This window comes from Bacillus sp. HMA207 (assembly GCF_003402455.1).
Taxonomy (GTDB): domain Bacteria; phylum Bacillota; class Bacilli; order Bacillales; family Bacillaceae_G; genus Bacillus_A; species Bacillus_A cereus.
In genome coordinates this window covers 137311-194981 of sequence record NZ_BEZT01000003.1, presented here as the reverse complement: position 1 = coordinate 194981, position 57671 = coordinate 137311, and the positions used below count along the sequence as shown (strand labels likewise).

Sequence of the window (57671 nt, the reverse complement as noted above, 5' to 3'; positions counted from 1 at the left end):
CATTTCAACAACAGGGCAGAAACGAACAATTCCTTCTGCAACTTTCATTGCACCAATCCATAGAAAAATGTTAGACCAAGTGCACCACGGCTTGCGTACAAGTTTAGTTGCACTACATCCGAAGAGGACGAGCCCAAGTGTAATTCGAATTAGAGCGTTTATTGTCCCGATATTTTGCTTCATTAGAAAAACACTCCTTTTTATGAAAGTTGAAATAGATAATACTATTTCTTTTATTAGTATCCCGTTTGATTTTTGGGATATGTAATCCAACATTTGACGTGGAAAAAGATGTTGGAATGTGCGTGTGTGTAAGTAACTTTTTTTGTTATAATGAAAGAATGCATAAAAGGAACTTCAAAATTAAATCCTCTAGTTTAAAAAATATGGAAGAGGTAATTCCAAACTTAATTCTCCGTTTTAAACAAATATTTAAGATGAAGTTAAAACAATAATGATGAAAATAAACTGTTATTTTGAACAGAAATATATATAACTAGAGAAAAGGAAGGGTGTTTTCATGTACGATATTTCCGGATGGAAACATGTATTTAAGCTTGATCCAAATAAGGAGTTAAGCGATGAACATTTAGAAATGATTTGTGAGTCTGGAACTGATGCGGTTATTGTAGGCGGAAGTGATGGAGTTACAATTGATAACGTATTACACATGCTAGTTAGCATTCGTAGATATGCAGTTCCTTGTGTATTAGAGGTTTCTGATGTAGAAGCAATTACACCAGGATTTGATTTTTATTACATCCCAAGTGTTTTAAATAGCCGAAAAGTAGAATGGGTAACAGGTGTTCATCATGAGGCATTGAAAGAATTTGGGGATATTATGGACTGGGACGAAATTTTTATGGAAGGGTATTGTGTTTTAAATCCAGAAGCGAAAGTAGCCCAGCTTACAGAAGCGAAATGTGATGTAACAGAAGATGACGTTATTGCATATGCTCGTTTAGCAGACAAGCTATTACGTTTACCGATATTTTATTTAGAATATAGCGGTACGTATGGAGATGTTGAACTTGTTAAAAATGTAAAAGCAGAATTGAAACAAGCTAAGTTATATTATGGCGGTGGTATTTCTAATGCAGAACAGGCGAAAGAAATGGCACAATATGCTGATACAGTAGTTGTTGGAAATATTATTTATGATGATATAAAATCGGCGTTAAAAACAGTTAAAGCAGTAAAAGGAGAGTAGGTGCAGGCGTATATGAGTATGACAGATAAGTTATTAAACGGTTTAAATCCACAGCAACAAAAAGCAGTACAAACAACGAATGGACCACTTCTATTAATGGCAGGTGCAGGTAGTGGTAAGACACGTGTGTTAACACATCGTATTGCGTATTTACTTGGTGAAAAAGGTGTAGCACCATGGAATGTACTAGCTATTACCTTCACAAATAAAGCAGCTCGTGAAATGCGTGAGCGTATTGATACACTTGTCGGACCAGAAGCAGAAGATATTTGGATTTCGACGTTTCACTCTATGTGTGTACGTATTTTACGACGCGATATCGATCGTATTGGTATTAATCGTAACTTTACAATCTTAGATTCAGGTGATCAGCTAACTGTAGTCAAAAAAATTATGAAAGAGCGCAATATTGATCCGAAGAAATTTGAGCCGCGCTCTATTTTAGCGGGTATTAGTAATGCGAAAAATGAACTGTTATCTGCGGATAAATATGCAAAAAAAATTACAATGGCTGATCCATATGAAAAATTAACGAGCGATGTATACACAGAGTATCAAAAACGTCTTTTGAAAAATAATTCATTAGACTTTGATGATTTAATTATGACCACGATTCAGTTATTTGAACGTGTTCCAGAAGTATTAGAGTTTTATCAGCGTAAGTTCCAATATATTCACGTTGATGAGTATCAAGATACGAACAAAGCGCAATATCTTCTTGTTAAACATTTGGCAGCGCGTTTTAAAAATCTTTGCGTTGTAGGTGACTCTGACCAGTCTATTTATCGCTGGCGTGGTGCAGATATTTCTAACATTTTGTCGTTCGAAAAAGACTATGAGAATGCACAAGTAATTTTGTTAGAACAAAACTATCGTTCGTCACAAAATATTTTAAATGCAGCGAATGCTGTTATTGAAAAAAATACGAATCGTAAGCCGAAGAAATTATGGACAGACAATCAAGTTGGAAGTAAAATCTCGTATTATCGTGCTGCAACTGAAAAGGACGAAGCGTATTTTGTTGCGAAAAAAATTCGTGACGATATTCAAATGGGGAAACGAAAATATACTGATTTTGCAGTGTTATATCGTACGAATGCTCAGTCTCGTATGGTCGAGGAGATTTTCCTTAAATCTAACATTCCGTACAAAATTGTCGGGGGTACGAAGTTCTACGATCGTAAAGAGATTAAAGATATTTTGGCGTACTTACGTTTAATCGGTAATCCAGATGATGAAATTAGTTTTGCACGTATTATTAACATGCCAAAGCGTGGTATTGGTGCGACTTCTATCGATAAAATTATTAATTACGGTGTGCAAAACGGAATTTCATTAACTGCTGTATTTGATGAAATTGAGCATGTTGGAGTAAGTGCAAAAATTACAAAGGCAGTAAAAGAATTTGCGAATTTATTAAATAACTGGGTAAATATGCAAGAGTATTTATCTGTTACAGAATTAGTAGAAGAAGTTATTGAAAAAACAGGCTATCGCGATATGTTGAAAAATGAACGTTCTTTAGAAGCGGAAGGTCGTTTAGAAAACTTAGACGAGTTCTTATCTGTTACGCAAACATTTGAATCTCAAAGCGAAGATAAGAGCCTTGTTGCATTCTTAACAGATTTAGCACTTGTTGCTGATATTGATCGTGTAGATGAAGACCCAACTGCTGGTGAAGAAGTTATTTTAATGACGATGCACTCAGCGAAAGGATTAGAGTTCCCGGTTGTCTTTATTGTTGGCTTAGAGGAAGGGATATTCCCTCATACTCGTTCTCTTATGGAAGAGGATGAAATGCAAGAAGAACGTCGTCTTGCTTATGTAGGTATTACTCGTGCAGAAGAAGAGCTATATTTATCTAACGCGCAAATGCGTACATTATTTGGTAGAACAAGTATGAACGCTGCGTCTCGATTCATTACAGAAATCCCGACAGAACTAGTGGAATCATTAAATGAAACAGCGCCAAAGCGTGAAACATCGTTTGGTGCAAAAGGCAGAACGGCAAGTAGCGGCAAAACGACAATCACAACGACAACACGCTCTCGTTCAGCTTTCGCGCGCCCTGCAGCTAAGACGACAGGCGGCGAACAAATTGGCTGGGCAGTAGGAGATAAAGCTTCCCACCAAAAATGGGGAGTCGGTACAGTTGTAAGTGTAAAAGGTGAAGGTGATGCAAAAGAATTAGATATTGCATTCCCAAGCCCAATTGGTGTTAAACGTTTGTTAGCAAAATTTGCACCTGTGACGAAACAATAGAAAGGAATGAGGATATGTCAAAAGAGATAGCAAAAAAACGTATTGAAGAACTGCGTGATTTATTAAATACATTTAACTATCAATATCACGTATTAGACAATCCTTCTGTTTCTGATGCGGAATATGACCGTAATATGCAGGAGCTTATAAAATTAGAAGCAGAGAACCCAGAGTTTATGAGTGAAGATTCTCCCTCCGTTCGCGTTGGGGGGACTGTTCTTGATATATTTGAAAAAGTAACACATAAGTCACCAATGTTAAGTTTAGGAAATGCATTTAACGAAGGAGATTTACGTGATTTCGACAGAAGAGTACGTCAAGGAATTGATGGTGCGAATGTAAGATATATATGTGAATTAAAAATTGACGGGCTTGCCGTTTCGCTTCATTATGAAAAAGGACGCTTCATTCAAGGGGCGACACGTGGTGATGGTGTAACGGGTGAAGATATTACTCAAAATTTAAAAACGATTAAAGCTATCCCACTTCGTTTAAATGAAGAAGTAACGTTAGAAGCACGAGGCGAAGCTTATATGCCGAAGCGTTCATTCGTTAAACTAAATGAAGAAAAAGAGCAAAATGGAGAAGATGTATTTGCGAATCCGCGTAATGCAGCAGCAGGTTCAATACGTCAACTTGATCCGAAAATTGCAGCGAAGCGTAACTTATCTATGTTTGTGTATGGTCTTGCGAATGTAGAAGAAAAAACAATTCCATCACATAGTGAATCGCTTGATTTCTTAGGTGAACTTGGATTTAAGACAAATCCAAATCGCCGTACATGTGAAACAATTGAAGAAGTTATAGCTTATGTAGAAGAATGGCAAGAAAAACGTCCGCATCTTGATTATGAGATTGATGGAATCGTTATAAAAGTAGATGATGTTGCCCTTCAAGAAAGTCTAGGAACTACAGCGAAGAGTCCAAGATGGGCGATTGCTTATAAATTCCCGGCTGAAGAAGTTGTAACGAGATTAACAGGCATTGAATTAAGTGTTGGCCGAACAGGAGTTGTAACACCGACTGCAGAACTAGAGCCAGTGAGAGTTGCTGGTACGATTGTTCGTCGTGCTTCTTTACATAACGAAGATTTAATTCGTGAAAAAGACATTCGAATTGGTGACTACGTTGTTGTGAAGAAGGCTGGAGATATTATTCCTGAAGTTGTGAACGTTATTTTTGATAAGCGTACTGGTGAGGAAGAAGAATACCGCATGCCAACTCATTGTCCAGCATGTGAGAGTGAACTTGTTCGTTTAGAAGAAGAAGTAGCACTTCGTTGTATAAATCCAACTTGTCCTGCTCAAATTCGAGAAGGGTTAATCCATTTCGTTTCAAGAAATGCAATGAATATTGATGGACTTGGGGAACGTGTCATTACACAACTCTTTGATGCTGATTACATTCGTACATTTGCTGATTTATATGCATTGACGAAAGAGCAATTATTACAGTTAGAACGTTTTGGTGAAAAATCAGCAACAAACTTAATACAAGCAATTGAAAATTCTAAAGAAAACTCGTTAGAGCGATTATTATTTGGTCTTGGAATTCGCCACGTTGGAGCGAAAGCAGCACGTACATTTGCAGAGCACTTTGAAACGATGGATGAGCTTGTAAAAGCAACGGAAGAAGAACTAAAAGCAATTAATGAAATTGGCGAAAAAATGGCTCAATCTGTTGTGACATATTTTGATAATGAAGATGTATTAGAGTTATTACAGCAGTTTAAAGAGTATGGCGTGAATATGAAATACAAAGGTATAAAAATTGCAGATTTACAAAATGTTGAATCTTACTTCGCAGGAAAAACGGTTGTTTTAACAGGTAAGTTAGAAGTTATGGGACGAAGTGAAGCGAAGAAGAAGATTGAGGCATTAGGTGGAAAAGTAACGGGAAGTGTTAGTAAGAGTACGGATTTAGTTGTTGCAGGTGAAGCGGCTGGTTCGAAATTAGCACAAGCGGAGAAACATAATGTTGAGGTTTGGAATGAAGAGAGGTTCTTACAAGAGCTAAATAAGTAAGAGGTGCAAACTTACCATGAAAAAAATAGCATTAGCGGTATTAAGCCTTGGCCTACTTGTAAGTGGGTGTAGTGCAGGTGCCGACAAAGATGAAAAAGTGGCTGAGAAATCGGGGAAAGCAAAAGAACAATCAGTTGTTCCAAAATACGCTATTTCGGATGAATATTATAAGACGACTATTCCATTTGATGGTGGAAAGGCACGTGGTTTAGTCGTGCAAGGGTTAAATAGTCGTCTTGATATAGATGAATTTGAAACAGGGTTAATGCGAATTGCAAAAGAATCATTTAGTACGAAAGATAATTTTTTAAAAGGCGGAAAAGCTCTAGATACTCAAACTATACAGATGCTTGTTAAAAGAAAACGTACAGATGCTGAACAAAAGGAACTAGAGGACAAATTAAAAAAAGATGCAGTTAAATTTCCTAATATAGGATTAAACCCTGCATTAGGAACAGGATCCGAATCACTAGAAGTGAAAAATAAAAAAAATCCAATATATATTTCGAATATTTTAGAGCATGATTATTATGTGAAAAAAGGCGATAACGACGAGGAACGCGTTGGTATGGTAGTTGGATTAGCGATGAATTCTGTTCAATATTTTAACGAAGAGCATGGTTATCCACGTGAAGCTGCAATCCCGGATGAAAAGATGTTAGCTGAAGGGAAAAAAATGGCGCAAGAAATTTTGAAAGTCATACATCAAAAAGAACCTGAAACCAAAAATATTCCAATAACATTTGCGATTTATCGCCAAGCTCCAAAGTCTTCTCTCGTGCCAGGTAATTTTGTTTCTTATGCAAATGCCGAAAAAGGTAGTGAAACGGTTGAAGATTGGAAACAAATTAATGAAAAATATTATTTGTTCCCATCAGAGCAAGCGAAAACAGATAATAAACGTGAAGACCTTGCAAGAGTATCCAACTTTAAGGCAAAACTAAGCGATTATTTCCAAGGCGATTATACAGCTGTTATTGGTACTGGTATGTATAGAGATGATGAATTAAGAGAAATGAAGCTTGATATTCCTGTCCAGTTTAATGGAAAAGCTGAAATAGTTGGTTTTACACAATATGTGGCAGGGCTTGTTATGGAATACTTCCCGAATTATATGAAAGTACAAGTAACGATTAAATCTGTAGAACGCCCAGAAGCTATTATTATACGTGAAGCAAAACAAGATGAACCACTTGTGAAGATTTTAGATTAAATATGAAGGCTGTTCCTCTATGGAACAGCTTTTTTTCTTATGTAATTTTGTTATAATTTAAAATGTTGTAAAAAATAGGGGTAAGGGGTAAAGCTCATGGAAGAATTAAGTTTTCAAGTCATTATTTTATTAATTGCATTCGGTTTTTTAGCAGCTTTTATTGATTCCGTTGTTGGAGGAGGAGGGTTAATTTCGCTTCCTGCACTTATGTTTGTTGGCTTATCGCCAGCTTCGGCAATTGCAACGAATAAATTAGCGGCAACAATGGGGACGTTTACGAGTGCGATGTATTTCATTCGATCAGGAAAAGTTGATTTTAAAATTGTAGGAAAGTTAATCCCGTTAACTATTGTTGGAGCTGTTGCAGGTGCTTTAGTAGTAAAATTTATTCCACCGGATATTTTACGCCCATTAGTACTTGTAATGTTGGTATTTATTGCTATTTATATTATTGCAAAAAAGAATTGGGGAAGTGTGTCTACCTATAAGAAGATGACGCAAAGAAAAACATTAATATTTTTCTTTGCTATTTTAATGATAGGATTTTATGATGGATTTTTTGGACCAGGGACAGGGTCGTTTTTAATTTTTGCATTTTTATTAATTGGCCTGGATTTTATTCAAGCGGCAGCATCTGGAAAACTTTTGAACTTTGTTAGTAATATTGTATCTTTAATTACTTTTTTATTTTTAGATATAATTCATTTTGAATACGGTATTATCATGGGATTATCAATGATCTTAGGTGCTTATTTTGGATCGAAGTTTGCGGTTCAAAAAGGTGTTGGATATGTAAGGACTTTATTTTTATTAGTTACTATATTATTGATCGGGAAAAATGTTTTGGAATATACTCATATTTTGTAGATTCATACGCATGTATGAATCTCTTTTTTTATTATATTTTAAAAATTTATTAATTTTTAAAATATAAGTCTAGGAATATTTGAATAAATCTAAATTATCGTGTAGAATAATGTTGTAAAATGTAAACGTTTTTCTAAGGGGAGGCTAAAAAAAATGGTAGTAGCATACAAACATGAGCCATTTACAGATTTTTCAGTGGAGGCTAACAAATTAGCGTTTGAAGAAGGTTTAAAGAAAGTAGAATCTTATCTTGGACAAGACTATCCATTAATTATTGGGGGAGAAAAAATCACTACAGAAGACAAAATTGTTTCTGTAAACCCTGCAAATAAAGAGGAACTTGTTGGTCGTGTTTCAAAAGCAAGCCGTGAGTTAGCTGAAAAAGCAATGCAAGTAGCGGATGAAACATTCCAAACTTGGAGAAAATCAAAGCCAGAAATGCGTGCAGATATTTTATTCCGTGCTGCAGCAATCGTTCGTCGCAGAAAACATGAATTCTCTGCTATTCTTGTAAAAGAAGCAGGTAAGCCATGGAATGAGGCAGATGCTGATACAGCAGAAGCAATCGATTTTATGGAATATTATGGTCGTCAAATGTTAAAATTAAAAGACGGTATTCCAGTAGAAAGCCGTCCAATTGAATATAATCGTTTCTCTTACATTCCATTAGGAGTAGGTGTTATCATTTCTCCTTGGAACTTCCCATTCGCAATTATGGCAGGTATGACAACAGCTGCTTTAGTTTCTGGTAACACAGTATTACTAAAACCAGCTAGTACAACTCCTGTAGTAGCAGCGAAATTTATGGAAGTATTAGAAGAAGCTGGCTTACCAGCTGGCGTAGTAAACTTCGTTCCAGGTAACGGTTCTGAAGTTGGTGACTACTTAGTAGATCATCCTCGTACACGTTTCGTAAGCTTCACGGGATCTCGTGATGTAGGTATCCGCATCTATGAGCGTGCAGCGAAAGTAAACCCAGGACAAATTTGGTTAAAACGCGTTATCGCTGAAATGGGCGGTAAAGATACAATCGTTGTTGATAAAGAAGCAGATCTTGAATTAGCAGCTAAGTCTATCGTTGCATCAGCATTCGGATTCTCAGGACAAAAATGTTCTGCATGTTCTCGTGCAGTAATCCATGAAGATGTATATGATCATGTATTAAATCGTGCTGTTGAATTAACAAAAGAATTAACAGTTGCTAACCCAGCAGTATTAGGTACAAACATGGGTCCTGTTAATGACCAAGCTGCATTCGATAAAGTAATGAGCTATGTTGCAATTGGTAAAGAAGAAGGTAGAATCTTAGCAGGTGGCGAAGGAGACGATTCTAAAGGCTGGTTCATCCAACCAACAATCGTTGCTGACGTTGCAGAAGATGCTCGCTTAATGAAAGAAGAAATCTTCGGACCAGTAGTAGCATTCTGTAAAGCGAAAGACTTCGATCATGCACTTGCAATTGCAAATAATACGGAATACGGTTTAACAGGTGCTGTTATTACTAACAACCGTGACCATATTGAAAAAGCACGCGAAGACTTCCACGTTGGTAACTTATACTTCAACCGTGGATGTACTGGTGCAATCGTAGGTTACCAACCATTCGGTGGCTTTAACATGTCTGGTACAGACTCTAAAGCTGGTGGACCTGATTACTTAGCACTTCACATGCAAGCAAAAACTACTTCTGAAACTTTATAAGAAATAGTAGAGGAGCTCTTCACAGAATGTGAAGAGCTCCTTTTAAAATTGAAATCCTATATATTACCATCGTTCGAAGGGAATGAGCTAAAACCTATTAATAGCGGGATAAACATGTGAACAGAAATAAAATGATGAGAAAAGTTGACTTATTAGTCATATTTTTTAGTATTCATTTTGAGAATTTCCTGTATAATACAATTTGAAAGAAAATCTATGGTTCGACAAGGAACACTCCTTTCGGTTTTGCTCACTGAAAGGAGTGTTTTTTTATGTAGCTAAAAATTCTTGCGTGCTTATTACATTTGCATATACGCCATTTAAACTAGCTAAAATTGTATTGTGAATGTAAACAGCTGGTATAGTAGCGTTCTTAAAAGACAGGTCTTTTGTAGCACAAGCATCATGTATAACGGTACATTGAAAGCCAAAATCGAATGCAGCCCTTACTGTAGCATCGATACACATATGAGTCATCATCCCGCATACAACGACATGTTCAATATTTAAACGTTTTAATTGCTCTAGAAGATTAGTTTCTCGGAAGCTATTTGGATAATGTTTGACTATAACTGTTTCTTCTCTAAGTGGACGTACGCTTTCGTGAATATGTACACCTTCTGTATTAGGTAGGAAAAAAGTAGCGTCATCTTTTATAGCTACGTGTTGGATATGAAAAATAGGTTCGCTGTTTGTTCTAAAGTGTTGTAATAACTGATTAGCATATTCGCTTGCTTCTACTGGATTACGCAATTCCATCTTTCCATTTGGAAAATAATCGTTTTGAATATCGATGAGTAAAAGAGCTGTTTTCATATATTTATCTTCCTCCGAGTTTCATATTCAAATAAATTTATTCAATTCGTAGAGAAGATTCTCCTGTTTAAAAATATGAGGAAGAAGAATTTTAAATAACCTTGAAAGTTACTATTTTCTCATGAATTTTCATCTGAAAATTTTAATAAAGGAATAATTAATATTTTTCTAAAAAATGTATTGACTCTTATTATTCTGAGTTCTATAATGAGAATTAATTAAACGACAATTAAATCGATACATTCTTATCCAGAGAGGTGGAGGGACTGGCCCTACGATACCTCAGCAACGGGTTTTTTTAATACCGTGCTAACTCCAGCAAGCCATATAAAGGCTTGGAAGATGAGAAGATGTGAACGAGTACATATAAGTGCTCTCCTTCTTATCTTTATGGTTGATAAGAAGGAGAGCACTTTTTATTTTACCTCGAAAGCTCTACTTCAAGTTTTTACAGCATATAGGAGGGGAAAAAATGATTTCTTTTAACAATGTAAGTAAAGTGTATGAATCAGCTGGGCAATCTGTTCATGCGGTAGAGGATGTAACATTATCAGTTGAGAAAGGCGAAATTTTTGGCATTATCGGTTTTAGTGGTGCTGGAAAGAGTACGTTATTACGCCTAGTAAATATGTTAGAGAGACCGACGGCAGGAACGATTTCAATAGATGATAAAGATATTACATCATTATCGACGAAAGAATTACGTAAACTAAGACAAAGAATCGGAATGATCTTTCAAAGTTTTAATTTATTTAATTCAAGAACAGTATTTGGAAATATTGCTTATCCATTAAAGTTAGCGAAAGTACCAAAGAATGAGATAAAAGAAAGAGTAAATGAACTGCTGAAGTTTGTAGGGTTAGAAGATAAAGCAAACTATTACCCAGAGCAGCTATCAGGTGGACAAAAGCAACGTGTGGGCATTGCTAGAGCACTTGCGACATCGCCAGATATTCTTATATGTGATGAGGCAACATCAGCCTTAGATCCAGAAACAACGACAGAAATTCTAAACTTATTAAAGAAAGTAAATAGAGAATACAATTTAACAATTCTTCTTATTACACATGAAATGCATGTTGTGAAAGAAATTTGTCACCGTGTAGCTGTAATGGAGAAGGGAAAAGTTATTGAAGAAGGAAAACTGTTTGATGTTTTCACGCAACCAAAAACAAAGACGACTCAAAACTTTGTACGTTCTGTCATTAATGATCATTTACCGGAAAGTGTTCTAGCGAAAATTCAAAATGGTGGTCAAATTTATCGTCTAACATTTACTGGTGAGGAGACAGGACAGCCGGTACTATCATATATCGCAAAAAACTATAACGTCGATGTAAATGTACTGTACGGAAATATTATTGAACTTCAAAATGTGCTATTTGGAAATCTTCTTGTAGAGTTGCAAGGGGAGCAGAGGGAAATTCAAAAAGCATTACAACATCTAAGACTGCAAGTGCAGCTGAAGGAGGTAGAAGCTCATGCGAGTTGATTGGAGTATATTTTGGCCGCGCATACTAGATGCGACGGGGGATACCCTCTTAATGGTAATTGTAACCCTTATATTTGCTACAATTCTTGGTATACCGCTAGGTTTACTTTTATATGTAACGAGAAAAGGAAACTTTTTAGAAAATAAATGGGTCTTTTCTATTCTTAACATCATAATTAATACAATTCGTCCGGTACCATTCATTATCTTTTTAGTAGCGTTAAGTCCACTAACGAGAAGTGTTATCGGAACGACGATTGGAACAGCAGCAGCAATTTTCCCGATGACGTTAGTCGCATCAATTGGTATTGCTAGAATGGTTGAAACAAACCTTGTTTCCGTTCCGAAAGGAGTAATTGAAGCAGCGCAAGCAATGGGCGCCTCGCCAATTAGAATTGTTTTTGAAATCCTTGTACCAGAAGCGTTAGCACCATTAATCTTAGGTGTCACATTTATGACAGTTGGTTTAATTGAATTTTCTGCAGTTGCTGGGCTTGTCGGTGGTGGCGGTCTTGGTGATTTAGCAATGACATATGGTTATCAACGTTTTGATACATCAGTTATGTTCGTAACGGTCGTGTTACTTATTATTCTCGTACAGATAGCTCAAAATTTAGGGAATTACTTTGCGAAAGTCTTGTTACGCAGATCATAAAAAGGAAGAGAGGAAAAGAAAATGAAGAAAATTTTAGCATTTGCATTATCAGCGATTGTAGGAGTCTCAGCATTAAGCGGCTGCTCAAGTGGAGACACGGGTGCAGGAGCGAAAGAAAAAGTAGTTCGCGTCGGTGTAACTGGAACGGATGGAGACGCTTGGGAAATTTTGAAGAAAAAAGCTGAAAAAGAAGGGATTAAGATTAAACTGGTGGAGTTCTCCGATTACACAACGCCAAATAAAGCGTTAGCTGATGGAGATATTGAACTAAACTCATTCCAGCATATTGCGTTCTTAGAGCAATTTAAAAAGGAACATAAGTTAGATATTACAGCTGTTGGTACAACACAAATTGCACCAATGGGTTTATACTCTGAAAAATATAAGAAATCAAATGAAATCCCAGATGGTTCAGAAATTGCAATTCCAAACGATCCAACGAACCAAGCACGTGCATTAAAACTTCTTGATGCAGCTGGATTATTAAAGCTGAAAAAGGATTTTGGTCTATTTGGAGATCCAAGTGGTATTGCTGAAAATCCGAAGAAATTAAAAATTACACCGGTTATCGCACAGCAAACACCTCGTGTGTTAAAAGATGTAGCGGCATCAGTTATTAATAACGGTGTTGCTGGTCAAGCTGGATTAGATCCAGCGAAGGATCCTATTTTCTTAGAAGATCCAAAGAATGAAAATGCGAAGCCTTATATTAATATTTTCGCAGCTCGTACGAAAGATAAAGATGATCCAACACTGAAAAAAGTAATTGAATTATACCATTCAAAAGAAGTAACAGATGCAATTAAGAAAGAAACAAATGATGGTTCAATTTCAGTAGATCTTTCACTTGAGGAGCTTGAAAAAATCGTAAAATAATGATTGGGTTTAACGGGCTAGCAGAAGGAACCCCTCCGCTGTTAGTTCGTTCAACATATAATCTGCTTAACAAACAAACCCTAATTCTGTACCTTCCAATTCTGTATAACGTAGAATCCAATGTTTGTTAAGTAGAGTAATGGACCAGGAGTTTTCCTGGTCTTTTTTTATGAATGAAAATAGCTAGCGAACAGTAAGGTGATCCAAATTATAATGGGATAAGAAAATAAGCTGAAAAGGATTGTAATTACGAATTGCTTTTGATGAATTAAGTGTTTTTTTGATAAAAAAAAGAAAATAGAAAAGAGAGTAATGAAAAATGCTGATATGACGCCGGGGTTATAGGAGCGATAAATGAAAAACAAAATAATATGTTGAACAGAGTTAAAGAAGATAGCCCCTTGTATAAAAATAATCCAGCATATAGAAGACAAGAAGTTAAGTTGATATAGAAAGACGATAAGTAATACAAAGATTGTTAATACGGAAATGGCAATGAAAAATTGTTGGCTAGTTATAAGACGGATTGAAAATTGATTAGCAAGATATTGTGGCATTTGGAAAGCTTCTTCAAGGTTATGAATGAAAAATAATAAGGGAATGATCCAGAGTATAGTAGTGGAATGCTTTTTCATCAACTTACATCACTCCAATAAAGTATAGAAAGCCTAAAAAAGGCCCTCTATACAGAGATAGTTATTCAATTATGATATTTTTTAAATTAACTTCATGATGATCTCGTTCTTTCGGATAAGCAGCTAGCTCCTCTTGCAAAATATTTAATATTTGCTTAGCTGATTGCTGGATTGGATTAGGTAGCTCTTCTAATATATGCATCCCGACTTTTACTTTTGTACGAATTACCCTTCGTAGTAGTTCCTCATGCATGCACTACACCTCCAAACCGAATGTTTAGTATATCTTCTTCAAATTTTGCCCCTTGAATAGAAAGGTGTGTTAATGTTTTTGGTAACGTGATGTTCCGTTTAACAGAACCCGCTCGAATAATAAGTTCATCACCTTTTTGATTTAAGGAAAGTTCACTTTTGTTTGAGAAGGGAATGGACAGAACGAAAATATATTCATCGCCATCCTTTTTTACATATTGAGTGCGCCCGTTAAATTTCACTTCTGTAGGGGAATGATCAGTTTTAAATAAAGAATCTCCTACACGTTCTAACATAGACAAACCAACAACTTCTTGTTCAAACATTGGAGCTTCGTAAATAGGAAGGGGTTGAAAACTATCTTGAATTAATGTTTTATATTTCTTCTGTGTATCTTTCCATGCCTGAAAATAAGGATCGGTGACAGTGTTAGGGATGACGCGATTAATCATAATGGCATCTACGTTATAATCGTATAAATTTAAATAAGTAAAGCTACGCTGAGCTTCTTTAATGACCATTTTTTCAGGATTTACAACGATGCGGATACTTGTTACTTCTCGGTTTGATAAAATATCTCTCATTTCTCCGAGCTGTTCAAGTGTATTTGTTAATTCGTCCATAATATCATCGGTTGGAAGAGGGACACCAAGGAGTGGTTGAGCTACAGGACGAACGACTTTTAAAACTTTTCTTTTAATAGGAAACAATTTTTCCATCCACCAGCCGAGCATGTCTGGAAAGCTTAGCATTGCTAATGTTTCTCCTGTTGGAGCACAATCAATAATGATAACATCATATGTGTTTTGTTTATAATAATCGAGTACGCGAAGTAAGCTAATTAAATCTTCCATACCAGGAAACATCGTTAATTCTTCTGTTGTAATATCATCGGCTGCTTTGGAAGTGAAGAGTAGTGTAATATATTTCTGTAATTTTCCCCATCCTTTTTCCATCTCATAAATCGTATTAATTTCTTGTGCCCACAAATTTTCACGAATTTCTAATGGCTCAGAAGATAGCTTTATACCAAATGAATCTCCTAAACTATGAGCGGGATCTGTACTCATGACTAAAGTTTTTAATCCTTGTTTTGCGCTTTGAATTGCTGTTGCTGCTGAAATGCTAGTTTTTCCTACGCCGCCTTTACCTGTATACAAAATAATTCTCATCATTCATATCTCCTTTGTTTCGAATATCGAATATTACGAGTGTCGAAGTAAATGATTGAATAAAAACCCAGATAGGGTTTTATTCAATCGGAATGTTTTTCATTTTAGGTGTAGAAACTTTTTCTTCTGTTTTTTGCTGTGACGTAGCAATGTGATTCATAATCTTTTGGAAGATTTGTAGTAAGAATGCTTTTTCTTCTTCTGACAATGCTTCTGTCACTAAGCTAAAGTAGTGGGCTGCATTTTGTTTTACTTCTTGAACGAGCATTACGCCGTTTTCTGTTAACCGAATTAATACAATACGTCGGTCGTTTTCATCACGGTAGCGCTCAATATATCCCTTTTTTACAAGGCGATTTACAACGCCCGTCGTTGTACTCATCGGTATATCAAGAAGGTCAGCAATTTTCGTCATTGTAATATCTGTATTTCGTTCCATCCAAAGTAAACAAAATACTTCTGTTTTAGAAAGTGTTAAATCTAGGCTTACCCATTCTTCAGGATAGAAAAGTTTCTTGGCGTTATCTAGCAGTAAGTCTAAAAAATGTTCATATTGCAACAATTAATTCCACTCCCGTATATTTCGAGGTTCGTAATATTTATTTTTATTTTATGTAGAATAGAAAAAATTGTCAATGATTTTAATTATTTTTTCAGATTAGACAGAAAACTTTCTTTAAAATAGTATTCTTTTATGATAGATTTATAAATATAAAACTAGAATTTACATAAAAATCCATCATGGTAAATATACTTATCTATAATGGGTATACAGCTAACGAGGGGGAGAACGATGAGAAGACGTAATACGCAAGCGTTCACATTTTTAGCATGGACTTCATTTGTTTGTGCGCTTTCAGGTATGCTAATTGGGATTTATACGTTAGATGAAACGCTTAGTGTAAAAGGATACTATTTAATTGGAACATTATTTTTAACGATGTCTTGTTTTGTATTACAAAAAACAATTCGTGATAATGAAGAAGATAACGAGAGATTTCCAAAAAATAAACCGTTAGATAAAGAGTAAATTGTAAAGAAAGGCATTTGCCTTTCTTTTTTTATGTAAAAATGGCGTAAGTACTCTGTGTTGACTTGCTTGAAGTACTGAAAATTTGGTATCATCAATAGTATTGTAGATTGAACGATATATTATGGAGGTGGCCTAGCCGTGTCAAGAATTTCCGTTGAGAATGTAAAGCACGTAGCACATTTAGCACGTCTTGCAATTACTGATCAAGAAGCAGAAAAATTTCAAAAACAACTAGATGCAATTGTTACATTTGCAGAACAGTTAAATGAATTAGATACAACAGATGTAAAACCAACAACTCATGTATTAACTATGAAAAATGTTATGCGTGAAGATGTACCAGAAAAAGGTTTACCAGTTGAAGAAGTATTAAAAAATGCACCGGATCACAAAGATAATCAAATCCGTGTTCCAGCAGTATTAGAATAGAGGAGGGGAATTTCGATGTCATTATTTGATCATTCAGTATCAGAGTTACATAAGAAGTTAAACAACAAAGAAATTTCCGTTACGGATTTAGTAGAAGAATCTTACAAACGTATTGCGGATGTTGAAGATAACGTAAAAGCCTTTCTTACATTAGATGAAGAAAATGCACGCGCAAAAGCGAAAGAATTAGATGCAAAAATCGGCGCTGAAGATAATGGTTTATTATTCGGTATGCCAATTGGTGTAAAAGATAACATTGTAACTAACGGTCTTCGTACAACTTGTGCGAGCAAAATGTTAGCAAACTTCGATCCAATTTATGATGCGACAGTTGTGCAAAAGCTAAAAGCTGCTGACACAATTACAATCGGTAAATTAAACATGGACGAGTTCGCAATGGGTTCTTCAAATGAAAACTCAGGATTCTACGCTACGAAAAACCCATGGAACTTAGATTACGTTCCAGGCGGATCTAGTGGTGGTTCTGCAGCAGCTGTAGCAGCAGGAGAAGTACTATTCTCTCTAGGTTCTGATACGGGTGGTTCTATCCGTCAGCCAGCTGCATATTGCGGTGTTGTAGGTTTAAAACCAACTTACGGACGCGTATCTCGTTACGGATTAGTAGCATTCGCATCTTCACTTGACCAAATCGGACCGATTACACGTACAGTAGAAGACAATGCATACTTATTACAAGCTATTTCAGGTATTGACCGCATGGATGCAACTTCTGCAAATGTTGAAGTTGGAAACTATTTAGCTGGTTTAACAGGCGATGTTAAAGGTTTACGCATTGCTGTACCGAAAGAATACTTAGGCGAAGGTGTTGGCGAAGAAGCTCGTGAGTCAGTACTAGCTGCTTTAAAAGTATTAGAAGGTATGGGCGCAACTTGGGAGGAAGTATCTCTTCCACACTCTAAATACGCTCTAGCAACGTATTACTTACTATCTTCTTCTGAAGCATCTGCTAACCTTTCACGCTTTGATGGCGTGCGTTACGGTGTTCGTTCTGATAATGTAAATAACTTATTAGATCTTTACAAAAACACACGTAGTGAAGGTTTCGGTGATGAAGTTAAACGTCGTATTATGCTTGGTACATTTGCTCTTAGCTCTGGTTACTATGATGCATATTACAAAAAAGCACAACAAGTACGTACATTAATTAAGAACGACTTTGAAAACGTATTTGCTAACTATGATGTTATTATTGGACCAACAACACCAACTCCGGCATTTAAAGTGGGAGAAAAAGTTGACGATCCAATGACAATGTATGCAAATGACATTTTAACAATCCCAGTAAACTTAGCTGGTGTTCCAGCGATTTCAGTTCCATGTGGATTCGGTGCTAACAACATGCCACTTGGTCTACAAATCATTGGTAAACACTTCGATGAAGCGACAATTTACCGCGTTGCACATGCGTTTGAGCAAGCAACAGACTATCATACAAAAAAAGCAAGTCTGTAAGGAGGCGAGCATAGATGAATTTAGAAACAATTATTGGTTTAGAGGTTCACGTTGAGTTAAAAACAAATTCGAAAATTTTCTCTGCGAGTCCAACAGAATTCGGAGCGGAGCCAAATACACAAACAAGTGTAATTGACTTAGGATACCCAGGGGTACTTCCTACTTTAAATAAAGAAGCAGTTAACTTTGCGATGAAAGCTGCAATGGCATTAAACTGTGACATCGCAACGGAAACGAAGTTTGACCGTAAAAACTATTTCTATCCAGATAACCCGAAAGCTTACCAAATCTCTCAATTTGATAAGCCAATTGGTGAAAATGGTTGGATTGAAATCGAAGTAGACGGTAAAAAGAAACGTATCGGTATTACACGTCTTCATTTAGAAGAAGATGCTGGTAAATCAACGCATACAGCTGATGGTTCATTAGTAGACTACAACCGTCAAGGTATGCCTTTAATCGAGATCGTATCTGAGCCAGATATGCGTACGCCAGAAGAAGCATATGCATACTTAGAGAAGTTAAAATCAATCATTCAATACACTGGTGTATCTGATTGTAAGATGGAAGAAGGTTCCTTACGTTGTGATGCGAACATTTCTCTTCGTCCAGTTGGACAAGAGAAGTTCGGTACAAAAGCGGAACTGAAAAACTTAAACTCATTCACTTACGTACAAAAAGGTCTTGAGCACGAGCAAGTGCGCCAAGAAAAAGAACTGTTATCTGGTGGTATCATCCAACAAGAAACACGTCGTTATGATGAAGCAACGAAGAAAACAATCTTAATGCGTGTGAAAGAAGGATCTGACGATTACCGTTACTTCCCGGAGCCAGACTTAGTTGAACTTTACATTGATGATGAGTGGAAAGAAGCAGTTCGAGCTTCTATTCCAGAACTTCCAGATGCACGTAAAGCTCGCTACGTTGCAGAACTAGGCTTACCAGCTTATGATGCACACGTGTTAACATTAACGAAAGAGATGTCTGATTTCTTTGAAGCAACTGTTGCAGACGGTGCTGATGCGAAATTAACATCGAACTGGTTAATGGGTGAAGTACTTGCATACTTAAACAAACAACAAAAAGAATTAAAAGACGTTGCATTAACGCCTGCTGGTTTATCTAAAATGGTTCAATTAATTGAAAAAGGTACAATTTCTTCTAAAATCGCGAAGAAAGTATTTAATGAATTAATTGAAAAAGGTGGAGACCCAGAAGAAATCGTTAAAGCGAAAGGTCTTGTTCAAATTTCTGACGAGGGTACACTTCGTAAAGTTGTAACAGAAATTCTTGATAATAATGAGCAATCTATCGAAGACTTTAAAAACGGTAAAGACCGTGCAATTGGCTTCTTAGTTGGTCAAATTATGAAAGCTACAAAAGGACAAGCAAATCCACCGCTTGTTAACAAAATCTTACTTGAAGAGATTAATAAGCGATAATAGTAATGACTTTTAAAGATTAAGCAGAAAAACACCCGTACATGGGTGTTTTTCTAGGTTAATCAAACGTTTGTTTAAATGAGACAAAATCGTTTAAACAAACGTTTGATTAACTGTCAAAAGTGGAAAAATGTTTGTATAGCAACTATGGTATGATAGTTGCAAAAAGGTGGGAATAATGATAAATCTAAACATAGAGGTTTTTTTCATCTCATGAAATAATAGATAGTTATTATTCGTTATATGTAAATTTTTATGGAAGAATGGATAGAAATAAAGTGAAACTTTAATCAGTGGGAGGTTCATCCAAAGCTGATTATTAGCCCTCACCAATCGGGCATTTACTGCCCGCAAATAGCGGGATAAATTTTGGAGTCAAATAAAAAACCATTGAAATGAATATTTACTTTTGATGGACTACACGAATCGGGTTCTTACTGCCTGTTTGAGCGGGATAAAAGAAGGATAGCAAGATGAGAGGAGGTAGGCATGGGAATACTGAATAGAAGTTCAGTATGTTCTTTTTCGATACATAAAGAAATTTCCTGTGCTAATAAATGATGAAGCGAGCAAGAATTATTTATAATCCTACTTCTGGGCGTGAGCTATTTAAGAAGAGCTTACCAGAAGTATTACAAAAATTAGAACAAGCTGGCTATGAGACATCTTGTCATGCGACAACGGGTCCTGGAGACGCTACTGTGGCGGCGAGGCAAGCTGCGGATCGTAAGTTTGATGTTGTTATTGCGGCTGGTGGCGACGGTACATTAAATGAAGTAGTAAACGGTTTAGTTGGGCATGAATTCCGTCCGAAATTTGGAATTATTCCAGTTGGAACGACAAATGACTTTGCACGTGCAATTGGTGTACCTCGTTCTATTGAAGAGGCAGCAGATATTATTTGCGAAGGAAAAACAGTGCCATTAGACCTTGGTAGAGCGAACGATACATATTTTATTAACATCGCTGGTGGCGGTCGTATTACAGAATTAACATACGAAGTACCGAGTAAGTTAAAGACAGTATTAGGGCAGCTTGCTTATTACCTAAAAGGTATCGAGATGTTACCATCATTGCATCCGACATATGTTGAAATTGAGTATGATGGAAAGTTACTACAAGAAGAAATTACGATGTTTTTAATTACGAATACTCGTTCAGTAGGTGGATTTGAAAAGGTAGCACCGTATGCATCTATTAACGATGGGTTATTTGACCTATTAGTACTGAAAAAAGGTTCTATCGCTGATTTAATTAAAGCAGCAACACAAGCACAACGTGGTGAACATATTAATAATCCAAAAGTGTTATATACACAAGCGAACCGAATTAAAGTACATTCACCAGATAAACTAATGATTAATTTAGATGGTGAGTATGGTGGAGATGCACCGATGGAATTCGAAAATATATATCATTGTTTAGAATTATTTGTTCCTGAACATCAAGAGGATGCCCTGTAAGGGCATCCTTTTTTACTTTGTTAAAATGAATTGTAAATTGGGAGTTAGTTTGATTTTTATGGTATTTTTACAATTCTTTTATTTTACATCCATACTTTATTGATACACTGGAAGAGATAAGAAATGAGAGGTAGGGTGCTATGGAGAAGGTAAAGGCGATATTATTTGATAAAGATGGGACATTAATGGATTTTCATTCAATATGGATAAAAGTAGCTGAAGAACTTGTAGCTGAATGTATAAGTTTATATCATTTACCAAGTACAATGCGGCAGACCTTATTAGAAGAGATTGGTGTAGAGGGAGCATTTGTTAATCCAAGGAGTGCAATAGCTGCTGGAACAAGCCTTGATGTAGCGAAGGGGCTTTGTAATTATATTGAGTCTGCTAGAGAAGAAGAGATGCATCAGTGGGTAAGTGAGAAGTTATTTTCCCTTATGTATGAGCATCGTTCGCATATGAAAATGACAGCAGACTTACCGAAAGTGTTACAGGCATTAAAAGATAAAGGATTTATATTAGGGGTTGTCACGGCGGATGATTTCGCACCAACAGAATTATTTTTAAAACAATATAAGTTGGAGAACTTTTTTGATTATATTATAGCCTCGGATACATTCCCTGCGCAAAAACCAGATAAAAAGATTATAGAAGTGTTTTGTGAGAAATTTAATTTAGAATCATGTGAGGTTGCGGTTGTTGGAGATACGCCAACTGATTTACATTTAGCTAAAAATGGCGATTGCTATGCAATTGGGGTGCTATCTGGTACAGGAGACCGTCCAACATTAGAACCACTTGCTGATTTAGTGTTAGATTCTGTTGGAGAGTTTATTTCTCAATCGGGTGAGTTTTTCTGGGAGAAAGAAAAGTCTAATGTGTAAGGAAAATAAGTCTATAAAGACTCTTAATGAGTCTTTATAGACTTATTTTTTATGCCTGGATACAAAGAATATAGGATAAATGCTAGAAAAGAAAGTTGGCATATATTTTGCAATAAAAAGAGAAAACAATGTAAAGAAAAGGATGGGGTACGCAATGAACACAAAAAAATTTGCTAAAGTAAATGAACAAATTCCAGGACCGAAAGCGGCATCTTTATTAGAACGCCGTCAAAATATAGTACCAAAAGGAGTAAGTAACGGCATCCCAACGTTTGTACAATCTGCCAATGGTGCTCTTGTAACAGATGTTGATGGCAATCAGTACATTGATTTTGCAGGAGCAATCGGGACAATTAACGTAGGGCATTGTCATCCAAAGGTTAAAGAAGCGCTCCATAAACAAGTCGATCAATACATTCATACTGGATTTAACGTCATGATGTATGAGCCATATATTGAATTAGCAGAAAAGCTTGCGGCATTGGCACCAGGAAGTTTCGATAAGCAAGTCCTGTTTTTAAATAGTGGTGCAGAAGCAGTTGAGAACGCGGTGAAAATCGCTCGTAAATATACGAAGAGACCTGGTATTATCGCATTTTCTAAAGGTTTCCACGGGCGTACATTAATGACAATGACGATGACAAGTAAAGTGAAGCCATATAAATTTGGGTTTGGTCCCTTTGCTCCAGAAGTATATAAAGCGCCATTTCCATACGAATACCGTCGCCCAGAGGGATTAACGGAAGAGCAGTATGATGATTTTATTATTGAAGAGTTTAAGAACTTCTTCATATCGGAAGTAGCACCAGAAACAATTGCAGCTGTTGTAATGGAACCTGTTCAAGGGGAAGGTGGATTTATCGTCCCAAGTAAGAAATTTGTTCAAGAAGTACGCCGCATTTGTTCAGAGAACGGCATCTTATTTGTAGCGGATGAAATACAAACAGGCTTTAGTCGTACAGGAAAATATTTTGCAATTGATCACTATGATGTCGTTCCAGATTTAATTACAGTGTCTAAATCATTAGGTGCTGGTGTACCGATAAGTGGTGTCATTGGACGTAAAGAAATTATGAATGAGTCTGCACCAGGTGAACTTGGTGGAACGTATGCAGGAAGTCCATTAGGATGTGCGGCTGCATTAGCTGTTCTCGATGTAATAGAAAATGAGAAATTAAATGATAGAGCGATAGAATTAGGAAAAGTCGTAATGAACCGATTCGAAGAGATGAAAAATAAATATCATTGCATCGGTGATGTGCGTGGGTTAGGCGCAATGTGTGCATTTGAGGTCGTTCAAGATCGTAAGACGAAAGCACCTGACAAAACGTTAACGGCTAATCTATGTGCAGAAGCAAATAAGCGTGGGTTACTGTTATTATCAGCAGGGACATATGGAAATGTTATCCGTGTGTTAATGCCTTTAGTTATTACAGATGAGCAACTTGAAGAAGGTTTAACAATAATTGAAGAATCGTTGCAAGCTTGCTATGAGCAAACAAACATCGCTCGCGTTTAAAAACTGAAGTATAAATAGCAAACATTCTAGCTGACTCTATGTTAAATGCAGAAAATTCACTTTATAATAAAGGTAGTGAAGTGGATCGATGGATTTGAAGTTAGGGGTGGCTAGGATGGTTGCAGAAAAGGAACGAGTGTTAATGGATTTAAAAGATGTATTTGAATATGCGTTTGACGAAATTTTTGTTACAGATGAGCAAGGGATCGTTGTACGTGTAAATAGTACATGTGAAAGGCACTACCAACTAGCTGCAGAAGAGTTAGTTGGTAAGCATGTAAAAGAACTACAAAAGGATGGAATCTTTTATCCATCAGCGACATTAGAAGTGATTGAAAAAAAGAGGCCAATTGAACTCGTTCAAACTACAAAATCAGGAGAGTATTTACACGTTCGTACAAGGCCTGTTTTTGATGATGAGGGAAATTTAAGAAGAGTGATTAGTTATTCTCGCGACCTTACTGAACTCTATCAATTACGTCAAAAGGTAGAGGAAATGGATAATCAGCTAAAAACATATAAAAAAGAATTAAGAGAAACATATGAGCATGAAGGACTTATTTTTAAAAGTCTAGCTATGCAAAAAATAGTCGATACAATCAAAAAAGTATCTGTAGTGGATAGTACTGTTCTCGTTTTAGGCGAGACTGGAGTAGGGAAAAGTCGATTAGTACGCCATTTACATGAAGTGAGTCACCGTAAGTATGAAAGTTTCTATGAAATTAATTGTGCGGCATTGCCAACTAATTTAATTGAATCGGAGCTTTTTGGATATTCAGGTGGATCTTTTACAGGTGCGAATCGTGAAGGGAAAAAGGGACTATTAGAATCCGCGCATAAAGGAACTCTTTTTTTAGATGAAATCGGTGAAATGCCGCTTGAAATTCAAGCGAAGCTTTTGCAAGTATTGCAAGAAAAAACATTTCGTCCTATAGGCGGAAGAGAATTAAAAAAAGTGGATGTTCGAATTGTGGCGGCAACAAATAGAGATTTAAGCGAGATGGTGAAACAAGGAACATTTCGGAAAGATTTATACTATCGTTTGAATGTCATTCCAATTGCAATTCCCCCGCTTAGGGAAAGAACAGAAGATATTTTGCCGCTTATTTATCATTACTTGCAGCACTTTAATAAAAAGTACGGACGTGATGTGAAACTAGCGCCGAGTACGTTACAAATGTTTGTTGGATATCCGTGGGAAGGGAACAATAGAGAAATAGAGAATGTAATTGAGAGAATTGTTATTACTGTTGATGATGTTGTAACGGTAGAGGATTTGCCACTCTCTATGCAAGAGGCTGCAGTTGAACAATCGGGGCAAAGCCTTTATAAAATGCTGGAAGAGGTAGAGAGAAATATAATTCTTAAAGCGTATAAAACGTATGGATCAAGTTATAAAGTGGCTGAGTTTTTGCAAATTAGTCAATCTGCTGCTACTAGAAAAATTAAGAAGTTCATAGAGGAGGAAGAAAACATTGGATAAAAAGGCGACTTTCGTAAGTATAGATAAAAAGGCGATGTATATAAATGGTGAGTGGATTACACTACAAGAACAAATTGAAGTAAATAATCCTGCGACGAAGGAAATATTTGCAACTGTACCAAAAGGCGGAGTAACAGAGGCAAAGCAAGCTGTTGATGCTGCACATGAAGCTTTTAAAACGTGGTCTAAGTTAACGGCAGCAGATCGTGCCACGAAGTTAAAAAAGTGGTTTACGCTTATTGATGAAAATAAAGAAGAGATCGCAGCGATTATGACGAAGGAACAAGGAAAGCCGTTTGCAGAAGCGCTTGGTGAAGTAAATTATGCAAACAGTTTTGTTGAATGGTATGCAGAAGAGGGGAAACGCGTATATGGTGAAATGATTCCTGCTGCTCATCCGAATAAGCGCATTTTAGTTATGAAGCAACCAGTTGGCGTTATGGCAGCTATTACACCTTGGAACTTCCCAGCTGCTATGATTACGAGAAAGGTAGCCCCAGCGCTTGCAGCAGGCTGTACAGCCGTTGTGAAACCGGCAAGTCAAACGCCATTAACTGCATTGAAATTAGCTGAATTAGCCCATGAAGCAGATATTCCAAAGGGCGTAATCAATATCGTAACAGGTAGTGCAAAAGCAATTGCTGATACATGGATGGAAGATGGTCGCGTTCGAAAAGTGTCCTTTACAGGGTCAACGGAAATCGGGAAAGAGTTAATGGCTAGTGCGGCGCAAACGATGAAAAAAGTTTCGCTTGAGTTAGGGGGACACGCTCCGTTTATCGTAATGAATGATGCAGATTTAGATAAAGCAGTAGAAGCGGTGATTGGTTCGAAATTCCGTAATGCAGGACAAACGTGTATATGTACAAACCGAGTATTCGTTCAAGAAGAAGTATACGAAGTATTTGTAGAGAAGTTCCAAAAGGCAGTAGGGCAGTTGAAAGTAGGAGACGGTTTCGGTGACGGAACGACTGTCGGGCCACTTATTGATGAGAATGCAGTTTCAAAAGTACAAGAACATATTGAAGATGCTATTCAAAAAGGTGGAACAGTTTTATATGGTGGTCAAAAGGTCGTAGAGTTAGAGGGACATTTCATTCAACCGACTGTAATTGGGTTGGCAAATGATACGATGCTTTGTATGAATGAAGAAACATTTGGGCCAGTGGCACCAGTTACGAAATTTAAAACAGTTGATGAAGTAATCGAACGTGCAAACAATACACCATACGGTTTAGCTGCGTATATTTTCACGAAAGACATTAGCCAAGCATTCCAAATTAGTGAAGCGTTAGAGTACGGTATTATCGGTCTAAACGATGGTCTTCCATCAGTTGCACAAGCACCATTTGGTGGATTTAAAGAAAGTGGTATCGGTCGTGAAGGAGGCCATTTCGGCATCGAGGAATATTTAGAAATTAAATATATTTCATTGGGACTATAAGTAGTATACTAGAATCTCTATAAGGTAACAGAGAAGGAGATTCTAGTATGGTATATTGGCTATTATTACTTGTTACAATTATTTTTGAAGTAGCTGGAACAATTGCGATGAAACTATCAAATGGTTTAACAAAGCTCGTTCCAAGTGTACTGATTTTCGTGTTTTATGGAATTTGTTTCAGCGTGTTCGCCATCGTTGTGAAAAAGATTCATTTAAGTATTGCTTATGCTATTTGGTCTGGCGTTGGAACATTACTTATTACAATCATTAGTGTGTACTTTTTTAAAGAGCATATTAGTTTATTTCAAGCATTTTGTATTCTTTTTATTGTTTTGGGTGTCATTGGACTTAAGGTTTCATCGGCATCATGAAAGCTATCTTTTGTAGAAGATAGCTTTTTTCTATTTGTGCAGTTAGCAATTAATACGACAAAATATGACAAGAAAGAGTAAAGCGTTTTGTTATGATACATATGAAATATTGTCTTATGTGGAGGAAAGAGTATGTTAAAAAAGGTAAGTCAAATTGTTTTAATTTTTGGCATAGCTTTTAGTTTAAGTGCTTGCACTGAGACTAAAGATAGTAATGAAAGTAAACAAGAAGATGTTCAAGATAAAGTGTATAAAATAGGGGAGACAGTAGACGTAGATGGTTTGCAAGTAACTATCGATTCAGTTAAATTAGGATATCCGGATTATGATGAGAATAAAAAGAAAGAGGAGATTTTGGGGATTATTTTCAAAGTAGAAAATAATAGTAAAAAGGAAATACCTTTTGCATTTTATGAATTTGAGATTACCGATAAGAAAGGTACAAGATTTAAAGAATATAATAACCCTGATAGCTTTATTAGTAAAAAGTTAGCACCAGATGAAAAAATTCAAGATATCATGCTATTTGACGTAGCGAAAGAAAATACGTATATCGCTACGTATAGACCGGAGTTTACGCATGAAAATAGAACGATAAAATTTGAATTGAAACCAAATAAATAAAGAAACACATTGGATTATCCAATGTGTTTCTTTATGGTAATAAATTTAAAACGCCCAGTTACCTTTACGGAAGATAGGCTCATGTCTGCCATCAGCAGTAATACCGTCAATATCAAGCTCAGCTGATCCAATCATGAAGTCGTTGTGTGTGATACTAGCGTTTGCGCCGTTTTCAGCAAGTTCTTCTTTAGACATTGTTTTTCCGCCAACTAAGTTAAATGCATAAGCATTTCCGATTGCAAGGTGGCAAGATGCATTTTCGTCAAATAGTGTATTGTAGAATAAAACATTTGTGTTTGAAATTGGTGAGTCATGAGGCACTAAAGCTACTTCTCCTAAGAAGTGAGAACCTTCATCTGTTTCTACTAAATGTTTTAAAGCTTCTTCACCAGCTTCAGCTTTATAGTCTACGATACGCCCGTTTTCAAATGTTAACGTGAAATTATCGATAATATTACCTGCAAATACTAACGGTTTTGTACTAGAAACTTGGCCGTTTACACCTGTTTTAAGTGGCATTGTAAATACTTCTTCAGTTGGAATATTAGCCATAAATGGTACGTTCTTTTCATTTAAGCTACCAGCACCAGCCCATACATGTTTTTCTGGAAGTTCGATTGTTAAATCTGTTCCAGGACCTGTATAGTGAAGAGCTTTATAATGCTTTTCGTTTAAGTAATCTACTTTTGTATGTAATGTTTCATCATGTTCTTTCCATGCTTCTACAGGATTTTCTAAATCAGCACGAGTAGCTTTGAAAATAGCATCCCATAACTTTGCTTCTTGTTCTTCTGGCGCTACGTCAGGGAATACTTTCGCAGCCCATTCTTTCGTAGGAACAGAAATGACACACCAACTTACTTTATCGGCTTGTACGTAATCACGGTATACTTTCATCGCTTCTCCAGCTACTTTATGAGCTGTTGCAATACGCGATGCTTCTACACCTTTTAATAAATCAGGGTTTTCTGCATAGATAGACATAAATGCAGCGCCTTCTTTTGCTAATTCTTCACGAGCATGTGCTTTCCAAGATGGAAATTCAGCGAAAGCTTCTTCAGGAGCTAGATCGAACTTTAAGCGTGTTAACGTCTCATCATTCCAATCTACATATACGTGTTTTGCACCAGATTTATATGCTTTTTCTGTAACGAGGCGTACAAATTGTACAGCTTCAAGAGGTGCACTAATTGATAAAGTTTGTCCAGGTTGAATATTAACACCAACATTAACTGCAAGAGCAGCATATTTCTCTAACGTTTGTTCAAATGACATATGTATAATCTCCTTTAATTTGAAAGATTTCTTACTATATATAATACAAGAAAATTCTAAAAATATATATAAATATAAAGTAAAAAGAGAGCTCAAAATGTATTGAGCCCTTATATTTACTTAATTGAAGAAGCAAACTGCTCTACAGTCGTTGTATGGTGTATACGAACGCGCTTCATCTTTAACAATTCATCAGGTTCACCCTTCGTAATGAATTGCCCAGGCTTTGTCGTCGTCGCAAATTGATAATACTTCTTCGTTTCTGTAACAACCTTATCATCTACATGACCGAATGGATAAGCAATCGCGATAACAGGCTTACCTGTTATTTTTTCTAGTTTTTCTTTTGAACCTTTTAACTCTTCCTCATAGTTTGTAATTTTCGGTAAGTCTGCATGTGTTGCAGTATGAGATTGCACCGAGAAAATGCCGGAATCAACCATTTCTTTTATTTCAGAAGTAGACAATGCTCCTTCTACATCAACGTTATCAACAATCATATATTCTGTTGCAGCCGGTTTAAAAGTATCATCTTTTAGCTTTTGTAAAACGCGAAATGCATTCATATTATTTTTCATACCGTCATCAAATGTAACGAAAATCGGCTTATTTACTTTATTTATATCGCCCCAGCGTTCAAACGTTAAAAGCGTATAACCATTGTCTTTTAAATGTTTCATTTGTGCTTCAAAGTTAGCTGGTGATACGAATAAGTCTTTAATACCTTGACCATGATAATCATCGATTGCGTGATACATAAGAACAGGAACCTTTTGTTCGAAAGTAATAGTAGATTTCGTAAGCGGGATTGTTTTCCCATCTTCTTTCATTCCTGTTGCTTCAATTTGGAACTCACCGCGTTTTCCTTCAAATTCTTTTATGTCAAAAGGAATTGTAAATTGTTTCTCCTTTTCTTTAGAAGAAAAAGATTTAGCACGTTCCTTTCCATCAGCTGTGCGCCAAATTTTATATTGCACTTCATTTAAAGAATCTTTTAAGTCTGTAATATGAATACTTGTGTTTGTAGATTCGTGTGTGATGGGAGTATAAGAAATTTTACCTTGTTCTTGTAGAGTCTCTTTTTGTATAGCTACTTCTTGAACCTTTTTCTCTTTTTTAGGTTCTTGGCTTACATTGCTAGTATTGCAGCCTGCTAGAATGGCAGACGTACATAAAGCAATTGCTGCGTATTTTCTCATAAAAATCACCTTCTATTGTGTAGTATGTTGCATATTGACATTAAAATCCCCACCGCTATAAGAGTGGTGGGGATATACCCTTGTTCATCATATCATTTGAAGAAAATGAGGGGAATATGATTTTTAGGAGGCTATTAAGGTAATAGATTAGTGACTTTGAATAGATGTATTTTTTTGTTTCTTATTAGAATTAATAATAATATAACCGACTACAAAGATAAGAGGAATAATGAAGACATAGATAGGCATTCCCCATACATAATAGCTTTTCAGCGTTAAGACTAGTAAATGTAAGAAATCGAAAAGGGCGTGAATTTTCATAAGGTCCTCCAATGTTTTTTACAAATTATAACATTTAACGCTTATTATTTGTATAATTTGGAAAGTTATTTAAGCTAATTTTAAAGTAAGAAGAAGACATATTAATATGCAATTTTGCATAAGGATATGTATTTAATTAAAATATAAAGATTTTATACTATAATGAAAACCGCTATAAAACTAAGTAAGAATAATGTATGGAGTGGAGAATAGAAATGAAATATAAAAAAATAATATATATCTTTTTCATATCGCTATTTATAGTTGGTTGTCAAAGTGAAGTGAGTAAAGCGAATAGCGTGGAAGAGTATATTCCATCGCATCTTATGAATGCGGAAGTGACGGCGGATATTATGACACTAGAATTTCCTTATGAGATAAAAGAGAAATTAGAGAAAATCGGAAATAAAATGAGCAATAGTATTACAAATAATTTAGATTGGTATTTGAAGTATGCCGAAGAAGAAATTATACCGAAAAAAACGTTTCCTTATCATCAAAACTTAGGTATTACAAAAGAAGAATATGATTTTATGATAGATAAAATGAATAATGCAGAATATGTAAATACCAAAGACGGAAAACTCTTTTTTAAACAGAAAGATCATGAAATTCAAATTCTCTCTGATGAAAATTTGAAGCTAATTAAAAATATTCGAATTGATACAGAGAAGAATATAATTAAAACTCCTTTAGGAGAATGCGAATATGAAGGTGAAATAAAGGCGTCGGATGAACAAAAAGCTACTGGTCCATGGAGTGGGAAGATGTGGACTTTAAAAAGCGATGGATTACTTTATCATTTTTCATTAGGAAAGTTAAAAAACATAAACAAATCTATCATTTACATTTCAATAAAAGGTATATATAAAGATAGGATTATCAATACAGAAGAAGCAGTTGAATTTCACTCGATTTCATAAAGAATCAAAAAAATCACCTTACTTGTTAAAGTAAGGTGATTTTTTATTAAATAAACAATCCAGCGATTGTCGCAGATAAAATAGAAGCAAGTGTTGATGCAAATAGCATTTTCCAACCAAATTTAGAAACAACGCTTCCTTGTTTTTCAGAAAGGGCACGGATTGTACCAACGATTGCACCAATTTGGCTAATACTTGCGAAGCTAATTAAGAATACTGTAACGATTCCAACTGTACGTGGAGCTAATGTTGTAGCTGTGTCTTTTAAATCAAGGATTGCTACAAACTCATTTAAAACAATCTTCGTACCCATAATACCACCAGCTGGGATAATATCTTGAGTTGGAATACCCATTAAGAATGCGAATGGAGAAAGTACGTAACCGAATATTTGTTGTAAAGTAACAGCATGTCCCATTGCGCCTGAAGCTGCACTAATTACGTAGTTTACAACTTCCATCACACCGATAAAGGCGATCATTAATGCGGCAACGATACCAGCTACTTTTAAACCATCAAGCGCACCGTTAATCATTGCGCCGATAAAGCTGTCTCCGAATAGAGTTCTATCAAATTTCTGAATCACTTCATCTTCTTTCTTCGTATCAACTGGTGTTAATAACGAACAAACGATTAAGCTTGAGAATAAGTTTAGCGGAAGAGCTGCCAGTACGTATTTTGCATCTAACATCATTACGTATGATGCTGTAACAGAAGCAGAAACGGAGCTCATCGCAGAACAACAAATGATAAACATACGATTTTTATTGAAATGCTGTAAATCGTTTTTAATAACGATTAACGCTTCACTTGAACCGAAGAATACAGAGTTTACTGCGTGGAATGACTCAACACGTGGTAAACCAGTAATTTTTGAAATAGCACCGCCGACAACGCGAACGATGAATGGTAAAACACCTAAATAACTAAAGATTGAAAGTAGTGCTGAGAAAAATACGATAATTAATAATACGTTTAAGAAAAAGACAAAATCTCTGTGAATTCCATTAAAGAGAAAATCGACACCTGTCGTACCAAGTTTAATTAGTTTGTTGAAAACTTTACTAATGAAAATAATGATTTGTTGACCAATCTTTGTAGCAAACATAAACCAACCGATTAAAATTTGGAAACCAATCATAATTGCAATTGCACGGAAGTTGATTTTACTTTTGTTGTTTGACAAAGCAAAACATAAACCTAACACGGCAAGAATACCGATAATGCTCATTACATATTGCATGTAGTTGCCCCTTTCAGAAGTTCGTATAAAGTTTGTACATAAAACGCTCGTTATATTACTAAAAATAAAAGAACGAGGTTTTATGTCATACGTAAGATGTCTGACCTTTTAGAAAAATAAAAATAAAAAAAGACCCATATGGATTCACTTTCATCTATGAGAGAAAGCTAATCAATATGAGTCCTTTTTTGCGCATAGGCTAATATTCATTAGTTTTCCCCATAGTCCAGCAATTTAAGGTTGCCGGGTAGAAACTCTCGATCCATATTATCAAGTATATATGAGGTAACATCGTCCGTATTAAATTAGTAGTAGCGTAACATTAACAGAGAAGTATCGTCAATAGCTTTTTTTCTTCCAATAGAAAAAGACCATATAAGTATGATAAAATGTAACGCAGTGTTATGAAAAAGAGAGGTCGGAAAATGAGTACTAAAATGACGCCACCAGTTGAGAAAAACGAGTTTATAGATGTAGTATTTGAAGATTTAACACATGATGGTGCCGGTGTTGCGAAAGTAAAGGGCTATCCTATTTTCGTTAAAAACGGATTACCAGGTGAAGAAGCGCAAATTAAAATTATTAAAGTGAAGAAAAACTTCGCATTTGGTCGTTTAATGAAGCTTCATACAGAAAGTCCATATCGTAAAGATGCTGAATGCCCAGTATATAATCAGTGCGGCGGTTGTCAGCTTCAGCACTTATCATATGAGGGACAATTACAGGCGAAAGAAAAGCAAGTACGTGACGTTATGCAACGCATTGGAGGACTAGCTGATGTTCCTGTTCATCCTGTACTTGGCATGCAAAATCCGTGGGTATACCGTAATAAAGCACAAGTACCAATCGGAGAACGTGAAGGCGGACTTGTAGCTGGTTTTTATCGCCAAGGAACGCATGACATCATTAATATGGAATCATGCTTAATTCAGGCAGAAGAAAACGATACATTAATCCAAGAAGTAAAACGTATTTGTGAAAAGCACGGTATCACTGCGTACAACGAAGAGCGTAACAAAGGAACACTTCGTCACGTAATGGCTCGTTACGGACAAGTAACAGGGGAAATTATGCTTGTCTTCATTACGCGTACAGCAGAATTGCCGAACAAAAAAGCAATCATTGAAGAAATTGCAGCGAAATTCCCAGAAGTAAAATCAATCGTTCAAAACGTAAATACGAAGCGTACAAACGTAATTTTCGGAGACAAAACGACAGTATTATACGGATCAGAATATATTTATGACTTTATCGGTGACATTAAATTTGCGATTTCAGCACGTTCATTCTATCAAGTAAACCCAGAGCAAACGAAAGTGCTTTACGATAAAACGTTAGAATACGCAAAATTAAATGGTAACGAAACAGTAATCGATGCCTATTGCGGAATCGGATCAATCTCGTTATTCCTAGCGCAAAAAGCGAAAAAAGTGTACGGCGTTGAAATCGTCCCAGAAGCAATCGAAGACGCAAACCGAAACGCAGCACTAAACAACATGACAAACGCTGAATTTGGCGTAGGAGAAGCAGAAGTAGTCATTCCAAAATGGTACAAAGAAGGCGTAATCGCCGACACAATGGTCGTAGACCCACCGCGTAAAGGCTGTGACGAAGCATTACTAAATACAATCATCGACATGAAGCCAAACCGCGTCGTATACGTATCGTGTAACCCAGCAACATTAGCACGTGATTTAAAAGTACTAGAAGAAGGCGGATATAAAACGCAGGAAGTACAGCCTGTTGATATGTTCCCGCATACGACGCATGTGGAGTGTGTGGCTTGGCTTAAGTTGGTATAATAGGAAAGCAGTTGATATAGGGGAAATCTATACCACCTGCTTTTTGGTTTACAAAAATACCATTCATAAGCGATTTTAGTTAAAATAAATATTGCTGATTTTCACAAATTATAAATTGAGATTTTGAAATTGTATTCATAGTGAGAGGATTTGAATTTGAAATGATAGATAATTTTTGGCGTGAATTACCACGACCATTTTTCGTACTTGCACCAATGGAAGATGTGACAGACGTTGTGTTCCGTCACGTAGTAAGTGAAGCTGGTCGCCCAGACGTATTCTTCACGGAGTTCACAAACTCGGATAGCTATTGTCATCCAGAGGGTATGAAAAGTGTACGTGGCCGTTTAATTTTTACAGAAGATGAACAACCAATCGTGGCGCATATTTGGGGAGATAATCCTGAATATTTCCGTCAAATGAGTATTGGTATGGCAGAGTTAGGATTTAAAGGCATCGATATTAATATGGGTTGCCCTGTACCAAACGTAGCATCAAGAGGAAAAGGTAGTGGCCTTATTCTACGTCCAGACGTTGCAGCAGAACTTATCCAAGCAGCAAAAGCGGGTGGACTACCTGTCAGCGTAAAAACAAGACTTGGCTTTAAAGAGTTAAGCGAATGGGAAGATTGGTTAACGCACATTTTCAAACAAGATATTGCAAACCTTTCTATTCACTTACGTACAAGAGAGGAAATGAGCCAAGTAGATGCGCATTGGGAACTAATTCCGGAAATAAAAAAATTACGTGACCGTATCGCACCAAATACGTTAATAACAATCAATGGAGACATCCTTGATCGTAAAATGGGGCTGGAACTTGCTGAAAAATACGGTATTGATGGCGTAATGATCGGACGAGGCATCTTCAAAAATCCATTTGCTTTTGAAAAAGAGCCAAGAGAGCATAGCAGTAAAGAGCACCTAGATCTTTTAAGACTACAACTTGATCTTCAAGATCAATATGCAGAAGTACTGCCACGCTCAATCACAGGGCTTCACCGCTTCTTCAAAATTTATGTAAAAGGCTTCCCTGGAGCTGCTGAATTGAGAAATCAATTGATGAGTACGAAATCGACTGATGAGGTGCGTGCTTTGTTGGATAAGTTTGAGGATAGTGTTGGTGTGGCTCAGGATAGTGAGACGGTTTAACTTTTAAGCAGTTAAATCATTTCATATGTAGTGCATGACATGAGTGAGTTGAAAATAAGTGCAGAGCTGGAAAAGAACAGTGTATTTGAGAAATCAAAACACTGTTTTTTTTCTTTTAGTTAATGTTAAGAGAGAAATCTTTTTATAGGCATATAAAAAACATGTAAGAGCGCTGTAGATACAATGATAGAGAAAAGTTCGGGTAAGACTATAAAACATATCTTTAAAATGTTAAAGTATTAATTTAGCGGACAATAACTAAAAGGTTAGATTAAACATGATAATTTAAAGTAGGTTATAGCATAAACTTTAACCGCTGAATAAATAATCAACATTTCAGGAGGAAACCCAATGGCAATGAGCAACAACGATATATTAAAAAGAGTACGATACGCTTTAGATATAAGAGATATAGATATGGTAGAAATCTTTAAACTAGGTGGCGTAGAAGTAACGAAAGAAGACGTAGTTGATATGCTTACCAAAATAAAGAGAGCTCCTCAGCATGAAGCTGAAAATGATGAGGTAGCTGAAGATGAGTACGTAAAAACATGCGATATGATGATGTTAGAGGCATTTTTAAATGGATTTATTACTTTAAAAAGAGGAAAGCAAGATCCGAAACCAGGGCAGCCTGCACCTGTACAGAGCAAGGAGAGTGCCAATAACCTTCTTCTAAAGAAAATGAAAATCGCACTATCTTTAACGAGTGAGGATGTACTTGATATATTAGATAGCGTAGGCGTTACGGTAACAAAAGGAGAGTTAGGCGCTCTATTAAGAAAGAAAGGCCATAAAAATTACAAAGAGTGCGGCGATAGATACGCAAGGAATTTCATTAAGGGATTAGGTGTAAAGTATAGAGGATAATAAGCTTGCTAAAGCAGTAAATGATATAATAGGTAGAGTAGGACGTTCGTATCCTACTCTTTTTTATTTGTAAAAATACTATGCTAGGTGATGAAATGGTACATACATATTTAGGTGAGACAATTAATTTTCATATAACTTATAAGAAGAAAAAGTCCGTGCGTCTTTTTGTGGATTCGTATGGAAATGTGGAAGTGCAAGCTCCGAAAGGAACACCTGTTGAATACTTAGTCCAGTTGCTAGAGGAGAAGTGGGATTGGATTCAGGCAACACGTAAGGAAATGCAGGAGAGAGCGCTTGGACCACAGGAAAAGGACTATGATCAAGGAGAGGGCTTTCTATATTTAGGAAGTACGTATCCGATACAGATTTCCCAAGATGCAAGCATTGAGCAAGACAATGCGATTTTTGAAGGGGATAAGTTACATATTTATGTGAAAGAGCTTAAGGATGAGAAAATACAACAAGCTTTAAAACGATTTTACTATAAGCAGTGTAAATCTTTAGTAGAGAAGAGTATTAAAGCGCATCAAAGTAATTTCAAAACAAAACCACGTTCTATTCGTATTACAGATAGTAGTCGTACTTGGGGTACTTGCGATTCGAATTTACAACTAACATTCAATTGGAAGCTAGCAATGGCACCACAGCGAGTAATTGACTATGTAGTCGTTCATGAAATGTGTCATATGGTTCATTTAAATCATGATCGCTCTTTTTGGCGTCTTGTCGGGAAGATAATGCCTGATTATAAAGAAATGGAGAATTGGTTAGCGTTATCTAGTTGGAAGATGACGGTTTAGGAAGGGATATCGATTTTTGTCTGTAAATCGATATTTCTTGTCGAATCGTTGATATATTGTGAGTTTTGATAGATATATTTTAAAAATCGTTGATATATTGTAAGTTATGATAGATATATTCGAAAAATCGTTGATATAATTTCATTTACTACAGGATTGTTCAACAAATCGAAAAGAAAAGAGGTCACAGCAGACATCTCCTCTTTTCGAGTATATAGATTATCGCCCAAACTTCACAATGAAAGTATCTGCTGTTTTCTCCATCTCATACCCAAGATACCCCTCCGAAAGCAAAGCCTGCTGTCCACTAGCATCACTCATTAGAATACTTTGAATATCCGTCCAATCGCTTTCTTTATCTCCGCGCAATTTCTTCATAAAAACATACCGCAGACTACCACCATACTTCTCCTTTAGCGCAGCAATCTCCATCCCTTGCGCAAACTTATCCTTCAAACTCGGGATGTTAAAAGGAGCAACGGTGCAGCATACATAATCATATTTGCTATCTTCTTTTTGTAATTCGTCCATGATGACGTTTGCTAATATTTTTTGCATCCCATTTCCTCGGCAGTTCGGATGAACGTTTGAGATTTCTTGATAGATGACGCGGTGTAGCTCACTTTCTGGCAAACCAATATCGAGCCCTAAATGTTCATCATCGATAGGAGGGACGAGTAGAGCGCGAAATGCGATGAGTTCGTTTTCGATAAAAGCACCAATCATCATGCCGTTTCCTTCTAGAATGTATTGAAATTCTTCTTGTGAGAGTGGTTGTAAACGACTTTTATCTTCTAGTGCTTCAACTACGATGTTTTGTAGTGATAAAATTTGTTTGATGTGCTCTAGTGATAGTAATGCAACGTGAAATGATTCGTTATTTTGTTTTAATGTTCCTTCGTATAGAACCGTCATATGATAGTCCTCCTTTAGCGTACAACGTCTTGAAAGACGGTTAGTTCTTGTAATGTATCTTCGTTTATTTCAATGCCGAGTCCCGGCTTTTCGTTTAAGCGAATGAATGGTACATCGTAATGTAAGTTTCCAATGTCTTTTGTGAATTTTAATGGTCCTGTTAGCTCTACGCTCGTAATGATTTTCTTTGAGAAGGCGACATGGAATCCTGCGGAAGAGGCAACAGATGATTCGACCATTGATCCTACTTGGCATTCAATGCCGGCCATTTCAGCTTGATGAGCGAGCTTTACAGCTGGATATATGCCGCCGCATTTCATTAGTTTTATATTTACTTTATCAGCAGCTTCTAATTTAATAATTTGGCGCATTTCACGAGAACTTTTTAATCCTTCATCAATCATAAGCGGGAGGTCTGTTTTAGAACGAATATGAGCCATGGCATCAATATCGTCCGCGATAACAGGTTGTTCAATCCAGTCAATGTTTAAATGTCCTAATGAACGTAGTGCTGTTAATGTGTTTGCGCTATTTTTCCAGCCTTGGTTTACATCAACGCGAATAGCGATGTCATTTCCTACACGTTCTCGTACAGCTTCAATACGTTTTACATCTTCTTTTACATTTGTACCAACTTTCATTTTGAAAGATTGGTAACCTTTTTGAATCATAGAAGCAGCTTCTTCAGCCATGTTTTCTGGATCGGCAATACTTAAAACGTGAGTGACAGGGAATTCTTCATGGTAGCGCCCGCCAATTAATTGATATACAGGTTGATTTAGTTTTTTGCCCATTATATCAAAACAAGCAATATCAATTGCGGCTTTCGCTGTTGGAACACCGTAAATTGTATTGTCCATCATGTCGTGTATTTTTTCGATATTCATTGGATTTTGCCCGATTAGAGCAGGGGTTAGCGTATGTTTTAAAGTATGGAAAGTACTTTCCCATGATTCACCTGTGACGTGATCATCAGCAACGCCTTCACCGTAACCGATAATACCTTCATCCGTTTCCATTTTGACGATAATAGAGGGCATATCAGAATAAGAGCCATAACTAATAACAAACGGATTGCGAAGCGGTAAACGAATTGCGTAAAGATGAATAGCTGTAATTTTCATTGAATAGAAACCCCTTCCTGTTTACAATAGTTTTATACATTTGATATAGTTGACGTTAAATAGTCGTTAATTAATGATAAGGAGTTAGAGAAAATGATGATAAAAATTGCAGTTGTCGGTTCAAAGGAGTTTATGGAGAACCTTTTTCCTATTGCTCAAAAATTAGAAGGAATAGAAATTGATCCATATATTTACCTTCATCCGGCGGAATCTTCTGAACTATTAAAGTGTTTAAAGCCTTGTGATGTCATCTTTTTCTCAGGTGCTTTACCTTATTATATGGCAAAAGAAATAAGAGAACAATTACGAATTCCAAGTACATACTTACAGCAAGACGAGACAACTGTCGCATCTTCAATTCTTTCTATCATGTATCATCAAAGTATTCAACCACATAACATTTCCATCGATTTAGTAGACCGCTCGTTTATTACAAATGTGTTCCATGATATCGGTATAAAAGAAAGCCCGCAAGTGTTGGATTATGAAAATATGCTGTGGAGTAAAGATGAGATAAATAGAGTTATCGATTTTCATGTAGCTAAATATCAATCTGGAGAGGCTCATTTAGCTTTAACTAGTATTCACGCTGTTTACGACGAGCTTCAAAAAATAGGTGTTCCTTCAGAGCGTATGATTGATCCAACACAATCCATTATACATGGGCTAAAAGATGCAAAAATAAAAGCTGAGTTAGCAAAAAGCTATTCAGCTACTGTTGGTGCTTGTATTATTTCTTCCTTAGAATTACGAACGAGTTTGCTTGAAAAACTAGATGTCATTTCAAAAGAACTACGTGGTTCATTTAAACAAGTGGATGAAATGACATGCATTTTGTATACAACTCGTGGTGATATCGAATCAATTATTAAAACAAATGCGATAGATAACTTGTTTGCGAGCGTAGAAGGAACGATAGCTATTGGATTTGGTTATGGGAAAACCGTGAAAGAAGCGGAGCAAAATGCAAAAATTGCTCAAAGTTTTGCAAAGAACAATCCAATAGATCGTTGTTTTTATATACTAACAAGTGATAAAGATTTGTTTGGTCCGTTCCCGAAAGAACAGAGAGTACAAAGTTTGAAAAATGATAATCCGGAACTAATGAAAATAGCGAAGGAAACAAAGCTTAGTCCGGCCAACTTGTCAAAAATCATTCAATTTAGTCAATCGCACCCGTCATTGAAGTTTACAGCAGCTGATCTTTCTGAGTACTTACAAGTGACTCGAAGATCGACAGAAAGGTTGTTAAAGAAATTAGTTGATTACGGGTATGCTCATATTTGCGGCGAGGAAATGCCCTATCAACAAGGGCGACCTCGCGCACTATATGAACTGAATTTACCGCTATTTTTAAGCTTCTAGTTGAGCTTTTTGTTTCTTTAGTAGTTCTGCTTTTTCAATGTCTGATAGTTTTACAATTGTGAAGTCTGTTATACCATAAATGATTGAGATAATAGGTACGATGAAATTCAAAATAGCATAAGGGGCATATTCAAATGCACCTACGCCAAGTGTAGCGAGAATAAATACACCGCACGTATTCCAAGGAACGAAGACAGAAGTTAATGTTCCGCCATCTTCTAATGCTCTGGATAAGTTTTTTGAATGTAGTCCTTTTTCTGTGTATGCATTTGCGTACATTCTTGAAGGGACAACAATTGAAATATATTGTTCAGAGCAAGTAAGGTTTGTTGCAAAACAAGATGCGATAGTAGAAGCGATAAGCCCTTTTGCTGATTTCGCTAACTTTAAAATCTGATTTACAATTGAGCGAAGAATACCTGTATGTTCTAATACTCCTCCGAAAGTCATAGCGACAATTGTCATAGAGACTGTATTCATCATCGAATCTAAGCCACCGCGGTTAAATAGTTCGTCTACTAGTTTGTTTCCAGTGTCTATAACAAATCCAGCTTGGAGTGCACCGACAGATGCTGATACAGAACCACCTTGAATAAAGACTTGTGATAAAAATCCTAAAATAATACCGACGAGAATCGCTGGTATGGCAGGGACTTTTTTAGCGACCAATACCATAACGACTACGGGTATAATGAGTAGGAAAGGTGAGATAACAAAGTTTTGTTGCAATACTTGTAACGTTTGATCGATGCTCTTCGCATCAATATTGTTAGCGCCGAAGCTTCTTCCTAAGAACGCGTAGACGATAAGGGTAATAATTAAACCTGGAACTGTAGTAAATAACATATGACGAATGTGTGCGAATAAATCTGTATTTGTTAATCCTGCGGCTAAGTTAGTTGTGTCTGAAAGCGGTGACATTTTATCGCCAAAATAAGAGCCTGAAATAATGGCACCAGCAACCATTGGAGCTGGAATTCCCATACTTAGGCCAATTCCCATTCCAGCAACACCAATTGTGCCCATTGTAGACCAAGAGCTACCAATTGCTAATGCTACGATAGAACAAATGACGGTAATGGAAACTAAAAATAGTGATGGAGTTAAAAGTTTTAAACCGTAATAAATCATCGTTGCGACGATTCCACCGCCAATCCAAGCACCAATTGTTAAGCCAACAAGAATAATAATGACGATAGCGGGTAATGCAAGACGAATCCCTTTATACATTGCTTCTTCAAGATCATTCCATTTGTAACCGTAACGCCAAGCGACAATAGAAGCAACGGTTGTACCAATAATAAGTGGAACGTGAGGGGTTTGTTTTAATACAACAATTGTAACCATCATAACTGCAACGGTAATGATAATAGGGATAATCGCTATTCCAAAAGGTATTTCTTTTTTCATAAAGTTCCTCCTTGTTACGTATGTTTGTTTGTATTTTTAGAATTGTCGTAAAATAGACGTTTATTAGGTTATGATAACTAAAAGTTTATGTAAGCGTCAACATATAAAACAGAAAATAAGGAATGTTCTAGTTGTTTGTTTAGTTTGTAATATAAGTGCAGAGTAAGCTTTTTAAGTATTTAAAAATAAATAATTGACTTTTTTCTTAAAATTCAATATGTTCATAAAAACATCTGTTTTTCATAAGTATAATTAACCCGAATCGTTTGTAATGTGGGAAGGAGACTGGAACGTTGAAAACATTAGAACTACAAGAGCGCTTAACGGAGATTTTTCAGCATTTACACGAAAACCCTGAAGTAAGTTGGAAAGAATATGAAACGACAGCGTATATTACTGACTTTTTAAAAGAAGAAGGAATTTCATATAGAACATTTGATGATTGTCCAGGTGTAATTGCTGAGATTGGAGGCGGGAATCCAGTTATTGCGATTCGTGCTGATATGGATGCACTTTGGCAAGAAGTAAATGGAGAATTTAAAGCGAACCATTCATGTGGCCATGATGCTCATATGACCATTGTAATGGGACTTATTTTACAATTGAAAAATATGAGATGGAAAAGTGGTACGGTTAGATTTATTTTTCAGCCAGCAGAAGAGAAGGGGAATGGTGCTTTGAAGATGGTGGAGAAAGGTGCTGTAGATGATGCTGATTTCTTATTTGGCGTCCATCTAAGACCAATTGAAGAACTATCTTTGAAACAAGCAGCCCCATCTATTCGTCATGGAGCAGCAGGATTTTTAGAGGGTATGATTCATGGGGAGGATGCACACGGGGCAAGACCACATCAAGGTGTGAATGCAATTGATGTCATTTCCATGATTAATATCGGTTTGAAAAATATCTGGCTGCCACCGCAAAGTTCTTATTCGGTAAAAATGACGAGATGCCAAGCTGGTGGGGATAATTTAAATATTATTCCGGGAAATGGTCATTTCAGTTTAGATGTAAGAGCAGAGAGTAATATACTATTAGAAGAATTAAAGAAAAAGATTGAGCATGTAATAGAATCAGCTGCATCGATGGGATCAAAAACTTCATACGAATGGATGGATCTTGCACCAGGAGCAGAGGTTTCCGAAGAAGCAGAGCGCTTTATGCGTAAAGGTATTCTCGAAGTGTATGGGGAAGAGAGATGCACAGGGCCTCTCTATACGACAGGAAGCGATGATTTCCATTACTATACAGTGAAAAGACCACATTTAAAAGCTGTCATGCTTGGATTAGGAGCAGACCTACAACCTGGATTACACCATCCGTATATGAGGTTTGATCATAGTTGTATTATGGATGGGGTAGAAATATTGAAACAAACTGTATTGAAAGTGTTAGAAGACAGGGGCTAGAGAGCTCCTGTTTTTTTGTCGTGAATTGTCGGTAAATCGATATATTTGAAAAACCGTTGATATATTTTGAGTTATGATAGATATATTGAGAAAATCGTTGATATAATTTCACGTACCTATTAATTTGATGAAAAATGAGCCTCCAGTACATGGTGTATAATAATAAGTATCATTTTTTAATAGGAGAAAACGAATGAACGAACAATATTACGATGCAGTTTTACATATAAAAACAGTCGGTGAGCAAAAAGGGTTTAACAAGTCTATGCATTATCATCGCTATGAACCGACACCGTATAGCGGGTTAGATGAGTTATTGAATCAATATGAAATACGAAGTAGCGACCGAATTGTAGACTTTGGGTGCGGAAAAGGGCGATTAAACTTTTATATGCATCATAAATGTGGTGCTTCAGCAGTTGGAATTGAAATGAATGAAGAGTTTTATAAAGAAGCGATGGATAATCGAGATCGTTATGCACGAAAGGCACGAAACAGTAAGGGGAAAATTCAATTCCAATGTTGTTTAGCGCAGGAATATGAGATTGATCCACATGATAATAGGTTTTATTTCTTTAATCCGTTTTCTGTGCAAGTGTTTATGAATGTAGTAAATAACATTTTGCTTTCAGTAGAAGAAACGGGGAGAGAAGTAGATATTATTTTATATTATCCTTCTGAGGACTATATTTTCTTCTTAGAAAATCAGACTGCGTTTGAGCTGAAGAAAGAAGTTAGATTGTCAGGTGCTTATGAGAAGAATGGGAATGAGAGGTTTTTAGTTTATACATTAGGGTAATAAAAAAACAGGTGCCAAGGCACCTGTTTTTTTATTAGTTACGGATTAAGTAATCAAATGCACCTAAAGCTGCGTTTGCACCTGAACCCATAGAGATGATGATTTGTTTGTACGGATTATTTGTACAGTCACCTGCAGCAAACACTCCTGGTACGTTTGTAGCGCCGTGCTTGTCTGTTACGATTTCACCGCGAACGCGTTCAACTGTTTCGCCTAACCAGTCTGTGTTTGGCACAAGACCGATTTGTACGAATACACCTTGTAATTCAACGTGATGAACTTCTTCAGTTTCACGATCGATGTAAGAAATACCGTTTACTTTATCAGTACCAGTGATTTCTTTCGTTTGAACGTTTTTCAGAACAGTTACGTTTGGTAAGCTGTTAAGACGCTCTTGTAATACAGCATCAGCTTTTAATTCTGGCATGAATTCAAGAACAGTTACGTGCTTAACGATACCTGCTAAGTCGATAGCTGCTTCAATACCAGAGTTACCTCCGCCGATAACTGCTACGTCTTTTCCAGTGAATAATGGACCGTCACAGTGTGGGCAATATGCTACACCTTTATTTTTGAACTCAGCTTCACCTGGTACGCCAACATTACGCCAGCGAGCACCTGTAGAAACGATTACGCTCTTACTTTTCAGAATAGCGCCGTTTTCAAGTTCCACTTCAATAAGTTCTTTTTTCTCTAAACGTTTCGCACGTTGTAGATTCATTACATCGATGTCGTATTCTTTTACGTGCTCTTCAAGGCTTGCTACTAGCTTAGGACCTTCAGTCTTTTTCACGCTGATGAAGTTCTCAATGCCCATAGTATCCATTACTTGACCACCGAAGCGCTCAGCAACGATACCAGTGCGGATGCCTTTACGTGCTGCGTAAATTGCTGCACTTGCACCAGCAGGGCCGCCACCAACAACAAGAACATCGTATGGATCTTTATCAGAAAGCTCTGATGCATCTGGACCGTTACCCATTTTAGCTAAAATTTCTTCAAGTGTCATACGACCGCTTCCGAAAGATTCGCCGTTTAGGTAAACAGTTGGTACTGCCATGATGTCTTTGCTTTCTACTTCCTCTTTGAATGCAGCGCCATCAATCATAGTATGTGTAATACCAGGGTTAAGAACGCTCATTACGTTAAGAGCTTGTACAACATCAGGACAGTTATGACAACTTAGGCTGATATAAGATTCAAAATGATATTCGCCTTGAATGTTTTTAATTTGATCGATTAATTTTTGTTCAACTTTTGGAGCGCGTCCACTTACTTGTAGTAAAGCTAACACTAATGATGTAAATTCGTGTCCTAATGGAATACCAGCGAATACGACACCAGTGTCTTCACCAGGGCGGTTTACGCTAAAGCTTGGTGTTCTCTCTAATTCAACTTTTTCTACTGTAATCTTAGATGACATAGTAGCTAATTCGTCTACTAGAGCTAACATATCTTTAGATACGTTATCGTCTCCTGCGCTTACTTTAAGTAAAATATCGTTCTCCATTAATTGAAGGTATTGGGATAGTTGTGTTTTTATATCTGCATCTAGTATCATTTTGATCGAACTCCTTAGATTTTGCCTACAAGGTCAAGGCTTGGTTTAAGTGTTGCAGAACCCTCTTGCCATTTAGCTGGGCAAACTTCACCTGGGTTGTTACGTACGTATTGAGCAGCTTTAATTTTGTTAACAAGAATGCTTGCATCACGGCCGATACCGTCAGCATTGATTTCCATAGATTGGATAACGCCGTCTGGATCGATGATGAATGTACCACGAGCAGCAAGACCTTCTTCTTCCATTAAAACGTTGAAGTTTGTAGTGATTGTGCGAGTTGGGTCACCAATCATGATGTACTCGATTTTGCCGATAGTTTCTGAGCTATCATGCCATGCTTTGTGAGTGAAGTGAGTGTCTGTAGATACAGAGTATACTTCAACGCCTAAGTCTTTTAGAGTTGCGTATTGGTTTTGTAAGTCTTCAAGTTCAGTTGGGCAAACGAATGTGAAGTCAGCTGGGTAGAAACAAACTACACTCCATTTTCCTTTTAAACTTTCGTCAGTAACTTGGATAAATTCTCCATTATGGTAAGCATTAGCTTTAAACGGTTTTACTTCTGTGCCGATTAATAACATGTTAAAATTCCTCCTAAATGTTGGTTTTGAGCATCAAAAAATAGTGTGCTCATAAAATATATTTTTTAATTAACTATAATAATTCTAATTCGATATTAATTATCATATAGAAGTGGTTATTTTGTCAAGAGAATAAACCAACTTTATACCAATTTAATTAATATTTATTCTCAATTAAGACTAACAGGGAATGGAAAGGTAATTTTAAGTCTATAAATTTTAGATGAGTAGTTGAAAGTTTAGTGTGTATGTTAGAGATAGTGTGTAAGTTTAATTTCTTAGGAAGGAGATATTTCTTAGAAGTTGTGGTTTTGAAAAGAAACTGCTTACTTCTATTTTACAAAGAATTTTGTGATAAATAAAATAAAATGAATCGGAAATTTTTTGAACAATTTTTGTCATCTCAAATATATAATTAGGAAGTATATTACGATAATAGTTAGAAACATTGACTCAAAGTGCTAACAAGATATAATAAAACCTAGATATACATTTCAAAAAGAAGATCATATATTTTAGGATGAAAGATTTAATCCTATTATTTTTTATAGCTTTTAGAAAACGCTTACAATTAGTGTGGAGGGGAAACCATGTCTAAGTTCATGAAGTATTTTTTAATGGAAGCTAAAGATGTGATTGCATATGTGAAAGAGAAATTATCTAAGTTTGAACATGCAAAGGGGCTAAAGTGTAAAGAAATAGGTGATGGCAATTTAAATTATGTGTTCCGCGTTTGGGATGAAAAAGAGAACATGTCTGTCATCGTAAAGCAAGCTGGGGATACAGCTCGCATTTCAGATGAGTTTAAGTTGTCGACGAATCGTATTCGCATAGAATCAGATGTTTTGCAGTTAGAGGATGAGTTAGCACCTGGACTTGTTCCTAAGGTGTATTTATTTGATAGTGTGATGAACTGTTGCGTAATGGAAGATTTATCGAATCACACAATATTACGTACAGCACTTATAAATCATCAAATATTTCCGCGGCTTGCTGACGACTTAACTACTTTTATGGTAAATACACTTTTATTAACATCGGATGTTGTAATGAATCATAAAGAGAAGAAGGAACTTGTGAAGAATTATATAAATCCTGAATTATGTGAGATTACAGAGGACCTCGTATATTCAGAACCATTTACAAATCATAATAAGCGTAATGAGTTATTTCCTTTAAATGAGGGATGGATTAGGGAGCATATTTATAGTGATAAAGAGCTTCGGATGGAAGTAGCGAAACGTAAATTTTCTTTTATGACGAATGCACAGGCGCTTATTCATGGTGATTTACATACTGGTTCTGTTTTTGTAAGAGATGATTCTACAAAGGTTATTGATCCTGAGTTTGCTTTTTATGGACCTATGGGATATGACGTCGGGAATGTAATGGCGAATTTAATGTTTGCTTGGGTGAATGCAGATGCAACGATGCTACCTGGAGCTGAGAAAGATACGTATATGGATTGGTTACAAACTACGATGGTAGAGGTAATTGATTTATTTAAGAAGAAGTTTTTAGATGCTTGGGATATTCATGTGACCGAGATTATGGCGAAGGAAGAAGGCTTTAACGAAGCCTATTTACAATCTGTATTAGAGGATACAGCTGCAGTGACAGGTCTTGAATTAATCCGCCGTATTGTTGGATTAGCGAAAGTAAAAGATATTACTTGTATTGAGAATGAGGAAGCACGTGCTAGAGCGGAGCGAATTTGTCTTAAAGTAGCGAAGAGTTTTATTTTACGAGCGAATCAATATAGAACGGGTACAAGTTTTGTAGAAACGTTAAAAGAACAGTCAATGCACTACGCGGAGTAAGGGGAGAATATGATGGAAGAGCAATTAATACCAATTCAGTGGAAAGATGATTCTTTAGTTTTATTAGATCAAACGTTATTACCGAATGAAATTGTTTATGAATCTTTTAAAACAGCTGAAAGTGTGTGGGATGCCATTCAAGTAATGAAAGTACGAGGTGCACCAGCGATTGGTGTTTCAGCAGCTTATGGAGTGTATTTAGGGATAAAGGAATTTGCTGAAAGTACGGAAGAAGGATTTATGGATGAAGTAAGAAAGGTATGTACATACTTGGCGACATCAAGACCGACTGCCGTAAATTTATTTTGGGCACTTGAAAGAATGGAAAGTGTAGCGACAGATAATATTCATTTATCAATCTCACAGCTGAAAAATAGATTACTAGAAGAGGCAAAAGAGATTCATAGAGAAGATGAAGAAATTAACCGTCAAATTGGAGAACATGCATTAACATTATTCCATGATGGAATGGGAGTATTAACACATTGTAATGCTGGTGCGTTAGCGACGACTAAGTATGGTACTGCGACGGCTCCAATGTACTTAGCGAAAGAAAAAGGATGGGACTTAAAAATCTTTTCGGATGAAACACGTCCAAGATTACAAGGGTCAACGTTAACGGCATTAGAACTACAGCGAGCGGGAATTGATGTTACTGTCATTACGGATAATATGGCGGCTATGGTCATGTCACAAGGGAAGATTGACGCTGTAATTGTTGGATGCGACCGTGTGGCAGCGAACGGTGATATAGCAAATAAAATTGGAACATTAGGCGTATCTATTTTAGCGAAATACTACAACATTCCGTTTTATGTAGCGGCACCAACGCCGACAATTGATTTAAAGACATCGACAGGAAAAGAAATTCCGATTGAAGAAAGAGATGCTTCTGAAGTGATTAATCGTTTCGGACAATATTCAGCTCCGACAGAAAGTAAAGTATATAATCCAGCATTTGATGTTACTCCACATGAAAATGTAACAGCGATTATTACAGAAAAAGGGATTGTAAAGGCACCGTTTACGGAGAATTTAAAAAAGCTATTTCAATAAGTAGATAAATGTAAAAGTCAGTCATCATAAGCTTCATACTTAGGGGGATGTATATGTTATTACAAAAAGAAAGAGAAGAAATTGTAGCGTATGGAAAGAAAATGATTTCTAGTGGTTTAACAAAGGGAACGGGCGGTAATATTAGTATCTTTAATCGTGAACAAGGTCTTGTTGCGATTAGCCCAAGTGGTTTAGAGTATTATGAAACAAAGCCTGAAGATGTAGTTATATTAAACCTAGATGGTGAAGTAGTAGAAGGAGAGAGAAAACCATCAAGTGAATTAGATATGCACCTTATTTACTATAGGAAGCGTGAAGATATAAATGCGCTTGTGCATACACATTCTCCTTACGCGAAGACGATTGCGTCATTAGGATGGGAGCTTCCGGCTGTGTCATATTTAATTGCTTTTGCAGGCCCGAATGTCCGCTGTGCGCCGTATGAAACATTTGGTACGAAGCAATTAGCGGATGCTGCTTTTGAAGGCATGATTGATCGCCGAGCTGTGCTACTTGCAAATCACGGTTTAATTGCTGGTGCAAATAATATAAAAATGGCGTTTACTGTTGCAGAAGAGATTGAGTTTTGTGCTCAAATTTATTATCAAACGAAAAGCATTGGGGAACCAAAGCTATTGCCAGAAGATGAGATGGAGAATTTGGCGAAGAAGTTTGAAGGGTATGGGCAGCAGTAGAATGAAACAAAGACACCCTCAAGAAAAGATCTTGAGGGTGTCTTTTACGCTTTCTTAAGCAACAAATACATAAAGTAAGGAGCCCCAATTAAAGCAACGACAATACCTGCTGGAATGCCATTAGGATCAACGATATTTCGTCCGATTGTATCTGCTAATAATAATAGCCATCCGCCGATTAAAAGGGCGATAGGCATGAAAATTTGATGTCTTGGACCTACTAAAGATTTCGCAATATGAGGAGCCATTAATCCGATAAAGCTAATTCCTCCTGTTACGGAAACAGCTGCAGCTGCAAGTGCAACGGCTGCAACTAATAAGTACCTGCGTTCTTTTTCAATTTCAATTCCAACGCCAATTGCGACTGGTTCGTTTAATGCTAAAATGTTTAATCGATTTGCTTTATAGAAAATAAACGGAATGAATACGATTAACCATGGGAGCATTGCTAAAACGAAGATCCAGTCATCTCCCCAAATATTTCCGGCAATCCATTTTGAAATAAAGTCTACTTTCATACGATCCGCGGATGAAATAAGGACAATCATCGTTCCAGATAGTGCAAATGCAAAACCGATACCGGTTAATGTTAATCGGATTGGTTGAAGTCCAGTTGATTTACTATATGAAAATACGTAAATTAGAACAGCTGTCAGAAATGCTCCGATAAATCCAACTACAGGTAGTAAGTAAAGAAATGAACCTACATCTATTGGAAAGTATAAAAAGAAAATAGCAACAGCAACACCGGCCCCAGAGTTAATACCAAGAATACCAGGTTCAGCTAAATCATTTCGGGTAATTCCTTGCAGAATAGCCCCTGATAAAGCGAGAGCCATACCAGCTAATAATGTAATGACAATTCTAGGTAGTCTTAAAGAGTATAAAACAAACTCCTCTTTAAAAGTCCCTTGCCCCATTAATGTTGGGAGTAGTCGATCATAAGATAAAGACGCTGAACCAAGTCCCATTCCAACTACAATGGTTGTGATGATTACTATAAGTAAAGCGAGTATAATGAGACGCTGTTTTCTTAAAATAGATTGCATCATGAGAATGTTTTTCCTCCTTTACGTACAATGAATAGGAAGAATGGTAACCCTACAATCGCAACAATTGCCGCAACTGGTGTTTCGTATGGAGCGTTAATAGTACGTCCGATTGTATCTGCAAGTAGCATAAAGGAAGCTCCAGCAATTGCTGACATCGGTATAACAAATCGGTAATCTGGACCGACAATTGGGCGTACCATGTGAGGTACCATTAAGCCGATAAATGCCATATTTCCAACAAGCGCTACAGATGCACCTGCAAGTAAGATAATAATGATAAATAAAATAGTTTTAATAACAATAATTTTTTGACCTAGTCCAATAGCCACTTCCTCACTGAAACTAAGAACTGTCAATTTTTTTGCTAGTAAGATAGCGATAAAGATACTAATTGAAATGACTGGAATAATAATTTTTAATTGGCTCCAAGTTGTTCCAATTACGCCCCCAGCAGTCCAAAGTGATACATCTTGTGAAATTTTAAAGTAAATGCCGATTCCTTCTGAAATTGCGAGTAGAAATGCTGAAACTGCAGCGCCTGCTAATACAATTCGAAGAGGAGAAAGGCCGCCTTTTTTCACCATACCAATTCCAAATACCATAATTGCGCCAATTGCCGCACCGATAAAGCAAGCTAATGTTAAGTAAAGATAGCTGATGGAAGGGTTGAAAGCAAGTGTCAGTGCAAGCGCAGCATTTGCTCCACCAGATAGCCCTAATAATCCAGGATCCGCAAGTGGATTTCGTGTTAATCCTTGCAGAATAGCCCCAGAAACGGCTAATCCAGCTCCTACAAAAATAGCAGCAACTTCACGTGGTAAACGTATTTCTCGAATAATAGATATTTTGTCTCCTTTAGCGGAGGAAGTGAGTGCTAACCATACATCTTTTATCGAAGTATCTGCAGCACCTAATACCATTGCAACCATAAAAATAAGAAAGAATGCAATTAAGCTTAAAATTAGTTTGTATGTAAAAGCTATAGAACGTGGATTGTCATGATCTTTTGTCATTCGTTTCACATCTTTTCTGTTCATAGAATAAAGGAAGAGGAATTCTTAAATTAAGAATTCCTCATGTTTGTATTATTTACCAAGAAAGCTCTTCTTGAAGAAGTCTAGTTGGAAATCTAATGTAAGTGGATCATTGAAATAGAATTCCATCATGTTTGCTTCATATACGCGATTATTTTTTACTGCTGGGATGTTTTTATATGATTCTGTCTCTTGGAATGAGTTATCAGTATCTTTGTTTTTACTTACGATTAAGTAATCACCAGCAAATTCAGGTAATACCTCAGTAGATAATGCGTAGTAACCTTCTTTTAATGCTTTTTCTTTTACTTTTTCAGGCATTTTTAATTTCATTTCTTGGTACAGGATTTCTGTTCCACGGCCCCAGTTCTCGCCGTATACATAAAGCTGTTTGTTGAAGTTTTCTACAACAGAAACTGTTGCATCTTCACCGATTTTTGCTTTAATTTCTTTACCAGCTTCTTGTGCACGTTTCTTGAAGTCATCAACCCAAGTTTTTGCTTCTTTTTCTTTATTTAATAACTTACCGATTTCTAAATGCTGTGTTAAGTAATCAACTTTTCCGTAAGTGTATGTTACAGTAGGCGCGATTTTCTTTAACTTATCGACATTTTTAACATTTGATAAACCGATGATTAAATCTGGATTTAGTTCAGCGATTTTTTCAACATTTTCATCAGATACTTCAGCAACATCTTTAAGTTTGCTATCAAAACGTGGGTTTTGTTTAGACCATGAATCTACCCCAACAAGATTTACACCTAATGACATTACGTTACCAGCGAATGATGATAATACAACAACGCGTTTTGGATTTGCAGGAACTTCTACTTTACCATTTTCAGATTGGTATGTAATTGTTTCTGATTTACTACCTTTTGCATCGTTCTTTTTGTCTGTAGAGCCATTGCTACAAGCGCTCATAACAAGAACGAAAAGAACTGTTAGTGAAATAAATAACTTTTTCATCGTCTTTCTCCTTTAACATAGATGATATGTGTATACAATAATTTGTTTAACTGCAATCTTTTTGAAAGAGTAGTGGTAAAGCAAAATGATTTATTAAAAATCTTGAATATGAGATTTTATAATATAGTATTAACCATATTAATAAAAGAAGATGTAATCTCAAATTTGCTAATTATTAACAAAATGATAATGATTATCACTATTGATTCTTTAAATAATATAATTTTATATAGGTGTATTGTCAATAGTAATTTTGATTGTAAATTTTGCGGAAACAGGTTATATTTTATTGAGAATGATAATCAATGATTAATAGCTGAGGAGTGAGCACGAATGAATCGAGAAGAATTGTTTGATGTAACCGTGATAGGCGGAGGACCTGCAGGGCTTTATTCAGCTTTTTATAGTGGACTCAGAGAAATGAAAACAAAAATAATAGAATTTCAACCACATTTAGGTGGAAAAATACATGTGTATCCGGAAAAAATGATTTGGGATGTAGGAGGACTATTGCCAGTTACAGGTGATAAGTTAATTGAACAACTTGTACAGCAAGGGTTAACATTTAAGCCGGAAGTTGTATTAGATACAAAAGTAGAATCGATTATTCGTAATCAAGATGGTACTTTTACATTAAAAACAAGTACTGGCGAAGAACACTTTTCAAAAACAGTTATCGTCGCAACAGGAAGTGGTATATTGAAACCGCAAAAGTTATCTATTGAAGGTGCTGAGCGATTTGAAGTATCGAATTTAAATTATACAGTTAAATCTTTAAAGCGTTTCAAAGGTAAAACAGTTATTATTTCCGGTGGAGGCAATTCTGCTGTTGATTGGGCAAATGAATTGGAACCAATTGCGAAAAAAGTGTATGTAACCTATAGAAAAGAAGAATTATCTGGTCATGAAGCACAAGTAAAACAACTTATGAACAGCTCAGCGGAGTGTTTCTTTAATACATCGATTACAAAATTAATTGCTGGTGATAATCATGAAGCGATCGAATATGTAGAATTAACAAATCATGAAACAGGTGAGGTTTCTCACTTACCTATTGATGAAGTTATTATTAATCATGGATATGAACGCGACATTACATTATTAGAAAATAGTGAGTTAGACGTTGCAATTATAGATAATTATTATATTGCAGGTAATGCAAATAGTGAGTCTTCAGTAGATGGATTATATGCTGCTGGAGATATTTTAAAGCACGAAGGGAAACTACACTTAATTGCAGGTGCATTCCAAGATGCTGGAAATGCTGTGAATAAAGCAAAGCAATTTATCCAACCAGATGCAAGTGAGTACGGAATGGTTTCTTCTCATAATGAAGTATTTAAGAAGAGAAATCGCGAACTGATTAAGCAGATGATAAAATAATAAGGAACAAGTATACCCCCACATACTTCTCTATTCAAATGGATGAGAGATGTACGTGGGGGTTTTCCTGTTTACTATATTTTCAATCATTATAATGACACCGGTTTCATCAGTTCATATGATATGAACATTTTTATTGGTAAAGCATCTTAGAAAACAATTTAGCTATGTTTTGCTTACGCAGAACATGGCTAAATTAAGCTGTCCCTTTAGCGCGTTCATTAGGAAATGGCATATTTAGTATAGAAGCAATATATTGTTTTCCATGTTTTCGAGCCAATGATTCTAATATTTGACGGACGCGTTTTGTAAGATGACCTTGTTTTTGGATGGCTTCACAATATGCGTCATAGAAGGCATATTTAGCCCAAAGGAAATCATCTTGTTGGAATAAGAAATGATTTTTGTACCATTCACCAATTGTATGATAACAATTGTTTTCATGTATTGCTGTGCTTTGAGAAAGAAAACGATCAGATAAAGATACATTCAAATGAGAAATTGTGTTTTCTGTTTCAACTTGTAGTGTTTTTTCTAACATTGTAATGATGTGACGAGTAGCCATATGTTAACTCTCCTTTGTGTAAATGGGTAATACCATTCTATATTTAAAAAATTCTTACTATATAATACTATACAATATATGGAATGCATCTACCTGCTTTTTGAACTGCATTTACAAAATCTTTTTTATTTGTTTACAAAAATAAAGTAAAGTAAGATACAGTATAGATGAAAAAATAATAAAGGAATGAACGCATTGTATATAACAATAGAAGAGACTGCGGAGTATTTGAATTTACCAAAATCGTATATTGAAGAGTTAATTCAGCAAAAGAAAATTCGTGCGCTATTCGATGGAGAGCAATATTTAGTAAATAAAGAACAATTCAATACGCATTTAGAACAAATGGAGAAATATAAGCAATTAGTGGAAGAAATATTGAACGAACCAATTCCAGAAGATATGGATGTTAAAGACGAAGATTAAACTATGGGAAATCCCTTATGAAGATATGCAGAAATGTATCTTCATAAGGGATTTTTTGTTTGAAGATATCAAAAACATAAGGAGTTCTTAGCCTTTCTTCAAATTTTGATAGGTAGTAGTCTACCATGTTAAAAGCATATTTTTTTCTAGCTAGGACAAACATAGAGAACGTAACCTGTACAGATACATATACTATCAGTGCAAAAGCTTATAAATTAATGGAAGGGGTTTTCTCGTGAGTTTATTTCATTGTGATTTTCTGAAAGACTTAATTGGATCTTTTGTGAGAGTAAACAGGGGTGGTCCAGAATCTCAAAAAGGAACAATAATATCAGTATGTCAGGACTACTTCGTATTGAAGAATGAAAAAGGTGAGCTTTATTACTATCAACTTAAACATCTAAAAAGTATTACAAAAAATGCGAAAGAATGTGGATCAAGTGATTGTGAGTGGGAAGATTGCGCCTGTGCAGAAGATTTTGAAGCACTACTTGAAAGTTTCAAATATTGCTGGGTGAAAATTAATCGCGGCGGTCCAGAGAAAGTGGAAGGCATTTTGCAAGATGTTTCTTGTGACTTCGTAACATTAATCGTAAAAGAAGAAATTATATTAATTGCAATAAAGCATATTAAAAGTGTTAACTATAATGCTTTAGCATGCGGAGAGAGTGATGAGAGCGACGATAGTAAGGAAAGTAGCGATAATTCAGGTCGTGCTCGTGCACAAAGACAATCAAGTAGAGGAAGATAATAAGAAAGGGGGATACGAAATTGGAGAATGTATTATGCTGTGACCAAATTAAATGTTTAGTTGGTGAGACTGTAAAAGTAAACCTTCGTGGACCAGAAAGTCGAGTTGGTGAGCTCGTATCGTTAGGAAAAGATTATCTAACGTTACAGTTACCTCATGGTGAATTAGTATATTATCAGTTGAAACATGTGAAGAGTCTAGTGAAGAAAGTGAAAGAAAGTAAATGTGGCGATTGCTATAGTTCATGTTTCTGCTCCGATGAGGATACTTTTTTAGATATATTAAAAGACTTGAAGTATAAGTGGGTAAAAATTAATCGTGGCGGTCCAGAGTGTGTGGAAGGTTTATTAAGTGAGGTACACCATGGCTGTATTACACTAGTAAACGGCGATGAAGTTATTTATGTAATTAAGTCTCATATTAAGAGTGTGAGTCAAGTAGTTAAATGTAAAAAGAATGAAGATGAATAATGTTTAATAAATAAGAGGGGCATTATGAGGGAAAGAGAAGAACAATTTCTTATTTCGATAGTATGAAAAGGAATTACTTACTATTAAAACAGAACTTTGCCCTGATTATTTTTTTAGAAATGGAAGACAGATAAGAAGAAATTCATAGGAAGGAGGATATAGATGAATGAGTTAAACAAAAGTATTGGAGAAAATATATATGTTAAATTAATCGGTGAAAAAAGATTTAAAGGTGTATTAATTGATGTAGGAAATGATATCGTTGTTCTTTACAATGGACAAGACTACGTATATATATCTTTATATCATGTACAATATTATAAGTTTTTAAGATCAAATGATGAAGAAATCTCAAAACCAGATGTGGATTCTGTAATTAAGAGAGAGTCTCCTTCAATTTCTTTGAGGAAAGTATTAAGTACATCTAAAGGGATTTTTACGGAAATTTATGTAGCCGGAAATGCTCCAATACATGGTTATGTTACAAGTGTGATGAACGATTATATTGTTTTTTATAGTCCAGTTTATAAAACTGTATATATATCTTTAAAACACTTGAAATGGTTAATTCCGTATAAAGAAAATCAAGTGCCTTATGCCCTCAATAAAAATGAACTCCCCGTGAATCCGTTAAATATTACGTTAGCTCGAACGTTTGAAGAACAGCTTATTAAAATGGCTGGGAAAATTATGGTGTTCGATTTAGGTGAGGAGTCCAATAAAATTGGAAAAATGGCGAAAATTGATGAAGGTCATATTGAAATATCAAAAGCACGTGATGCGAAAATGTATGTAAATATTCAACATGTAAAATCTGTCCATTGTCCGTAAGCTAGTTGAAAGGGCTGGCTTTTTCTTTTATATGCAGAAGAAAAGGTCGAGCCTATTTGTTTAGCTCGATTTGAATATGAGGGGAAAATGAATTGAATATAAATATATTATGGTGTGATTTTTTTGAGGGAATTTTGCACTAATTTATAAAGAAATATGTACGAGCTATCTTATTATATATTCAATTTATTTTTTGAGGAGGAGCTGCTCAACTAATTTATTAAAGGGGTTTTGTTTGTGGAGCAGTTTCCGAATTCGTTATCAATTACATTGCTTGGTAGTGCTGGTGGAGCAGCAAAAGCAGTTTTAGCAATTTTAAATCAAGCGATAGCAAATGAAAAAGATCCAATTTATGAAGTATTAAAGAATGCTAAATTTCATTTGGTGGATATAAAACAAAAAGATAGGAATTATTACGATGAGTTGTTTTCGAATTTGAAAGATCAATTATATTTATATGAAATAAACCTTCAAAATGTAGTGGAATTTAAAAAACATTTAAAAGAAAAAAGAACGAGTGTTGTGATTGAT

General features: G+C 36.0%; 55 protein-coding genes, 1 pseudogene and 2 riboswitches (2 of these 58 only partly in view). Of the genes and pseudogenes, 37 read left to right on the top strand and 19 right to left on the bottom strand.

Annotation, left to right across the window (positions count from 1 at the left end; genetic code table 11):
* On the bottom strand, positions 1–183 hold the beginning of the coding sequence (locus tag HMAS_RS24500; RefSeq protein ID WP_000812345.1) for a YgaP family membrane protein. 195 nt of this gene lie to the left of the window's left edge; only the first 183 of its 378 coding nucleotides appear in the window; it begins with the start codon at positions 181–183; the stop codon falls past the left edge of the window.
* Between the two features lie 337 nt (positions 184–520).
* On the opposite strand from HMAS_RS24500, the gene HMAS_RS24490 reads away from it, so the two are divergent.
* From HMAS_RS24490 to pruA, 6 genes are all read left to right on the top strand, one after another.
* Positions 521–1210: a heptaprenylglyceryl phosphate synthase gene (locus HMAS_RS24490; RefSeq protein WP_000272103.1), complete on the top strand. Its 690-nt coding sequence runs from the start codon at positions 521–523 to the stop codon at positions 1208–1210.
* Between the two features lie 12 nt (positions 1211–1222).
* The gene (gene pcrA, locus HMAS_RS24485) at positions 1223–3472 is read left to right on the top strand and encodes a DNA helicase PcrA (protein ID WP_033695235.1); all 2250 of its coding nucleotides are present in this window, start codon (positions 1223–1225) and stop codon (positions 3470–3472) included.
* Positions 3473–3486: 14 nt separating this feature from the next.
* Positions 3487–5496, top strand: a complete 2010-nt coding sequence (gene ligA / locus HMAS_RS24480; RefSeq protein ID WP_000031449.1) for an NAD-dependent DNA ligase LigA — start codon at positions 3487–3489, stop codon at positions 5494–5496.
* A gap of 16 nt (positions 5497–5512) precedes the next feature.
* A complete protein-coding gene (locus HMAS_RS24475; protein WP_000717026.1) occupies positions 5513–6709 on the top strand; it encodes a CamS family sex pheromone protein in 1197 nt (398 codons plus the stop codon).
* A gap of 96 nt (positions 6710–6805) precedes the next feature.
* Positions 6806–7576: a TSUP family transporter gene (locus tag HMAS_RS24470; protein WP_000391974.1), complete on the top strand. Its 771-nt coding sequence runs from the start codon at positions 6806–6808 to the stop codon at positions 7574–7576.
* 153 nt (positions 7577–7729) lie between these two features.
* Complete coding sequence (gene pruA / locus HMAS_RS24465; RefSeq protein WP_000259555.1) at positions 7730–9277, top strand: L-glutamate gamma-semialdehyde dehydrogenase; 1548 nt, start codon at positions 7730–7732, stop codon at positions 9275–9277.
* Positions 9278–9527: 250 nt separating this feature from the next.
* On the opposite strand, the pseudogene HMAS_RS24460 reads toward pruA, so the two are convergent.
* Positions 9528–10093, bottom strand: a pseudogene (locus tag HMAS_RS24460) (cysteine hydrolase family protein).
* Between the two features lie 242 nt (positions 10094–10335).
* A riboswitch (SAM riboswitch) is annotated at positions 10336–10442 on the top strand.
* Between the two features lie 123 nt (positions 10443–10565).
* Between HMAS_RS24460 and HMAS_RS24455 the strand changes: the two are divergent.
* Genes HMAS_RS24455 through HMAS_RS24445 form a run of 3 tightly spaced genes read left to right on the top strand, consistent with a single transcriptional unit; the run spans position 10566 to position 13116 of the window.
* Complete coding sequence (locus tag HMAS_RS24455) at positions 10566–11585, top strand: methionine ABC transporter ATP-binding protein (protein ID WP_000622969.1); 1020 nt, start codon at positions 10566–10568, stop codon at positions 11583–11585.
* Positions 11575–12240 carry a methionine ABC transporter permease gene (locus HMAS_RS24450; RefSeq protein ID WP_001261865.1) on the top strand — a complete coding sequence of 222 codons (666 nt, stop codon included), beginning with the start codon at positions 11575–11577 and terminating at the stop codon, positions 12238–12240. The genes HMAS_RS24455 and HMAS_RS24450 overlap by 11 nt, the downstream gene beginning before the upstream one ends.
* Positions 12241–12261: 21 nt before the next feature.
* A complete protein-coding gene (locus HMAS_RS24445; RefSeq protein ID WP_000721599.1) occupies positions 12262–13116 on the top strand; it encodes a MetQ/NlpA family ABC transporter substrate-binding protein in 855 nt (284 codons plus the stop codon).
* A 167-nt stretch (positions 13117–13283) separates the two neighbouring features.
* Here the strand turns inward: HMAS_RS24445 and HMAS_RS24440 are convergent, their stop codons facing one another.
* The 4 genes from HMAS_RS24440 to HMAS_RS24425 form a co-directional block, all read right to left on the bottom strand.
* Positions 13284–13751 (bottom strand): HXXEE domain-containing protein, encoded by a 468-nt coding sequence (locus HMAS_RS24440; protein WP_012593137.1) that lies wholly within the window; start codon positions 13749–13751, stop codon positions 13284–13286.
* Positions 13752–13812: 61 nt separating this feature from the next.
* Positions 13813–14004 (bottom strand): DUF3926 domain-containing protein, encoded by a 192-nt coding sequence (locus HMAS_RS24435; protein WP_000544106.1) that lies wholly within the window; start codon positions 14002–14004, stop codon positions 13813–13815.
* Positions 13997–15178: an ArsA family ATPase gene (locus HMAS_RS24430; protein WP_002023162.1), complete on the bottom strand. Its 1182-nt coding sequence runs from the start codon at positions 15176–15178 to the stop codon at positions 13997–13999. The genes HMAS_RS24435 and HMAS_RS24430 overlap by 8 nt, the downstream gene beginning before the upstream one ends.
* A 76-nt stretch (positions 15179–15254) precedes the next feature.
* On the bottom strand, positions 15255–15737 hold the full coding sequence (locus HMAS_RS24425; protein ID WP_000942482.1) for a MarR family winged helix-turn-helix transcriptional regulator: 483 nt from the start codon (positions 15735–15737) through the stop codon (positions 15255–15257).
* A gap of 231 nt (positions 15738–15968) precedes the next feature.
* Between HMAS_RS24425 and HMAS_RS24420 the strand changes: the two genes are divergently transcribed.
* The 11 genes from HMAS_RS24420 to HMAS_RS24370 all read left to right on the top strand — a co-directional run bounded on the left by HMAS_RS24420 (position 15969) and on the right by HMAS_RS24370 (position 27340).
* The gene (locus HMAS_RS24420) at positions 15969–16205 is read left to right on the top strand and encodes a YiaA/YiaB family inner membrane protein (RefSeq protein ID WP_001254393.1); all 237 of its coding nucleotides are present in this window, start codon (positions 15969–15971) and stop codon (positions 16203–16205) included.
* Between the two features lie 141 nt (positions 16206–16346).
* Positions 16347–16637 (top strand): Asp-tRNA(Asn)/Glu-tRNA(Gln) amidotransferase subunit GatC, encoded by a 291-nt coding sequence (gene gatC, locus HMAS_RS24415; protein WP_000086999.1) that lies wholly within the window; start codon positions 16347–16349, stop codon positions 16635–16637.
* 15 nt (positions 16638–16652) lie between these two features.
* Positions 16653–18110, top strand: a complete 1458-nt coding sequence (gene gatA / locus HMAS_RS24410; protein WP_000051441.1) for an Asp-tRNA(Asn)/Glu-tRNA(Gln) amidotransferase subunit GatA — start codon at positions 16653–16655, stop codon at positions 18108–18110.
* Positions 18111–18124: 14 nt separating this feature from the next.
* Positions 18125–19552 carry an Asp-tRNA(Asn)/Glu-tRNA(Gln) amidotransferase subunit GatB gene (gene gatB / locus HMAS_RS24405; RefSeq protein WP_001047673.1) on the top strand — a complete coding sequence of 476 codons (1428 nt, stop codon included), beginning with the start codon at positions 18125–18127 and terminating at the stop codon, positions 19550–19552.
* Positions 19553–20109: 557 nt separating this feature from the next.
* Entirely contained in the window at positions 20110–21015 is a 906-nt protein-coding gene (locus HMAS_RS24400; RefSeq protein WP_000977679.1) for a diacylglycerol kinase, read from the top strand.
* Positions 21016–21155: 140 nt separating this feature from the next.
* Entirely contained in the window at positions 21156–21899 is a 744-nt protein-coding gene (locus tag HMAS_RS24395) for an HAD family hydrolase (protein ID WP_000416672.1), read from the top strand.
* 154 nt (positions 21900–22053) lie between these two features.
* Positions 22054–23418 carry a 4-aminobutyrate--2-oxoglutarate transaminase gene (gabT, locus tag HMAS_RS24390; protein WP_001093017.1) on the top strand — a complete coding sequence of 455 codons (1365 nt, stop codon included), beginning with the start codon at positions 22054–22056 and terminating at the stop codon, positions 23416–23418.
* Positions 23419–23533: 115 nt separating this feature from the next.
* Positions 23534–24901 (top strand): sigma-54 interaction domain-containing protein, encoded by a 1368-nt coding sequence (locus HMAS_RS24385; protein ID WP_000225146.1) that lies wholly within the window; start codon positions 23534–23536, stop codon positions 24899–24901.
* Positions 24894–26345, top strand: a complete 1452-nt coding sequence (gene gabD / locus HMAS_RS24380; RefSeq protein WP_000358136.1) for an NADP-dependent succinate-semialdehyde dehydrogenase — start codon at positions 24894–24896, stop codon at positions 26343–26345. Before HMAS_RS24385 ends, gabD begins: the two co-directional genes overlap by 8 nt.
* A gap of 47 nt (positions 26346–26392) precedes the next feature.
* The gene (locus tag HMAS_RS24375) at positions 26393–26716 is read left to right on the top strand and encodes a DMT family transporter (RefSeq protein WP_000263262.1); all 324 of its coding nucleotides are present in this window, start codon (positions 26393–26395) and stop codon (positions 26714–26716) included.
* A gap of 132 nt (positions 26717–26848) precedes the next feature.
* Complete coding sequence (locus HMAS_RS24370) at positions 26849–27340, top strand: DUF4352 domain-containing protein (protein ID WP_000915109.1); 492 nt, start codon at positions 26849–26851, stop codon at positions 27338–27340.
* 45 nt (positions 27341–27385) lie between these two features.
* Here the strand turns inward: HMAS_RS24370 and HMAS_RS24365 are convergent, their stop codons facing one another.
* The 3 genes from HMAS_RS24365 to HMAS_RS27845 form a co-directional block, all read right to left on the bottom strand.
* Positions 27386–28615: an aminopeptidase gene (locus HMAS_RS24365; protein ID WP_000007349.1), complete on the bottom strand. Its 1230-nt coding sequence runs from the start codon at positions 28613–28615 to the stop codon at positions 27386–27388.
* A 116-nt stretch (positions 28616–28731) separates the two neighbouring features.
* Positions 28732–29814 (bottom strand): polysaccharide deacetylase family protein, encoded by a 1083-nt coding sequence (locus tag HMAS_RS24360; protein ID WP_001233735.1) that lies wholly within the window; start codon positions 29812–29814, stop codon positions 28732–28734.
* A gap of 147 nt (positions 29815–29961) precedes the next feature.
* Positions 29962–30135, bottom strand: a complete 174-nt coding sequence (locus HMAS_RS27845; RefSeq protein ID WP_000690673.1) for a hypothetical protein — start codon at positions 30133–30135, stop codon at positions 29962–29964.
* A 215-nt stretch (positions 30136–30350) separates the two neighbouring features.
* On the opposite strand from HMAS_RS27845, the gene HMAS_RS24355 reads away from it, so the two are divergent.
* Positions 30351–31058: a hypothetical protein gene (locus HMAS_RS24355; RefSeq protein ID WP_000875599.1), complete on the top strand. Its 708-nt coding sequence runs from the start codon at positions 30351–30353 to the stop codon at positions 31056–31058.
* 46 nt (positions 31059–31104) lie between these two features.
* On the opposite strand, the gene HMAS_RS24350 is transcribed toward HMAS_RS24355, so the two are convergent.
* The gene (locus tag HMAS_RS24350) at positions 31105–32301 is read right to left on the bottom strand and encodes a NupC/NupG family nucleoside CNT transporter (protein WP_001200491.1); all 1197 of its coding nucleotides are present in this window, start codon (positions 32299–32301) and stop codon (positions 31105–31107) included.
* Positions 32302–32503: 202 nt separating this feature from the next.
* A riboswitch (purine riboswitch) is annotated at positions 32504–32605 on the bottom strand.
* 121 nt (positions 32606–32726) lie between these two features.
* Between HMAS_RS24350 and rlmD the strand changes: the two genes are divergently transcribed.
* The 4 genes from rlmD (at position 32727) to HMAS_RS24330 (ending at position 36927) form a co-directional block, all read left to right on the top strand.
* Positions 32727–34103, top strand: a complete 1377-nt coding sequence (gene rlmD, locus HMAS_RS24345; RefSeq protein ID WP_000105017.1) for a 23S rRNA (uracil(1939)-C(5))-methyltransferase RlmD — start codon at positions 32727–32729, stop codon at positions 34101–34103.
* 161 nt (positions 34104–34264) lie between these two features.
* Positions 34265–35254 (top strand): tRNA dihydrouridine synthase, encoded by a 990-nt coding sequence (locus tag HMAS_RS24340; protein ID WP_000566700.1) that lies wholly within the window; start codon positions 34265–34267, stop codon positions 35252–35254.
* Between the two features lie 351 nt (positions 35255–35605).
* Positions 35606–36124, top strand: a complete 519-nt coding sequence (locus HMAS_RS24335; protein ID WP_025710048.1) for a DUF1456 family protein — start codon at positions 35606–35608, stop codon at positions 36122–36124.
* Positions 36125–36219: 95 nt separating this feature from the next.
* The gene (locus tag HMAS_RS24330; protein WP_000233742.1) at positions 36220–36927 is read left to right on the top strand and encodes a M48 family metallopeptidase; all 708 of its coding nucleotides are present in this window, start codon (positions 36220–36222) and stop codon (positions 36925–36927) included.
* A 219-nt stretch (positions 36928–37146) separates the two neighbouring features.
* Here the strand turns inward: HMAS_RS24330 and HMAS_RS24320 are convergent, their stop codons facing one another.
* Both HMAS_RS24320 and HMAS_RS24315 read right to left on the bottom strand, forming a co-directional pair.
* Positions 37147–37842, bottom strand: a complete 696-nt coding sequence (locus HMAS_RS24320; protein WP_025710047.1) for a hypothetical protein — start codon at positions 37840–37842, stop codon at positions 37147–37149.
* 14 nt (positions 37843–37856) lie between these two features.
* Positions 37857–38966: a mandelate racemase/muconate lactonizing enzyme family protein gene (locus HMAS_RS24315; protein WP_000704493.1), complete on the bottom strand. Its 1110-nt coding sequence runs from the start codon at positions 38964–38966 to the stop codon at positions 37857–37859.
* 93 nt (positions 38967–39059) lie between these two features.
* Here HMAS_RS24315 and HMAS_RS24310 point away from each other — a divergent pair, with 93 nt between their 5' ends.
* On the top strand, positions 39060–40331 hold the full coding sequence (locus HMAS_RS24310; protein ID WP_000972811.1) for a hypothetical protein: 1272 nt from the start codon (positions 39060–39062) through the stop codon (positions 40329–40331).
* Here HMAS_RS24310 and nhaC read toward each other — a convergent pair.
* Positions 40320–41741, bottom strand: a complete 1422-nt coding sequence (gene nhaC / locus HMAS_RS24305) for a Na+/H+ antiporter NhaC (protein WP_025710046.1) — start codon at positions 41739–41741, stop codon at positions 40320–40322. The genes HMAS_RS24310 and nhaC overlap by 12 nt on opposite strands.
* A 293-nt stretch (positions 41742–42034) precedes the next feature.
* Here nhaC and HMAS_RS24300 point away from each other — a divergent pair, with 293 nt between their 5' ends.
* Both HMAS_RS24300 and HMAS_RS24295 read left to right on the top strand, forming a co-directional pair.
* Complete coding sequence (locus HMAS_RS24300) at positions 42035–43150, top strand: M20 peptidase aminoacylase family protein (RefSeq protein WP_000853516.1); 1116 nt, start codon at positions 42035–42037, stop codon at positions 43148–43150.
* A 193-nt stretch (positions 43151–43343) separates the two neighbouring features.
* Positions 43344–43949 (top strand): SAM-dependent methyltransferase, encoded by a 606-nt coding sequence (locus HMAS_RS24295; protein WP_001005627.1) that lies wholly within the window; start codon positions 43344–43346, stop codon positions 43947–43949.
* 34 nt (positions 43950–43983) lie between these two features.
* On the opposite strand, the gene ahpF is transcribed toward HMAS_RS24295, so the two are convergent.
* Positions 43984–45510 (bottom strand): alkyl hydroperoxide reductase subunit F, encoded by a 1527-nt coding sequence (gene ahpF, locus HMAS_RS24290; RefSeq protein ID WP_000599501.1) that lies wholly within the window; start codon positions 45508–45510, stop codon positions 43984–43986.
* A 14-nt stretch (positions 45511–45524) separates the two neighbouring features.
* Positions 45525–46088: an alkyl hydroperoxide reductase subunit C gene (gene ahpC, locus HMAS_RS24285; RefSeq protein ID WP_000924420.1), complete on the bottom strand. Its 564-nt coding sequence runs from the start codon at positions 46086–46088 to the stop codon at positions 45525–45527.
* Positions 46089–46678: 590 nt separating this feature from the next.
* Between ahpC and mtnK the strand changes: the two genes are divergently transcribed.
* The 3 genes from mtnK to HMAS_RS24270 are packed head-to-tail and all read left to right on the top strand — an operon-like array spanning position 46679 to position 49659.
* Entirely contained in the window at positions 46679–47908 is a 1230-nt protein-coding gene (gene mtnK / locus HMAS_RS24280) for an S-methyl-5-thioribose kinase (protein WP_025710044.1), read from the top strand.
* A 9-nt stretch (positions 47909–47917) separates the two neighbouring features.
* The gene (gene mtnA, locus HMAS_RS24275; RefSeq protein WP_012593139.1) at positions 47918–48964 is read left to right on the top strand and encodes an S-methyl-5-thioribose-1-phosphate isomerase; all 1047 of its coding nucleotides are present in this window, start codon (positions 47918–47920) and stop codon (positions 48962–48964) included.
* Between the two features lie 53 nt (positions 48965–49017).
* Positions 49018–49659 carry an L-fuculose-phosphate aldolase gene (locus HMAS_RS24270; RefSeq protein ID WP_000926554.1) on the top strand — a complete coding sequence of 214 codons (642 nt, stop codon included), beginning with the start codon at positions 49018–49020 and terminating at the stop codon, positions 49657–49659.
* A 44-nt stretch (positions 49660–49703) separates the two neighbouring features.
* On the opposite strand, the gene HMAS_RS24265 is transcribed toward HMAS_RS24270, so the two are convergent.
* From HMAS_RS24265 to HMAS_RS24255, 3 genes are read right to left on the bottom strand one after another with little or no spacing between them, the layout of a single operon-like run.
* Positions 49704–50711 carry a FecCD family ABC transporter permease gene (locus HMAS_RS24265; protein ID WP_000983753.1) on the bottom strand — a complete coding sequence of 336 codons (1008 nt, stop codon included), beginning with the start codon at positions 50709–50711 and terminating at the stop codon, positions 49704–49706.
* The gene (locus tag HMAS_RS24260; RefSeq protein WP_025710043.1) at positions 50708–51748 is read right to left on the bottom strand and encodes a FecCD family ABC transporter permease; all 1041 of its coding nucleotides are present in this window, start codon (positions 51746–51748) and stop codon (positions 50708–50710) included. The genes HMAS_RS24265 and HMAS_RS24260 overlap by 4 nt, the downstream gene beginning before the upstream one ends.
* Before the next feature lie 48 nt (positions 51749–51796).
* Positions 51797–52714 carry an iron-hydroxamate ABC transporter substrate-binding protein gene (locus tag HMAS_RS24255; RefSeq protein ID WP_000732579.1) on the bottom strand — a complete coding sequence of 306 codons (918 nt, stop codon included), beginning with the start codon at positions 52712–52714 and terminating at the stop codon, positions 51797–51799.
* Positions 52715–53047: 333 nt separating this feature from the next.
* Between HMAS_RS24255 and HMAS_RS24245 the strand changes: the two genes are divergently transcribed.
* Positions 53048–54097 carry an NAD(P)/FAD-dependent oxidoreductase gene (locus HMAS_RS24245; RefSeq protein ID WP_001078267.1) on the top strand — a complete coding sequence of 350 codons (1050 nt, stop codon included), beginning with the start codon at positions 53048–53050 and terminating at the stop codon, positions 54095–54097.
* A 196-nt stretch (positions 54098–54293) separates the two neighbouring features.
* Here HMAS_RS24245 and HMAS_RS24235 read toward each other — a convergent pair whose 3' ends face one another.
* Complete coding sequence (locus HMAS_RS24235; protein WP_016121517.1) at positions 54294–54662, bottom strand: hypothetical protein; 369 nt, start codon at positions 54660–54662, stop codon at positions 54294–54296.
* Between the two features lie 186 nt (positions 54663–54848).
* On the opposite strand from HMAS_RS24235, the gene HMAS_RS24230 reads away from it, so the two are divergent.
* The 5 genes from HMAS_RS24230 to HMAS_RS24210 all read left to right on the top strand — a co-directional run.
* On the top strand, positions 54849–55088 hold the full coding sequence (locus tag HMAS_RS24230) for a helix-turn-helix domain-containing protein (RefSeq protein WP_002025240.1): 240 nt from the start codon (positions 54849–54851) through the stop codon (positions 55086–55088).
* A gap of 235 nt (positions 55089–55323) precedes the next feature.
* Positions 55324–55839: a spore coat protein B gene (locus HMAS_RS24225; RefSeq protein WP_000051525.1), complete on the top strand. Its 516-nt coding sequence runs from the start codon at positions 55324–55326 to the stop codon at positions 55837–55839.
* Between the two features lie 20 nt (positions 55840–55859).
* Complete coding sequence (locus HMAS_RS24220) at positions 55860–56309, top strand: spore coat protein B (protein WP_000432509.1); 450 nt, start codon at positions 55860–55862, stop codon at positions 56307–56309.
* 162 nt (positions 56310–56471) lie between these two features.
* Positions 56472–57140, top strand: a complete 669-nt coding sequence (locus tag HMAS_RS24215) for a hypothetical protein (RefSeq protein ID WP_001004284.1) — start codon at positions 56472–56474, stop codon at positions 57138–57140.
* 237 nt (positions 57141–57377) lie between these two features.
* A protein-coding gene (locus HMAS_RS24210) for a hypothetical protein (RefSeq protein WP_000434716.1) crosses the window boundary here: on the top strand, positions 57378–57671 show its start. Its footprint extends 972 nt past the window's final position; 294 of the gene's 1266 nt are visible here — the first part of the coding sequence; its start codon is at positions 57378–57380; its stop codon lies beyond the right edge, outside the window.

Bases quoted from the DNA above. Each gene is read 5' to 3' on its own strand.
- HMAS_RS24430 (WP_002023162.1), bottom strand. From the start codon at position 15,178: ATGATGAGAATTATTTTGTATACAGGTAAAGGCGGCGTAGGAAAAACT.
- ligA (WP_000031449.1), top strand. From the start codon at position 3,487: ATGTCAAAAGAGATAGCAAAAAAACGTATTGAAGAACTGCGTGATTTA.
- HMAS_RS24420 (WP_001254393.1), top strand. From the start codon at position 15,969: ATGAGAAGACGTAATACGCAAGCGTTCACATTTTTAGCATGGACTTCA.
- HMAS_RS24490 (WP_000272103.1), top strand. From the start codon at position 521: ATGTACGATATTTCCGGATGGAAACATGTATTTAAGCTTGATCCAAAT.
- HMAS_RS24260 (WP_025710043.1), bottom strand. From the start codon at position 51,748: ATGAACAGAAAAGATGTGAAACGAATGACAAAAGATCATGACAATCCA.
- HMAS_RS24310 (WP_000972811.1), top strand. From the start codon at position 39,060: ATGATGATAAAAATTGCAGTTGTCGGTTCAAAGGAGTTTATGGAGAAC.
- mtnA (WP_012593139.1), top strand. From the start codon at position 47,918: ATGATGGAAGAGCAATTAATACCAATTCAGTGGAAAGATGATTCTTTA.
- ahpF (WP_000599501.1), bottom strand. From the start codon at position 45,510: ATGATACTAGATGCAGATATAAAAACACAACTATCCCAATACCTTCAA.
- HMAS_RS24470 (WP_000391974.1), top strand. From the start codon at position 6,806: ATGGAAGAATTAAGTTTTCAAGTCATTATTTTATTAATTGCATTCGGT.
- HMAS_RS24245 (WP_001078267.1), top strand. From the start codon at position 53,048: ATGAATCGAGAAGAATTGTTTGATGTAACCGTGATAGGCGGAGGACCT.
- ahpC (WP_000924420.1), bottom strand. From the start codon at position 46,088: ATGTTATTAATCGGCACAGAAGTAAAACCGTTTAAAGCTAATGCTTAC.
- HMAS_RS24315 (WP_000704493.1), bottom strand. From the start codon at position 38,966: ATGAAAATTACAGCTATTCATCTTTACGCAATTCGTTTACCGCTTCGC.
- HMAS_RS24330 (WP_000233742.1), top strand. From the start codon at position 36,220: ATGGTACATACATATTTAGGTGAGACAATTAATTTTCATATAACTTAT.
- HMAS_RS24320 (WP_025710047.1), bottom strand. From the start codon at position 37,842: ATGACGGTTCTATACGAAGGAACATTAAAACAAAATAACGAATCATTT.
- HMAS_RS24365 (WP_000007349.1), bottom strand. From the start codon at position 28,615: ATGTCATTTGAACAAACGTTAGAGAAATATGCTGCTCTTGCAGTTAAT.
- HMAS_RS24355 (WP_000875599.1), top strand. From the start codon at position 30,351: ATGAAATATAAAAAAATAATATATATCTTTTTCATATCGCTATTTATA.
- HMAS_RS24395 (WP_000416672.1), top strand. From the start codon at position 21,156: ATGGAGAAGGTAAAGGCGATATTATTTGATAAAGATGGGACATTAATG.
- HMAS_RS24455 (WP_000622969.1), top strand. From the start codon at position 10,566: ATGATTTCTTTTAACAATGTAAGTAAAGTGTATGAATCAGCTGGGCAA.
- HMAS_RS24265 (WP_000983753.1), bottom strand. From the start codon at position 50,711: ATGATGCAATCTATTTTAAGAAAACAGCGTCTCATTATACTCGCTTTA.
- HMAS_RS24375 (WP_000263262.1), top strand. From the start codon at position 26,393: ATGGTATATTGGCTATTATTACTTGTTACAATTATTTTTGAAGTAGCT.
- HMAS_RS24350 (WP_001200491.1), bottom strand. From the start codon at position 32,301: ATGCAATATGTAATGAGCATTATCGGTATTCTTGCCGTGTTAGGTTTA.
- HMAS_RS27845 (WP_000690673.1), bottom strand. From the start codon at position 30,135: ATGAAAATTCACGCCCTTTTCGATTTCTTACATTTACTAGTCTTAACG.
- gatB (WP_001047673.1), top strand. From the start codon at position 18,125: ATGAATTTAGAAACAATTATTGGTTTAGAGGTTCACGTTGAGTTAAAA.
- HMAS_RS24400 (WP_000977679.1), top strand. From the start codon at position 20,110: ATGATGAAGCGAGCAAGAATTATTTATAATCCTACTTCTGGGCGTGAG.
- pruA (WP_000259555.1), top strand. From the start codon at position 7,730: ATGGTAGTAGCATACAAACATGAGCCATTTACAGATTTTTCAGTGGAG.
- pcrA (WP_033695235.1), top strand. From the start codon at position 1,223: ATGAGTATGACAGATAAGTTATTAAACGGTTTAAATCCACAGCAACAA.
- HMAS_RS24235 (WP_016121517.1), bottom strand. From the start codon at position 54,662: ATGGCTACTCGTCACATCATTACAATGTTAGAAAAAACACTACAAGTT.
- HMAS_RS24435 (WP_000544106.1), bottom strand. From the start codon at position 14,004: ATGCATGAGGAACTACTACGAAGGGTAATTCGTACAAAAGTAAAAGTC.
- HMAS_RS24440 (WP_012593137.1), bottom strand. From the start codon at position 13,751: ATGAAAAAGCATTCCACTACTATACTCTGGATCATTCCCTTATTATTT.
- HMAS_RS24215 (WP_001004284.1), top strand. From the start codon at position 56,472: ATGAATGAGTTAAACAAAAGTATTGGAGAAAATATATATGTTAAATTA.
- HMAS_RS24270 (WP_000926554.1), top strand. From the start codon at position 49,018: ATGTTATTACAAAAAGAAAGAGAAGAAATTGTAGCGTATGGAAAGAAA.
- HMAS_RS24335 (WP_025710048.1), top strand. From the start codon at position 35,606: ATGGCAATGAGCAACAACGATATATTAAAAAGAGTACGATACGCTTTA.
- HMAS_RS24360 (WP_001233735.1), bottom strand. From the start codon at position 29,814: ATGAGAAAATACGCAGCAATTGCTTTATGTACGTCTGCCATTCTAGCA.
- mtnK (WP_025710044.1), top strand. From the start codon at position 46,679: ATGTCTAAGTTCATGAAGTATTTTTTAATGGAAGCTAAAGATGTGATT.
- HMAS_RS24445 (WP_000721599.1), top strand. From the start codon at position 12,262: ATGAAGAAAATTTTAGCATTTGCATTATCAGCGATTGTAGGAGTCTCA.
- HMAS_RS24385 (WP_000225146.1), top strand. From the start codon at position 23,534: ATGGTTGCAGAAAAGGAACGAGTGTTAATGGATTTAAAAGATGTATTT.
- HMAS_RS24370 (WP_000915109.1), top strand. From the start codon at position 26,849: ATGTTAAAAAAGGTAAGTCAAATTGTTTTAATTTTTGGCATAGCTTTT.
- nhaC (WP_025710046.1), bottom strand. From the start codon at position 41,741: ATGAAAAAAGAAATACCTTTTGGAATAGCGATTATCCCTATTATCATT.
- HMAS_RS24340 (WP_000566700.1), top strand. From the start codon at position 34,265: ATGATAGATAATTTTTGGCGTGAATTACCACGACCATTTTTCGTACTT.
- HMAS_RS24295 (WP_001005627.1), top strand. From the start codon at position 43,344: ATGAACGAACAATATTACGATGCAGTTTTACATATAAAAACAGTCGGT.
- HMAS_RS24475 (WP_000717026.1), top strand. From the start codon at position 5,513: ATGAAAAAAATAGCATTAGCGGTATTAAGCCTTGGCCTACTTGTAAGT.
- HMAS_RS24255 (WP_000732579.1), bottom strand. From the start codon at position 52,714: ATGAAAAAGTTATTTATTTCACTAACAGTTCTTTTCGTTCTTGTTATG.
- HMAS_RS24230 (WP_002025240.1), top strand. From the start codon at position 54,849: ATGAACGCATTGTATATAACAATAGAAGAGACTGCGGAGTATTTGAAT.
- HMAS_RS24450 (WP_001261865.1), top strand. From the start codon at position 11,575: ATGCGAGTTGATTGGAGTATATTTTGGCCGCGCATACTAGATGCGACG.
- rlmD (WP_000105017.1), top strand. From the start codon at position 32,727: ATGAGTACTAAAATGACGCCACCAGTTGAGAAAAACGAGTTTATAGAT.
- gatA (WP_000051441.1), top strand. From the start codon at position 16,653: ATGTCATTATTTGATCATTCAGTATCAGAGTTACATAAGAAGTTAAAC.
- gabT (WP_001093017.1), top strand. From the start codon at position 22,054: ATGAACACAAAAAAATTTGCTAAAGTAAATGAACAAATTCCAGGACCG.